Annotated in this window: 56 protein-coding genes, 1 tRNA gene, 2 pseudogenes and 1 other annotated feature; of the genes and pseudogenes, 40 read left to right on the forward strand and 19 right to left on the reverse strand. The window is 66.9% G+C overall.

Annotated elements, in window-relative coordinates; translation table 11 throughout:
• Positions 1-106 precede the first annotated feature (106 nt).
• The 12 genes and pseudogenes from RF701_RS09200 (at position 107) to RF701_RS09255 (ending at position 9,864) form a co-directional block, all read left to right on the forward strand.
• Positions 107-463, forward strand: coding sequence for a winged helix-turn-helix domain-containing protein (locus RF701_RS09200; protein WP_210359173.1), 357 nt, complete (start codon positions 107-109; stop codon positions 461-463).
• Positions 464-1,173: 710 nt separating this feature from the next.
• Positions 1,174-1,401, forward strand: coding sequence for a hypothetical protein (locus RF701_RS09205; RefSeq protein WP_308814757.1), 228 nt, complete (start codon positions 1,174-1,176; stop codon positions 1,399-1,401).
• A 667-nt stretch (positions 1,402-2,068) separates the two neighbouring features.
• Positions 2,069-2,344, forward strand: coding sequence for a DUF6356 family protein (locus tag RF701_RS09210; protein WP_210359171.1), 276 nt, complete (start codon positions 2,069-2,071; stop codon positions 2,342-2,344).
• Positions 2,345-2,358: 14 nt separating this feature from the next.
• Positions 2,359-3,714 (forward strand): FAD/NAD(P)-binding protein, encoded by a 1,356-nt coding sequence (locus tag RF701_RS09215; RefSeq protein ID WP_308814758.1) that lies wholly within the window; start codon positions 2,359-2,361, stop codon positions 3,712-3,714.
• Positions 3,715-3,776: 62 nt separating this feature from the next.
• Complete coding sequence (locus RF701_RS09220; RefSeq protein WP_308814759.1) at positions 3,777-5,852, forward strand: response regulator; 2,076 nt, start codon at positions 3,777-3,779, stop codon at positions 5,850-5,852.
• Between the two features lie 150 nt (positions 5,853-6,002).
• Positions 6,003-6,248, forward strand: a complete 246-nt coding sequence (infA, locus tag RF701_RS09225) for a translation initiation factor IF-1 (RefSeq protein ID WP_203311308.1) — start codon at positions 6,003-6,005, stop codon at positions 6,246-6,248.
• Positions 6,249-6,286: 38 nt separating this feature from the next.
• On the forward strand, positions 6,287-6,889 hold the full coding sequence (locus RF701_RS09230) for a nucleoside triphosphate pyrophosphatase (protein WP_210359168.1): 603 nt from the start codon (positions 6,287-6,289) through the stop codon (positions 6,887-6,889).
• The gene (locus tag RF701_RS09235) at positions 6,882-7,835 is read left to right on the forward strand and encodes a ribonuclease (protein ID WP_308814760.1); all 954 of its coding nucleotides are present in this window, start codon (positions 6,882-6,884) and stop codon (positions 7,833-7,835) included. Before RF701_RS09230 ends, RF701_RS09235 begins: the two co-directional genes overlap by 8 nt.
• Entirely contained in the window at positions 7,835-8,005 is a 171-nt protein-coding gene (locus tag RF701_RS09240; protein WP_203311305.1) for a DNA gyrase inhibitor YacG, read from the forward strand. Before RF701_RS09235 ends, RF701_RS09240 begins: the two co-directional genes overlap by 1 nt.
• Positions 8,006-8,034: 29 nt before the next feature.
• A tRNA-Phe gene (locus RF701_RS09245) sits at positions 8,035-8,110 on the forward strand.
• Between the two features lie 520 nt (positions 8,111-8,630).
• Positions 8,631-8,786, forward strand: coding sequence for a hypothetical protein (locus RF701_RS09250; RefSeq protein ID WP_308814761.1), 156 nt, complete (start codon positions 8,631-8,633; stop codon positions 8,784-8,786).
• Positions 8,787-9,864: pseudogene (locus RF701_RS09255) on the forward strand (IS3 family transposase).
• Positions 8,915-9,031: a sequence feature (AL1L pseudoknot), on the forward strand. Its footprint overlaps the pseudogene before it by 117 nt.
• 511 nt (positions 9,865-10,375) lie before the next feature.
• On the opposite strand, the gene RF701_RS09260 reads toward RF701_RS09255, so the two are convergent.
• Positions 10,376-10,591 (reverse strand): hypothetical protein, encoded by a 216-nt coding sequence (locus tag RF701_RS09260; RefSeq protein ID WP_203309745.1) that lies wholly within the window; start codon positions 10,589-10,591, stop codon positions 10,376-10,378.
• Positions 10,588-10,806, reverse strand: coding sequence for a hypothetical protein (locus tag RF701_RS09265; RefSeq protein ID WP_203309744.1), 219 nt, complete (start codon positions 10,804-10,806; stop codon positions 10,588-10,590). The genes RF701_RS09260 and RF701_RS09265 overlap by 4 nt, the downstream gene beginning before the upstream one ends.
• A gap of 149 nt (positions 10,807-10,955) precedes the next feature.
• Here RF701_RS09265 and RF701_RS09270 point away from each other — a divergent pair, with 149 nt between their 5' ends.
• The 4 genes from RF701_RS09270 (at position 10,956) to RF701_RS09280 (ending at position 13,217) form a co-directional block, all read left to right on the forward strand.
• Positions 10,956-11,168 carry a hypothetical protein gene (locus RF701_RS09270; RefSeq protein WP_210359166.1) on the forward strand — a complete coding sequence of 71 codons (213 nt, stop codon included), beginning with the start codon at positions 10,956-10,958 and terminating at the stop codon, positions 11,166-11,168.
• Between the two features lie 295 nt (positions 11,169-11,463).
• Complete coding sequence (locus tag RF701_RS17650) at positions 11,464-11,703, forward strand: hypothetical protein (RefSeq protein ID WP_374758649.1); 240 nt, start codon at positions 11,464-11,466, stop codon at positions 11,701-11,703.
• 921 nt (positions 11,704-12,624) lie between these two features.
• Positions 12,625-12,888: a hypothetical protein gene (locus tag RF701_RS09275; protein WP_210359165.1), complete on the forward strand. Its 264-nt coding sequence runs from the start codon at positions 12,625-12,627 to the stop codon at positions 12,886-12,888.
• Complete coding sequence (locus tag RF701_RS09280; RefSeq protein ID WP_308814762.1) at positions 12,888-13,217, forward strand: hypothetical protein; 330 nt, start codon at positions 12,888-12,890, stop codon at positions 13,215-13,217. Before RF701_RS09275 ends, RF701_RS09280 begins: the two co-directional genes overlap by 1 nt.
• A gap of 154 nt (positions 13,218-13,371) precedes the next feature.
• Here the strand turns inward: RF701_RS09280 and RF701_RS09285 are convergent, their stop codons facing one another.
• The gene (locus tag RF701_RS09285) at positions 13,372-14,226 is read right to left on the reverse strand and encodes a transglutaminase family protein (RefSeq protein WP_308814763.1); all 855 of its coding nucleotides are present in this window, start codon (positions 14,224-14,226) and stop codon (positions 13,372-13,374) included.
• A gap of 217 nt (positions 14,227-14,443) precedes the next feature.
• On the opposite strand from RF701_RS09285, the gene RF701_RS09290 reads away from it, so the two are divergent.
• The 4 genes from RF701_RS09290 to RF701_RS09305 all read left to right on the forward strand — a co-directional run bounded on the left by RF701_RS09290 (position 14,444) and on the right by RF701_RS09305 (position 16,112).
• Complete coding sequence (locus tag RF701_RS09290) at positions 14,444-14,650, forward strand: cold-shock protein (protein WP_203311588.1); 207 nt, start codon at positions 14,444-14,446, stop codon at positions 14,648-14,650.
• A gap of 63 nt (positions 14,651-14,713) precedes the next feature.
• The gene (locus tag RF701_RS09295) at positions 14,714-14,950 is read left to right on the forward strand and encodes a hypothetical protein (protein ID WP_210359163.1); all 237 of its coding nucleotides are present in this window, start codon (positions 14,714-14,716) and stop codon (positions 14,948-14,950) included.
• A gap of 2 nt (positions 14,951-14,952) precedes the next feature.
• Positions 14,953-15,711: a spermidine synthase gene (locus tag RF701_RS09300; RefSeq protein ID WP_210359162.1), complete on the forward strand. Its 759-nt coding sequence runs from the start codon at positions 14,953-14,955 to the stop codon at positions 15,709-15,711.
• A complete protein-coding gene (locus RF701_RS09305; RefSeq protein WP_308814764.1) occupies positions 15,708-16,112 on the forward strand; it encodes a hypothetical protein in 405 nt (134 codons plus the stop codon). Before RF701_RS09300 ends, RF701_RS09305 begins: the two co-directional genes overlap by 4 nt.
• Before the next feature lie 793 nt (positions 16,113-16,905).
• Here RF701_RS09305 and RF701_RS09310 read toward each other — a convergent pair.
• Genes RF701_RS09310 through RF701_RS09320 form a run of 3 tightly spaced genes read right to left on the reverse strand, consistent with a single transcriptional unit; the run spans position 16,906 to position 19,926 of the window.
• Positions 16,906-18,249, reverse strand: a complete 1,344-nt coding sequence (locus RF701_RS09310) for a HAMP domain-containing sensor histidine kinase (RefSeq protein ID WP_308814765.1) — start codon at positions 18,247-18,249, stop codon at positions 16,906-16,908.
• Complete coding sequence (locus tag RF701_RS09315; protein WP_210359159.1) at positions 18,242-18,919, reverse strand: response regulator transcription factor; 678 nt, start codon at positions 18,917-18,919, stop codon at positions 18,242-18,244. Before RF701_RS09315 ends, RF701_RS09310 begins: the two co-directional genes overlap by 8 nt.
• 17 nt (positions 18,920-18,936) lie before the next feature.
• Entirely contained in the window at positions 18,937-19,926 is a 990-nt protein-coding gene (locus RF701_RS09320) for a hypothetical protein (RefSeq protein ID WP_308814766.1), read from the reverse strand.
• 160 nt (positions 19,927-20,086) lie between these two features.
• Between RF701_RS09320 and RF701_RS09325 the strand changes: the two genes are divergently transcribed.
• The 3 genes from RF701_RS09325 to RF701_RS09335 are packed head-to-tail and all read left to right on the forward strand — an operon-like array spanning position 20,087 to position 25,514.
• Entirely contained in the window at positions 20,087-21,421 is a 1,335-nt protein-coding gene (locus RF701_RS09325) for a TolC family protein (RefSeq protein ID WP_308814767.1), read from the forward strand.
• The gene (locus tag RF701_RS09330) at positions 21,418-22,461 is read left to right on the forward strand and encodes an efflux RND transporter periplasmic adaptor subunit (RefSeq protein ID WP_308814768.1); all 1,044 of its coding nucleotides are present in this window, start codon (positions 21,418-21,420) and stop codon (positions 22,459-22,461) included. The genes RF701_RS09325 and RF701_RS09330 overlap by 4 nt, the downstream gene beginning before the upstream one ends.
• Positions 22,458-25,514: an efflux RND transporter permease subunit gene (locus tag RF701_RS09335; protein WP_308814769.1), complete on the forward strand. Its 3,057-nt coding sequence runs from the start codon at positions 22,458-22,460 to the stop codon at positions 25,512-25,514. The genes RF701_RS09330 and RF701_RS09335 overlap by 4 nt, the downstream gene beginning before the upstream one ends.
• Before the next feature lie 163 nt (positions 25,515-25,677).
• On the opposite strand, the gene RF701_RS09340 is transcribed toward RF701_RS09335, so the two are convergent.
• The 3 genes and pseudogenes from RF701_RS09340 to RF701_RS09345 form a co-directional block, all read right to left on the reverse strand.
• Positions 25,678-26,445 carry an ATP-grasp fold amidoligase family protein gene (locus tag RF701_RS09340; protein ID WP_308814770.1) on the reverse strand — a complete coding sequence of 256 codons (768 nt, stop codon included), beginning with the start codon at positions 26,443-26,445 and terminating at the stop codon, positions 25,678-25,680.
• A 332-nt stretch (positions 26,446-26,777) separates the two neighbouring features.
• Positions 26,778-26,894 (reverse strand): annotated as a pseudogene (locus tag RF701_RS17655) (IS6 family transposase); the annotation flags it as partial.
• Between the two features lie 334 nt (positions 26,895-27,228).
• A complete protein-coding gene (locus RF701_RS09345) occupies positions 27,229-27,918 on the reverse strand; it encodes a TMEM175 family protein (RefSeq protein WP_308814771.1) in 690 nt (229 codons plus the stop codon).
• Positions 27,919-28,115: 197 nt separating this feature from the next.
• On the opposite strand from RF701_RS09345, the gene RF701_RS09350 reads away from it, so the two are divergent.
• Positions 28,116-28,826: a potassium channel family protein gene (locus RF701_RS09350; RefSeq protein WP_308814772.1), complete on the forward strand. Its 711-nt coding sequence runs from the start codon at positions 28,116-28,118 to the stop codon at positions 28,824-28,826.
• Between the two features lie 128 nt (positions 28,827-28,954).
• Positions 28,955-31,528, forward strand: a complete 2,574-nt coding sequence (topA, locus tag RF701_RS09355; protein WP_308814773.1) for a type I DNA topoisomerase — start codon at positions 28,955-28,957, stop codon at positions 31,526-31,528.
• A 139-nt stretch (positions 31,529-31,667) separates the two neighbouring features.
• On the opposite strand, the gene RF701_RS09360 is transcribed toward topA, so the two are convergent.
• Complete coding sequence (locus RF701_RS09360; protein ID WP_203311517.1) at positions 31,668-31,964, reverse strand: hypothetical protein; 297 nt, start codon at positions 31,962-31,964, stop codon at positions 31,668-31,670.
• Positions 31,965-32,042: 78 nt separating this feature from the next.
• Positions 32,043-32,888 (reverse strand): pantoate--beta-alanine ligase, encoded by an 846-nt coding sequence (gene panC / locus RF701_RS09365; protein WP_210359151.1) that lies wholly within the window; start codon positions 32,886-32,888, stop codon positions 32,043-32,045.
• Positions 32,889-32,954: 66 nt separating this feature from the next.
• Here panC and RF701_RS09370 point away from each other — a divergent pair, with 66 nt between their 5' ends.
• The 8 genes from RF701_RS09370 to RF701_RS09405 all read left to right on the forward strand — a co-directional run bounded on the left by RF701_RS09370 (position 32,955) and on the right by RF701_RS09405 (position 40,182).
• A complete protein-coding gene (locus RF701_RS09370; protein ID WP_210359150.1) occupies positions 32,955-33,776 on the forward strand; it encodes a division plane positioning ATPase MipZ in 822 nt (273 codons plus the stop codon).
• Complete coding sequence (locus tag RF701_RS09375; RefSeq protein ID WP_203311515.1) at positions 33,773-34,024, forward strand: J domain-containing protein; 252 nt, start codon at positions 33,773-33,775, stop codon at positions 34,022-34,024. Before RF701_RS09370 ends, RF701_RS09375 begins: the two co-directional genes overlap by 4 nt.
• Before the next feature lie 97 nt (positions 34,025-34,121).
• Positions 34,122-35,492, forward strand: a complete 1,371-nt coding sequence (pgmG, locus tag RF701_RS09380; RefSeq protein WP_308814775.1) for a phosphoglucomutase/phosphomannomutase PgmG — start codon at positions 34,122-34,124, stop codon at positions 35,490-35,492.
• Between the two features lie 32 nt (positions 35,493-35,524).
• Entirely contained in the window at positions 35,525-35,989 is a 465-nt protein-coding gene (locus tag RF701_RS09385; protein ID WP_203311513.1) for a PH domain-containing protein, read from the forward strand.
• A gap of 169 nt (positions 35,990-36,158) precedes the next feature.
• The gene (locus tag RF701_RS09390) at positions 36,159-36,917 is read left to right on the forward strand and encodes a 3'-5' exonuclease (RefSeq protein WP_203311512.1); all 759 of its coding nucleotides are present in this window, start codon (positions 36,159-36,161) and stop codon (positions 36,915-36,917) included.
• 279 nt (positions 36,918-37,196) lie between these two features.
• Positions 37,197-38,708, forward strand: coding sequence for an ATP-binding protein (locus RF701_RS09395; protein ID WP_287980769.1), 1,512 nt, complete (start codon positions 37,197-37,199; stop codon positions 38,706-38,708).
• Positions 38,705-39,151 (forward strand): response regulator, encoded by a 447-nt coding sequence (locus RF701_RS09400; RefSeq protein WP_203311511.1) that lies wholly within the window; start codon positions 38,705-38,707, stop codon positions 39,149-39,151. The genes RF701_RS09395 and RF701_RS09400 overlap by 4 nt, the downstream gene beginning before the upstream one ends.
• A complete protein-coding gene (locus tag RF701_RS09405; protein ID WP_210359147.1) occupies positions 39,148-40,182 on the forward strand; it encodes a response regulator in 1,035 nt (344 codons plus the stop codon). The genes RF701_RS09400 and RF701_RS09405 overlap by 4 nt, the downstream gene beginning before the upstream one ends.
• Positions 40,183-40,206: 24 nt before the next feature.
• Here the strand turns inward: RF701_RS09405 and RF701_RS09410 are convergent, their stop codons facing one another.
• From RF701_RS09410 to RF701_RS09440, 7 genes are all read right to left on the reverse strand, one after another.
• Entirely contained in the window at positions 40,207-40,521 is a 315-nt protein-coding gene (locus RF701_RS09410; RefSeq protein WP_308814776.1) for a cytochrome C oxidase subunit IV family protein, read from the reverse strand.
• Positions 40,518-41,144 carry a cytochrome c oxidase subunit 3 gene (locus tag RF701_RS09415; protein ID WP_210359145.1) on the reverse strand — a complete coding sequence of 209 codons (627 nt, stop codon included), beginning with the start codon at positions 41,142-41,144 and terminating at the stop codon, positions 40,518-40,520. Before RF701_RS09415 ends, RF701_RS09410 begins: the two co-directional genes overlap by 4 nt.
• Positions 41,141-43,225, reverse strand: a complete 2,085-nt coding sequence (locus tag RF701_RS09420; protein ID WP_308814777.1) for a cbb3-type cytochrome c oxidase subunit I — start codon at positions 43,223-43,225, stop codon at positions 41,141-41,143. The genes RF701_RS09415 and RF701_RS09420 overlap by 4 nt, the downstream gene beginning before the upstream one ends.
• Positions 43,222-44,073 (reverse strand): cytochrome ubiquinol oxidase subunit II, encoded by an 852-nt coding sequence (locus tag RF701_RS09425; protein ID WP_308814778.1) that lies wholly within the window; start codon positions 44,071-44,073, stop codon positions 43,222-43,224. Before RF701_RS09425 ends, RF701_RS09420 begins: the two co-directional genes overlap by 4 nt.
• Positions 44,074-44,440: 367 nt before the next feature.
• Positions 44,441-44,989 carry a fasciclin domain-containing protein gene (locus RF701_RS09430; RefSeq protein WP_308814779.1) on the reverse strand — a complete coding sequence of 183 codons (549 nt, stop codon included), beginning with the start codon at positions 44,987-44,989 and terminating at the stop codon, positions 44,441-44,443.
• 87 nt (positions 44,990-45,076) lie between these two features.
• Complete coding sequence (locus tag RF701_RS09435) at positions 45,077-45,772, reverse strand: anti-sigma factor domain-containing protein (RefSeq protein ID WP_308814780.1); 696 nt, start codon at positions 45,770-45,772, stop codon at positions 45,077-45,079.
• Positions 45,759-46,337, reverse strand: a complete 579-nt coding sequence (locus tag RF701_RS09440; protein ID WP_308814781.1) for a sigma-70 family RNA polymerase sigma factor — start codon at positions 46,335-46,337, stop codon at positions 45,759-45,761. The genes RF701_RS09435 and RF701_RS09440 overlap by 14 nt, the downstream gene beginning before the upstream one ends.
• A 169-nt stretch (positions 46,338-46,506) precedes the next feature.
• On the opposite strand from RF701_RS09440, the gene RF701_RS09445 reads away from it, so the two are divergent.
• From RF701_RS09445 to RF701_RS09455, 3 genes are read left to right on the forward strand one after another with little or no spacing between them, the layout of a single operon-like run.
• Positions 46,507-47,463 carry a ferritin-like domain-containing protein gene (locus RF701_RS09445; protein WP_210359139.1) on the forward strand — a complete coding sequence of 319 codons (957 nt, stop codon included), beginning with the start codon at positions 46,507-46,509 and terminating at the stop codon, positions 47,461-47,463.
• Between the two features lie 30 nt (positions 47,464-47,493).
• Entirely contained in the window at positions 47,494-48,483 is a 990-nt protein-coding gene (locus tag RF701_RS09450) for a ferritin-like domain-containing protein (protein WP_203311501.1), read from the forward strand.
• Between the two features lie 38 nt (positions 48,484-48,521).
• Positions 48,522-49,373: an outer membrane protein gene (locus RF701_RS09455; RefSeq protein ID WP_210359138.1), complete on the forward strand. Its 852-nt coding sequence runs from the start codon at positions 48,522-48,524 to the stop codon at positions 49,371-49,373.
• A 139-nt stretch (positions 49,374-49,512) separates the two neighbouring features.
• Here the strand turns inward: RF701_RS09455 and yghU are convergent, their stop codons facing one another.
• Complete coding sequence (gene yghU, locus RF701_RS09460; protein ID WP_308814782.1) at positions 49,513-50,382, reverse strand: glutathione-dependent disulfide-bond oxidoreductase; 870 nt, start codon at positions 50,380-50,382, stop codon at positions 49,513-49,515.
• A 132-nt stretch (positions 50,383-50,514) separates the two neighbouring features.
• Here yghU and RF701_RS09465 point away from each other — a divergent pair, with 132 nt between their 5' ends.
• The 4 genes from RF701_RS09465 to RF701_RS09480 all read left to right on the forward strand — a co-directional run bounded on the left by RF701_RS09465 (position 50,515) and on the right by RF701_RS09480 (position 55,626).
• Positions 50,515-51,753 (forward strand): FAD-dependent oxidoreductase, encoded by a 1,239-nt coding sequence (locus RF701_RS09465; protein WP_308814783.1) that lies wholly within the window; start codon positions 50,515-50,517, stop codon positions 51,751-51,753.
• Positions 51,754-51,839: 86 nt separating this feature from the next.
• Positions 51,840-52,358, forward strand: a complete 519-nt coding sequence (locus tag RF701_RS09470; protein WP_210359136.1) for a 2Fe-2S iron-sulfur cluster-binding protein — start codon at positions 51,840-51,842, stop codon at positions 52,356-52,358.
• Positions 52,355-53,338 carry a xanthine dehydrogenase family protein subunit M gene (locus RF701_RS09475; RefSeq protein WP_308814784.1) on the forward strand — a complete coding sequence of 328 codons (984 nt, stop codon included), beginning with the start codon at positions 52,355-52,357 and terminating at the stop codon, positions 53,336-53,338. Before RF701_RS09470 ends, RF701_RS09475 begins: the two co-directional genes overlap by 4 nt.
• 2 nt (positions 53,339-53,340) lie before the next feature.
• On the forward strand, positions 53,341-55,626 hold the full coding sequence (locus RF701_RS09480; protein ID WP_308814785.1) for a xanthine dehydrogenase family protein molybdopterin-binding subunit: 2,286 nt from the start codon (positions 53,341-53,343) through the stop codon (positions 55,624-55,626).
• Positions 55,627-55,865: the final 239 nt, after the last annotated feature.

A 55,865-nucleotide genomic window follows, 5' to 3' on the forward strand; every position in this document is an offset into this window, starting at 1 on the left:
CGATCAGTGGCCGTTCACCGCAGTGCGCTTGACGCGCGACGCAATCGGTACCCGAGACACGAGACGGCATAGCGCCACCGCTGTTCCTGCGTACGAGTAGTCTAGCTTGACCTGTATCTGCCCTAGTTGCGGCTATAATCTTCGACGGGAGCAGCCCGTCGTCGATGGGCCGTTTTCCTATGATCCGACCACACCCGCCTTCTGCATCGATGGCCAACCCGTACAATGCCGGCCCCAGGTCCGCGAGGTCCTGGGAAGCCTGATGCAAGTACGCGGACGCACGTTGAGCTTTGACGTCCTGGCGGACCGCCTGGGGTCAGGCGCGGCGCGATCCGCGCGGCTGATCGACGTCGCGCTCTATGAAGCTCGCCGCATCTTCGAGGCGTCGCCCTATCCCTGCCCTATCGAGCGCGTGCGCGGCTCCGGGCTGCGCTGGACGTTTTCCGAGTCAAAGCACGAATAGAGCGGCGCGCCGGGTTGCCGGCCTATTGCGCCCCTGCGAACCACCGGTGCAGCCATGGGGCTGCCCCCGTCGGGCATGACGGGGACGTCGCTCGCGAAGACGATCGTGCCAATGCGGCTGCGATTGGGTCGGCGCAGCGCACGCCGCTCACAGTCTCACCGCTCGCCCGCGACGCGGCGGGCGGCGCGACGAAGCGTAGCTACGGTACGGCGGATCGGGCAGGCTTGAAGCAATTGCATCCAAATTGATGGAAGGCCAGTGCAACTGCCTTGCCTAACCGTCAAAATTTACCATACTGTGCCCTCGAAAGTCCGCCGGGGGGTGGCATGGTCGAGGAAAGCGGGACATGATGTTCGTGGGCAAGATTCTGGTTATCTGGGTTGCGCTGTCCGCCGTCGCGGTGGCTGGCTTCGGTGCCTTGAGCTTGCGGCAGACGAACTGACGCCTCTGCGGCCTTGGTTGGCCGGCACGTCCCTTGCCGAAGATGCGCCGATCGAGACCTCCGTCGACAGCTTCCGTGAGCCGAGCCACAGCCAGGGCCATTCCGTCGCGGGTCATCTAGTAACGGCGCACGGCCGCCTCACGCCCTCCGCCCCCCCTTCGTCCAGGCCTGTTCCAAAATGCGGGAGAAGTCCCGGCCGGAAGATTTCTTCCTGAGCCGAATGGATTGCCGTGCGTTGATGCTGCTCTGACGTCCGCAGGAGCACGACATGCCCAATCCGAACGAACCCATCCACGATCGCGGCGATTTCGGGGATCTGCCCATGCAGCCGACCGGGTCCGGACCGGCCGACCTCGAGGTCGCTTACGAGCAGATGCGGCTGCTGGAAGAAGCCGAGAGCAAGTCCGGCACCGTCCTCGGCTCCGAAACCGCTGCCCCGATCATGCCGCTCGAAGATACGGCCGCTGCGGCGGAAAGCGAAGCGCACCCCAGTTGAGCCTCTCGATCAGGGCGTGGATCCTGCGCCCTGATCGGCGACGACCGGGCACTGCGACCGCTGCGCGCGACAGATACGCCTGAAGCGGGCGCGCGGCCAGGGACAGGCCGCTGGCGATGCACGCCTCGTTCGATCGACGCATTCATGGCGTGCCTGCGGCATCCGGACATGACGGGTGGTCCGGTCGAATAGCGAAAATCGCGCAAGGATCGAGGCGAAACGCCGATCAAGGAAGTGGCGCTCCGCGAAAGGGAAAAGCGGAACGCCACTCCGGGCCGTTGAGGCAAGGCAACTACGCTTCGGATTCAGCCTTGTTCCAAAATGAAACATTCGATCCTCTTCGGCGGGGCCCTGTGATTGTACATCCGGATTTACACGAAACGGGTTGATAGCGCCGGTCGTCGTATGATCGGTCCGTCCGCGCAGATTGGGGACTCGCCTGCATTGCGTCCGGCACGCGGCGAAGCGGAACATCGCCGAGGTCGGACACGCCGACGCGGTCGGCATAGCTCTTGGGCCCATATAGGTCTCGGGCCGGTATATCTGTTGGGGACGCCCGCGCCGATGACGATGGGCGGGGCTCGCGACGGGTCAGGCCGCAGTCCTCGCCACTTGCCGGACAGGCGCACGGGATCGTACCCTGATTGCCCCCGGAGGTGACCGACCAATGCGATCCCTGCCCCAGATCATCGACGCGACCTTTGTCGCCCACCCACGCCACGTCGGCGAGAGCTATCGCGCGCATGCGGCGACAGCGTTTCGCTTCGGCGGCGCAATGATCGGCGGCGGGATCGCCTGCATCGTTCACGGGCTTGTGCCGGCGCTGTTCACGACCACGGGCAGCGCCACGGTTCGCCGTCTCCACGCGCAGATGCACGGGCGCACGCATGCGGCGATCGAGGCGGAAAATGCCGCGAGGGGCTGCCTCTCCTACGAAATCTGAGTAGACGCGCCGGCATGATCCGCCATGTCGCAATCGTCGGTGCGGGCTTCTCGGGCACGCTGCAGGCAATCAACCTGCTACGCCACGACGGGCCTCGCGCCACCCTGGTCGAGCGGGCGCCGGTGCCCGGCCTCGGCATCGCCTATGGCGCCGCGCATCCGAGCCATGTGCTCAACGTGCGGGCAGGGAACATGAGCGCCTTTCCGGACGAGCCGGATCATTTCGTGCGGTGGCTGGCGGCGAAGGGTATCGCGGACGCGGCGGGCACGTTCGTACCGCGCGTCACCTATGGCGCCTATCTGCGAGACCTGCTCGATGCCGCGCGGCAAAGCGCCGGCTCGCGGCTAACCGTAATAGGCGGCGCAGTGAGCGACGTAGTCGCGGACGGCAGCGGCGCGTGCCTCTGCCTGGACGACGGGCGGCGCATCGCCGCGGATGCGGCGGTATTGGCGGTCGGCAATCTGCCGCCGCACGATCCGCCCGGTCTCGATCCAAACGCCCTGTCCGTCGCGCTCTATCGCAACGATCCCTGGGCAGCCGATGTCGCGGAAGGGCTTGGCGAGGACGATACCGTCCTAATCATCGGCACCGGCCTGACGATGATCGACGTCACACTGATGCTGGAGGCGCGCGGTTTCCGCGGGCGTATCGTCGCGCTGTCGCGCCGTGGGCTGGTGCCACGCGAGCATGCCGCGCCCGCCCCCAACCCGGACCGGCTGCGCGAGCGTCCCGCGACGGTGGCTTCCAGTCTCGTCGCTTCGGTGCGGGCCAAGGGCCACGCGGTCGGATGGCGCCAAGCGGTCGACGAACTGCGCCCGTTCACGCAGGGCATGTGGGCCAATGCGAGCGACGCGGAGCGCGCGCGCTTCCTGCGCCATCTACGCCCCTGGTGGGACGTGCATCGCCACCGGCTGGCACCAGCTGTCCATGCGCGTCTGCGGGCGATGCAGGATGAAGGACGCCTGATCGTGGCCGCGGGCAAGACGCTCGATTTCGTCGAGGATGCAGGCGGCGTCGCGGTGCGCTGGCGCCCCCGGGGGGCGGACATGTCGGAGACGCTCGTCGTCCAGCGCATCGTCAACTGCACCGGCCCGCAAGGCGACCTGTCGCGCACCACTGAACCGTTGCTGCGCCGGCTGGCGGATCGCGGCACGATCCGTGCGGATACAGCGCATCTCGGCATCGACGTCGACGAGGCGGCGCGCACGATCGCGCGGGACGGACGTGCCAACGACTGGCTCTACGCCCTCGGGCCGATGACCCGTGGCGCATTCTGGGAAATCGTCGCGGTGCCCGACATCCGGACGCAGACGTGGAGCGTCGCGCGCAAACTGTCCAATGCGCACTGGGTCGGCGGCGAGGGACTGTAAAGGCGCCATCGATTTCGTTTACCGTCTTATGTCGCGCCGGTGCTGCGGATAAGAGACCTGCGATGATCGACGCCACGCCCGAACCTGTTCTGCCGCCGGAACTCGGCTTTCTCCAAGGCGGCGGACGGGCGACGCGTTTGATTTTGGCGCGGGATTGGGCGGACCATCCCCTTGGCGGGCCATCCGGCTGGCCGATCGATCTCAAGACCGCGCTCGGCCTTGTTCTCAACTCGCCCGAATCGATGATCCTGTGCTGGGGCGAGCAGGACCTGCACTTCTTTTACAATGAAACCTACTGCCCCCTGCTCGGCCCCCGCGTAGATTGGGCGATGGGTGCTCCCTTCAAAGAGGTCTGGGCCGACGCGTGGGAACAGGCGAAGCCGATCATCGACGACGCTTTCGCGGGCCGGAGCATGCGGTTCAATGACCTGCCATGGAAGCTCGATACCGATCGCGGCGCGGCGGACACATGGTGGTCCTTCTCCTATTCCCGCATTCTCGACAAATGCGGCGGGATTGCCGGCCTGTTCATCTTCACCAACGAGACGACTGCGCGCGTGCTCGCGGATCGCGCCTTGGCGGCAAGCCAGGCGGCGCTGACCGCGCTTAACGAGACGCTCGAGCGACAGGTCGAGGAGCGCACCGCCGAGCGCGACCGCATGTGGAACACGTCGCCGGACCTGATGGTCGCGCTGTCCCCGGAGGGCATCTATCGGCGTATCAATCCGGCATGGCAGACGGTGCTGGGGTACGATCCCGCCGATGTGATCGGCGCCTATGCCACCGATTTCACGCACCCGGACGACCTTGCGGCGACCCAGGCGGCATTCGAGACCGCACAGGCGGGGACGCTGCCGAACTTCGAGAACCGCTTCCGCCACAAGGACGGCAGCTATCGGTGGATCCAGTGGGTCGCGGCGCCGGGTCCCGACGAAGTGTTTGCCATCGGCCGCCATGTCACCGACGCCAAGACGGCGGAGGCGCGGCTGCGCGAAACCGAAGCGCAACTGCGCCAGGCGCAGAAGATGGAAGCGGTGGGCCAATTGACTGGTGGCATTGCCCACGATTTCAACAATATGCTTACCGGCGTCATCGGCAGTCTCGACCTGCTCGGGCGGCGACTGGGCATGCAGTCCGATCCACGGGTCACGCGCTACATCGAAGCGGCGACGACCTCGGCGCAGCGCGCGGCCGGCCTGACGCAGCGGCTGCTGGCCTTTTCCCGCCGCCAGCCGCTCGATGTCCGGGCGACCGACGTCAATATGCTGGCCACCGGGCTGGAAGACCTGCTCGCGCGCACCATCGGCGAGAATGTCGCGCTCGAACTGGCGCTCTCCGACGCGACGTGGCCGGCGCTGACCGATCACAACCAATTGGAAAGCGCGCTGCTCAACCTCGCGATCAACGCGCGCGACGCGATGCCGGCGGGCGGGCGCCTGACGCTGGAGACCGGTAATCACGTCGTCGCTCCCGGCAGCGGCGCCGACATCGAACCCGGCGACTATGTCCGCGTCGCCATGACCGACACCGGCACCGGCATGCTCCCAGACGTTGTCGCGCGCGCCTTCGACCCCTTTTTCACCACCAAGCCGATCGGCGTCGGCACCGGCCTCGGCCTGTCGATGATCTACGGATTCGTCCGCCAGACTGGTGGGCATGTCCATATCGAGACGCAGCCGGATCGCGGAACGACCGTCGCCCTGCTGTTGCCGCGGGCAGAGGCGTCGGTCGTGCCGATGACGACGGCCGCGGCATCGCCGCGCCGCGCCGCGCGCGCGGGCGAAACCGTGCTGCTCGTCGAGGATGATCCGGCGGTACGGATGCTGGTAACGGACCTGCTCGGCGACCTCGGCTATGCGGTGTGCCCGGCGGCCGACGGCAGCGAGGCGCTTGCGCGGCTCGAGGCACTGGGGCGTGTCGACCTGCTGATCACCGATATCGGCCTGCCGGGGATCAACGGGCGTGACCTCGCGGACTTGGTGCGGGCACGCCGACCGGGACTCAAGGTGCTGTTCGTCAGCGGCTATGCCGAACAGGCGATGGTGCTGGGCGACTTCCTCGCGGAGGGTATGGCGCTCATCTCGAAGCCGTTCGACGTCGACGTGCTGTGTCATCGCATCCGTGCGATGCTCGACTGACGCTTGCGACGGGGGGCACCGCTCCCCACATCCGTTGTCGCAGCACGCAAAGCGTCGAACCGAAGCGCGGCGGCGGCGGATCGCCCGTGCCTTCCCTTTTTGTGCCCTTCGCGCTAAGGGCGCACCGCACGATTTTCGACAGAGGTTTATTTGGCCAAGGAAGAACTGCTTGAGATGCGCGGCCGCGTGGTGGAATTGCTCCCTAACGCGATGTTCCGTGTCCAGCTTGAAAATGACCATGAGATCCTGGGTCACACCGCCGGCAAGATGCGCAAGAACCGCATCCGGGTGCTGGTCGGCGACGAGGTGCTGGTCGAACTGACGCCTTACGACCTGACCAAGGGTCGTATCACCTATCGCTTCATGCCCGGCCGCGGTGGCCCCGGGCCGGCCTGATCGACGATCATGCCGGCGCAAGCTCGCGGGCGCCGCTCGTGAGCGCGCCGCATCCCGCCCCGGCGTCGCAGCCGACGCTGGTCCTCGCCTCTTCGTCGCCGCGGCGTCGCGATCTGCTCGCGCGGATCGGGGCGGTGCCCGCGCGGATCGCCGCGCCTGCGATCGACGAGAGCCCTCGTCCGCGCGAACTCCCGCGCGCCTATGCGCTGCGCCTTGCGGTCGAGAAGGCCGAGGCCGTCGAGCGGGCGGCCGGCGAGGTGGTGATCGCCGGCGACACGACGATCGCGCTGGGCCGCCGTATCCTGCCCCCCGCGGAGGACGAGGCCGTGCAACGTACCTTGCTCTCGCTCCTGTCCGGTCGCCGCCATCATGCCTTGTCCGCAGTCTGCGCGATCGACGCGAAGGGTGCGGTACGCACGCGCCTCGCCGACACGATCGTCGCGTTCAAGCCGCTCTCGCCGGCCGAAATCGATGACTATGTCGCAAGCGGCGAGGGTCTGGGAAAGGCCGGAGGCTATGCGATCCAGGGCCGTGCGGAGGCGTTCGTGCGCTTCCTGCAGGGCAGCCATTCGGGTGTGATCGGCCTTCCCCTGTTCGAGACGCGGGCGCTGTTGATCGCATCCGGCATCGCGCTTGGCTGAGTCCGGCGCCGTCTGGCTCTACGAAGCGGGGATCGGCGAGGACCGCGCCGCTCTTGTCGTGGACGGCTGGATCGTCGAGGCGCGGATCGCGCTGCCCGATGCGTTGCGACTGGGTACGGTCGCACAGGCACGGCTGGTCGAGACGCTGCCCGGTCAGGCGGGGCGTCTCGACATTGCGGGGCGGGATGTGATGATCGCACGCGTCCCTGGCGGCGTCACGCAGGGCGCACGGCTGATGGTGGAGATCGTGCGAGAGGCGATACCCGAGGCCGGGCGACCCAAGCCGGCCCGGGCTGTGGCGACGGACAAGATGCCGGCGGACGGCCCCGATCTGTTCACCCGTCTTGGAGCAGGCGGCGTCCCCGTCCGCGCGATCGCCGCACACGCGCCCGATGACTTGGAAGCGGCGGGCTGGTCCGAGCTGCTGGAGGAGGCGGCCAGTGGCGAGATCGCCTTCCCACTCGGTAATTTGCGACTGTCTCCGACGCCGGCGATGACGCTGTTCGACGTCGACGGACCACCGCCGCTCGCTCCCCTGGCACTGGCGGCGGCCACTGCGGTGGCGCAAGCCGTCCGTCGCCATGGCATCGGCGGCTCGATCGGCATCGACTTCCCCACCCTGCCCGACAAGGCCACGCGCCAGGCAGTGGCCGAGGCGATTGACGCGGCCTTGCCGCAGCCATTCGAACGAACCGCGGTCAACGGCTTCGGCTTCCTGCAGATCGTCCGGCCGCGCCCGCGTGCCTCGCTGCCCGAGCTGCTGCGCGCCGATCCGGTCGGCGCCGCGGCACGTGCGACGCTGCGCAGGCTCGAGCGCGAGCCACCCGGCGCGCCACGCCGCCACCGGCTGCCGCCCGCCGTATATGACCGGCTGATGGCGGAACACGCATGGATGGCGGCGCTTTCCCGCCGAACCGGTCTCATCCCCCAATTGGAGCGCGCCTGATGCCCGCCACCTGTCCGATCTGCGACAAGCCGGCCGACCCGGCCCACGCCCCCTTCTGCTCGCGCGGGCACAAGGATCGCGACCTCCTGCAATGGCTCAGCGAAGGTTATCGCATCCCCGTGGCGGAGAATCACGAAGACGGGCTGGACAGCGGCGAATCCGCCCACTAAAGGCCGCGCTTCCGAACGCGGTTCGGCAAGCCTAGGTAGCTCAGTTGGTAGAGCATGCGACTGAAAATCGCAGTGTCGGCGGTTCGATCCCGTCCCTAGGCACCATCACCTTTCAGCTGAGCAAACCCTCTGGGGGACGAAAATGCCGCGCTAAGGGGCTAATAAGATCCACTTAACCGCCGCGAAGTCCGGCTTTCGTTCACAATCAAGCTCAGGTCAGGTCTCGCTGGCACTCGACCGTCAAGACTTAAATTTTCCGATGGCCAGACACATCGCGCACCTAGATCAAATATAATGCTGGAAACGGCAAGTGCGCTTGCTTGCCGACTGACTTTGTAAAAGCGGGAGCGACTACAACCACGAAATGGCTGATCAGCTCGGGCTTCCGACCCGGCTAGGGTCATGTGCGGGACCAGCCTGGTGGCTGCGGCGATGAGAACGTCATGCCGCGGCCAACTATCTCCCGTCGGAGCTTTATGTCGTTAAACATTAAGGTCATGATCCGCGAAGCTCTTAATTAGAGCCTGAGCCAGTCGGTCTCCGAACCTTCTTTTGTGTATCGGAACCGGTGGTTTTGAACCGCGCCGGGTTTGTCGGAGGCCCCAGCTCCTGAGAGGAAGGGGCTATGACGAGCAAGACGACGAACAAGTTTTCACCTGAGGTACGCGCCCGCGCGGTGCGGATGGTGCTGGAGCGCGAGAAGGAGCATACGTCGCGCTGGCCCGCGGCGGTGTCGATCGCGGCGAGGATCGGGTGCGCGAGCCAGGCGCTGCACGAGTGAGTGAAGAAGGCCGAGGTCGGCAGCGAGATGCGCGCCGGCGTGCAGAGTGATGTCGTCGACCGGATGAAGGCGCTGGAGCGGGAGAACCGCGAACCGCGCCAGGCCAACGAGATCCTACGCAAGGCTTCGGCGTATTTTGCGATGGCGGAGCTGGACCGTCCACTGAAGCGGTGATCGCCTTCATCGATGTGCATCGCGCGGTTTGCGGGGTCGAGCCGATCAGTAGGGTCCCGCCGATCGCCCCGTCGTCCTATTACGCGCACGTCGCCCAGAAGATTGAGCCGACCAGACGGTCGGCTCGGGCTCGGCGTGACGATGCGCTTCGCCTGGAGGTGCGCCGCGTGTTCGAGAAGAACTTCCGCGTCTAAGGCGTGCGCAAGGTCTGGCGGCAGCTGCGGCGCGAAGGGTTCGACGTCGCCCGCTGCATCGTCACCCGCCTGATGCGGCTGATGGGCCTGGCTGGCGTGATCCGCGGCAAGCCGGTGCGCACCACCGTCAGCGACAAGGCAGCACCATGCCCGCTCGACCGGGTCAACCGGCAGTTCCGTGCGCCGGCGCCGAACATGCTGCGGGTATCGGACTTCACCTATGTCGCGACGTGGGCGGGGTTCGTCTACGTCGTTTTCGTCATCGACACCTACGCTCGCCGGATCGTCGGCTGGCGAGCCAGTCGGAGCGCGCATGCCGGCTTCGTCCTGGACGCGCTCGACCAAGCGTTGCACGCGACCGCCAGCCGATGCGGGATGGCGGCCTTGTCCACAACTCCAACCGTGGCAGCCAGTACGTGTCGATCAAGTACACCGAACGCCTCGCCGAGGCCGGTATCGAGCCGTCGGTCGGTAGCGACGGGGACAGCTGCGACAACGCTTTGGCCGAGACGATCAACGGCCTTTACAAGGCGGAGGTGATCCACAAGCGTTGACCTTGGCGCAGCTTCGAGGCGGTCGAGTACGACACGCTCGAACGGGTCGACTGGTTCAACCATCGCCGGCTGCTCGAACCCCTCGATAATATCCCGCCTGCCGAAGCCGAAGAGCAGATCTATGCTGCCGCCAACATGACCGATATGGCGGCGTGACTCGCATCCAATGACCTTCGACAAACCCGGCGCGATTCAGACCAATTATTTCAATGCGGCGGGGCCGGTTTAGCCAGCGAACGGTTGGGTCCCTTTGGGAGAAAGCCGTGGCAGACCATCCATCGCGTGCAGCCTGCCATTGGGGCGGCACCGATCTCGCTGTACTCGGCGACGGGCTGCGTCGGGTCATGTCGATGCCTGAGGGGGGAGCATTTGCCGATCTGTTGGCAAAGCTTGATCAAGTACCCCCCTTGCCGAAAGCGCCCATGCCTTTGAGCGAGCCCGACTAACCAAGCTCGCCAAGAAATGAGAAGGGAGGCTCAGCTATTGCACTGCCGCACCGCGCCGAATTTAAGCTCTCAACGACAGTTGCAGTCGTCGCGCCATGCGGCAGATGTCAGCTTCAGAGCGGTGCAAGGCGTTCATTAGCCCATCGATACCCGCCCCCGTCGACAGAAGATCGCGAAGACCAGTGATGTCGGTCTGGGTCCATCTTGGTGTTGCTCTGGGATCAAGCATTTCGCACCCACTTCGTCCTGATGACCGACCCGTTGATGATGGACTTGGTCATCACGGCGCGCATTTCTTGAGCGGCAGCCGCGTTCATATAGACGACGCGTGTGCCCCCCGACAGGATCGCTTCGATAGCACTGATCGCAGCACCATGTTTCGCCGACAAATTTCGAACGGTCGAGACTTCTAGGTTCACGTTGATTGCCCGGCTCATGCTGCGCCCTTTCTATCGATGCAAATATCATTGTGCGCTTCAGCGCGCTCGGCTTCGGTGCGAGTCGCATCGGTATGGGGAAAGCCGGCCTGCTCGAGAAGGCGTCCGTACGATCGCGCCAGCTCGCGGTGTGCGAACCGCGCCGACACATCGACCGCGATGTCCGCGTTATGGAGGGAAACCTGCTCCCGCCCAAGAATATAGTTAAGGTCCATACCAGCGCCTCCGTCGAGCGGGAGCGCGATGTCTCTCAGCCGTGCAAGGCTCGGTTGAGTGCACGGTTCTACGTAAATGGGACTGATGGCCGCTATTTGCAAGATCGCCGTTTCACTGCGCATTAACCCCGCTGTGTGAAACGTCCGCGATGAAGGACTGCGACGACATCGTTGAAGGCTTGCTTGACGAAGCCAAGGCGCATGTCGCACTCGCGGTTTCAGCCTCCGCCACCTCGGTGGCTGAGATGCATATCGAGCTTGCCACCTTCCACGTCGAGCAGATGCTCTCGACGGAGGTGCTGTGCCCTGACCTCGATGAGACGACAGCCGCTGTGATGCAGAGAGTGCAGCGGCATCAGTGATCCGCCGCCTCCCTAGCGCTCCATCATTTCCGACTTAACCACCATCACGGCTGCCGATAGCCATGACTGGGCGTCAGGCATATCGCCAGCAGCGCGCGCGGTCTGGCAATGATCTACCGCCGTCCTGAGCGGCTCAACCTCTGTGGCGACCAAGTCCGCCGCGCGCTCGATCGCGATGCCAAGCGCGTTTATGCCCATAGCGTGATCATGGCCCTGCCGAGTTAACAAAGCATGTTAGATCGGGAACGATCCCCGTACGCTAAGCTCTACTCTCCTCCAACAGAGGGGATTCATCCTGAAGTGCTTTTTTAACCTTGCCACCCTCACCTATGATCCTGATCTTTTGGGCGTGGAGGTAGCTACGATCGAGGAAGCACGAATTAAGGCGGCGCGCTACCTCGGCGAGGTGATCCGCGACAGACCGGGCATGGTGTGGGCCGGCGAAGAGGTTCGGATTGAAGTGACCAACAAGAAGCAAGTGGTACTTTTCACGGTCGCTGCCTTTGGCATGGATGCTTCCTCAACCGCAGCTTAGCGCAAGGCCGGCTCTTGCCCCTACTTATACCGGCGAGGCGCCGTTGCGGAATGCCGCGTCGATAAGATTTGCGGGTGCTGTCGAAACAACCGTACGCGACGGGGCGAAGCGATCTTCCGCCCTGATTGCCTGACCATCGGCAGGCACATAGATTGAATTTCGGAAACAAGCCGAGCGATTTTGCAACAATGATAGCAAAGCCGGTGCGCTTCAAACACTCTCGATAAAGCGTTAGCCGCTCAAGCCAAACCGCCGGTGCGTGATGTTCGACGGCACCTTCGGAAGCTATACCGGCAGGAACGGGCGCGGCCTCTTCGCGCGTGAAGCAAAAGACTTGTTCGCGCCATCAATATCGACCGGCAGCTTCTTATAGTGAACGGCGCCCTGATGGGGTCAGCGTTCGCCGTTGCGAAAGTTCGCGAACGCTGCGAACGAGCTTGAATGCACCGCCTTGCGCTTCCTTTTCGATGACCCGGTACCAGACGTCCGCGTCCGCGTCCCGGTCTGCCGACTCCGACCGTCCGTTCATGTCATCGGTAGAGGATGCCGCGCAGTGCCCGGTGCCATCCGCGAGGCTAGTCTTCTAGAATACGTGCTTGGTGGCTCAGTGGGTGGCAGAACGCGCCCAGGATCATTCGGTCGTCGCGTTTTCCGATATGACATGCTAGAAGGATTCATCGGCAGCATCCCCATTGTGAGCGCTGCCGGCTGAGAGACCATCGTGCTCCCGCTTACGAACGGGAGACCCTGCGTGGACTTGAACTACATCCTTAGTCGTCATCAGCTTTCGCTGGTCGCGGCAGAAAACGCCGTTGGCTCCGAGGCTCGTGCTGCTCACCGGGGCCTTGCCGAAGGCTACGCGTCGCACATCCGCAGGTTTCAACACCAAGCAGGCGCCACTGCCAACTTGGCGCCTCTCACATGAGCTGGCGCGAGAAATGGAGCAGCGGGATCGGCGAACCGTCGGTATCTCGCGCGATCAACCTTGCCATGGACGAGACGGACGTTCGTGCCGGCTGCACCAAGCACGGCGCTGCCATCAGCGCCATCGAGACGCTGCAGTCCGGCGGCACACGGGTCGTGCTGATGAACGGGGCTGCTGCGGAAACGATGCGTATGGCCTTCGGCAAGCGGGTGCTCAGCGGCACGGTCCAGCGGACGCCACTGAAGACCTGGGCACGATAGTGGCACTGGAGCGCGCCGGGACACGCGTGACCTCGGCCTCGATCACCTTTGCTCATGCTTTTAAACTGGGCGGGGATACGCGGGAACTGCCACCGGGCACATACAGGATCGACACGCACGAAGACATGCTCTGCGGAGCATTCGACCCCGTGTTCGTGACGACGTCCATCGATCTGGTCGTGGAGCACAGCGGCGGCACCACGACCCGAACGGTGCCGCCGTCCGACCTGTTGGTCGCGATCGCCATGGACCAGACGCGAAGCGACTTCTTGGAGGGCGGAGGGGAAGGTCTGCCGACCATAGACCGGAAGGAGGGTTCAGCGTCATGATCCCTTATGGTAATCGCTGCAGGACTGTGGCTGCTGCCGATCGTCATGACGCTGATCGGCTATGCTGTCGCTGCGGTGTGTTCGCCCGCACGCATGTGGATGCTGCGGCAGCTGTTCGGCTGAACAGCATGGCAGATGCTCCATGCGGGCGTCCTCAGGCAGGCTGGACCAGCACCGACACCTGCATTTGCGCGAAATCATCTGCGCTGCCCACGTACCCGCCGGTGACCGGCATGACCCGACCGTTGCAGCGACCCACGGCCGTAGGGATCAGGTTGGCAGAACCTACGCGCTGGTGGGTCGGGTCGAACGCGATCCAACCGGCACTGGGCAGGTAGACCTCTGCCCAGGCGTGGGTGCCCCCACTTCCGCCGTTGGTAGTGTCGGGGTCAAACAGGTGCCCGGACACGGCCCGCGCGCCGAAGCCGAGATGTCGTACCGCGTCGATGAACAGCGCGGCGATATCGCGGCAGGAGCCGCTGCCGAGGGAAAGCATTCGGAGCGGAGACTGCGTCCCTTCCTCGTCGCGGGTGCGATAAGCCACTGCTCCTGTGATGCCCGCGTCGATGTCCTTCAGCAGCGACAGCGTGTCGGTGGGGGAGGCAAGGACGAATCCTTTGGCCCAGAGTATCAGCGCGCCGTTCTCATCGTCGTGGATGGGGCACAGCAGCGCGCCGAGATCGGCCGCCTCATCATCCGAGTAGCTGAATGGGTAGGAATGCGCGCCCGGGGCGATCCGGAACACGGGCCACTCCGACGCCAATTGCTCGATCAGGATATCGGCCGCGATCACGAGTTCGCAGGCGGGCTCGGCAAAGAGGGCGGTGGCGACGATGTTACCGAACACGTCCAGCATCCATTCCAGGTCAGCCTCCGGCTCGCATTCGAGCTCGCGCGCGAGTAGCCGCAGATCATGATCGCCGCGCGGCGTCAGAAGCAGCCGGTGGGTTCCGAGCGTCACCGGGCGGCGGTAGCGATCGGTCGTGGTGTGGCGGATGCGAAACCTCATGCCGGACTAAATGCCCCACGCCGCCCAAGGGCAGCGAAGATATCCACCATGCTCGCCCTAGCTTTCCGACGCCGGTCACCTATATCAGTCCGGCTAAACGTCGCCTGCGACGGATATCGGGCCGCCTAGGCTCCCCTTGTCCCTTTCTAGCCTCACGAAGCCGGGATGCGCCGCTGTTGGCGCATGCCCGACCACGCATGGGACAAAGGATACCCATATGATCACCGGCACCGTCAAATTCTTCAACGCCGACAAGGGCTATGGCTTCATTGCGCCCGAGGACGGCAGCACCGACGCCTTCGTGCACATCACCGCCGTCGAGCGCGCCGGCATGCGCACGCTCAACAAGGACGACCGCGTCTCCTACGAGCTGGAGACTGATCGCCGCGGCAAGGCCTCAGCGGTGAACCTGCAGGCAGCCTGAGCAAGGCCGATCGGCGGAGGCCCTCGGGTCTCCGCCAAACCGTCCATTCGCGCAGGAGCCATCATGTCCTTACCACTTTATCGAGACGAGGCCGCTCGTCAGCGGCTGGCCGCCGAGGAAACATCCCTCCAGAACGTGCGCGAGCGATGCGAACGCGCAGCGCAGGCCTGGGATGCACTCGCCGTTCGTAGCGAGCGAGTCGATGCGACGCGCACCAAGGCCGCGGCGGACAAGCTGCTGGGCGACCCGAGCGAGAATCCCGACCGCGGACTTGCCACACCCGTTCGTCGCGACACCTGACGTTGGCGACGCTTGACGCTGCGATCAGCGGAAACCCAGGAGAGCGGGCAGGTCTGCTCGTCGACACGGCCGAGATACCCGGCGGCGGTGAGCTGCGTCTGCTTCGACATGGGCCTCATTATGAGATCATGTTCGGCCACGAGCAGCTGATGGGAAGCTGGTCCTACCGATCGGAGCAGGCGCTCGCGACATTGGCGCTTGAGGGCTTGGGGGAACAACCGCGGGTCCTGATCGGCGGGCTGGGCATGGGATTCACCCTGGCCGCGGCGCGAGCCACACTTCCGATGGGCGCCAGCATCGTCGTCGCCGAGCTTGTGCCCAAGATCGTGTCCTGGGCTCGCGGCCACCTGCGTCATTTGTTCGGCGACTCTCTCGAAGACCCGCGGGTCTCGGTTGAAGTACGGGATGTCCACGACCTGATCGTCGATCAGGCCGGTGGGTTGGACGCGATTCTGCTTGATGTCGACAATGGACCCGACGGGCTCATCTCCCTCGCCAATGAGCGGCTCTATTCCGCTTGGGGCTTGCGTGCTGCGCGTGCGGCGCTTCGACCCGGCGGCGTGCTCGCCATCTGGTCGGCTTACCCGGACCACGGCTTTTCCCATCAGCTGCATGCGTCCGGCTTTGACGTCGAGGAGTTCAGGATCGACACGGATCGAGGCGAGGATAACCCGGATCACACGATCTGGCTCGCCACCGTGGATCGGAAAAGCGATAGATCGAGCGGCACCGATTCTGCCCGGTTTGGGGTTGAGGCATGATGAAACGCGCGCCATCGCCGTTCCTCTGGTTGGACATCTGGATTGAGGGTTGCACCACCAGCCTTCGCATGTTCGAGACGATGGCCGCAGTGCCGGCGGTGTTGAACGCCCGCATGCCGATGATCGGGGCAGCCGCTTTCGACCCGCTCCATGGCAATTGGCCCGAGCTTCACAGAATGGTGGCGGAGAAGACCGAAGCTTTCGTGAAGGCCAGCCTCTCGGTGGCGCGTGACATGCATGCGATCCAATCCGAGATGTTGCAGCCTAACCCCTCCGCGGGGAGCGCTGCCTTATCAAGCGCACGTATCCAGTACCACGCCATCGGGGCTGCCGGGCGGGCACTGGCCCCGGTCCACGCTGCGGTGACTGGAAACGCGAGGCGCTTGCAAGCCGGGCACTGAACAACGGCCGACGCTCAGGCGAGCCACACTTCAGACACATTCCCGGCCGTTCAGTGCGCCCTGCCCGTTTCCCAGCTTCGGACGCTCGTTAATGTGAGCCGGTCGAGGCTCCGCGCAGCCACATCGAAGACTTGGGCAGGGCAAGACGTAGGACATTCCGAATATTCCGCCTTGGCGTATCGAATGTCCGCCGTCGCCAGAACCATAAAGTCGAGCGCAGCGTCATGGTAACCCGGAATTGGTCGCCAAGTGGCTCACGAGAATTGAATTTCTCTTGGAGCTTGTGCTTGAACACGTCTCCCCAAAACGTAGGCGGGTTCCGCGGTCTGGCGCAGTTCGGCTCCAAGCTATCGCGGGCGGCAACAGGTTCGATGCTACGGAATCGATGGTCGGGTCCCGCGGCCTGATATGCAGAGCCCGAGCCGACATAGAGCACGCGGAACGCCGGGCCGATATTCAGCGCCGTCGTCATGGCCGCCTTGATTTACGGTTCGGAAATGGTCGTCCGTGACCGATCTCCTGCGGCAGGTTGGCATAGGCGACTCGCCGGCCGGCGAGAAGGATGTACGGCTCGCGCAGAAGTCGTTCGACGGCGCCGAGCGCACGATCGAGAGCAGGTGTGACTGCGGCGCGTCGCCGAGCCCATATCCTCTCTGCAGCGCGCCGTCATACGGGCGCGTTGTTCGGCAAACGGTCGGTGGGGTCTCGGCAACTGCATGAACGCCGCGGCATCGGTCGGCACAAAGCTATGCCCCCCGGGCAGGCCCACAGCATGAGCAGCACCGATGCCGCATCAGGCACGCGGCAGGCACAGGGTCGCGGCCAGGCCGGGGCCGGCGTCGCCGATCGTCAGCGTGCCGTCGTGCGCACGGGCGATCGCCGCAACGAGGTTGAGGCCAAGGCCGTGTCCGGCAGCGGCCCGCGTCCGGTCGAGCCGCACGAACCGCTCGACAATTCGCTCACGGTCGGGAGCGGGAACGCCAGGACCATCGTCCGCGACGATCACCACGACGCCATCGCCTTCCGCTGCGACATCGACGCGGATGTGCGTTCCGGCCGGGGTGTGCGCTAGTGCATTGTCAAGGAGGTTGATCACCGCCTGGGACAAGAGCTCGGCGCTGCCGGCGACGATCAGCCCGGGCTCGCTGCTGCCGGATAGCGTTCGACCACTATCGCTGACCGCGGGCGCGTAGCTGTCGCAAAGGTCCTCGACCAGCGCGCCTAGGTCGATCTGCACGAATCGCTGGCGGACGTCGCCGGCGTCCACATCGACGATGTGCAGAATGCCGGCGAACAGCGCGAGCAGATCGTCGCACTGCCGGATGGCGCGCGCGATCGCTGCGTCACGCTCCGGTCCGTCGGGTGCGGCGAGCGCGCGCTCCATGCCGCCGCGCAGACGTGCGAGCGGACTGCGCAGATCGTGGGCGACGTCCGCCGAGACCTGGCGCAGGTTCTCGAGCAGCCGCCCGATCCTTTCCAGCATTTGGTTGAGCACGACACCCAGGTGATCGAACTCATCGCCGCGCCCCGATACCGGCACGCGGTGGCGAATGTCGCCGGCCATGATCGCCGCCGCGGTCAGGCTGACCAGCTCGATCCGTCGGCGCAGATAGCCGCCGATCCAGAGCGCCGCGACCGCGCCGATCACCACGACGAGCAGGAAGGCGCCGGCGAACAGGCTGAGGATGACGTTGTCGATCTGCTCCAGCGCCTGCGAGTCGACGCCGACGACGAGCCGGCTGCCGTCGGGCAGCCGGCTAGTCAGCGTCCGCGCCGCATCCGCCCCCTCGACCGGATCGCGAAAGACGACGTCGGCGTAGCCGAGTGGCGGCATCGCCAGGTCGAACGTACCCGCCACCCGCCGTCCGCGCGCATCGAACAGCGCATAGCCGAAGGTGACGACGCCGCTGCGTCCACCACGCGCCCTGATCGTGTCGACGACCTCGACAATGCCCTTGGCACGGTAGTCGCGGACCAGGTCGGCGCTCGCTTCGGCCAGCGCGACGTCCTGCTGTCGGCGAAAGGCAGCGTCGGCGGCGAAATAGACCAAGGTGCCGAGGATCGCGATTGCCAGCGCCAGGGCAGCGGAATGGGTCAGCGCGATGCGATAGGCGGCGCTGCGTCGCCAGTCAGTCATGTACGCGCATCCGATACCCCTCGCCGCGCAGCGTCTCGATCGGGTCGCGATCGAATCCCTCGTTGAGCTTGGCCCGCATGCGACTGAGGTGACTTTCGACGATATTCGTCTGCGGATCGAAGTGGAACCCCCACACCGCCTCCAGCAGCATCTTGCGCGTCACCGCGCGCCCAGCATGACGCATCAATTCCTCGAGAATGCGGAATTCGCGCGGCTGCAGCCGCACCTCACGCGGGCCGCGCCGCACCTCGCGACGCAGAGCGTCCAGCGTCACGTCGCCGACCCTGAGCTGCGTCGGCATCTCCGCAATCGGCGGCCGGCGCAGCAATGCGCTGACCCGCGCCGACAATTCCGGAAAGGCGAACGGCTTGACCAGATAATCGTCCGCCCCCGCATCCAGCCCGGTGACCCGATCGGCGATGCTGCCGCGCGCGGTCAACATGATGACCGGCATGCGGATGCCGGCCGCACGCCAAGCCTCGAGGATGGCGATCCCGTCGGCGGCCGGCAGCATGCGGTCGAGGATCGCCAGGTCGAACGGCTCCGCCAACCCAGCCTCGCGCGCGGCCGCGCCGTCGCCCTGCACCTCGACCACATGGCCAATGGCACGGAGCCCGTCCGCGACCTGGGCGGCGGTGGCGGCGTCGTCCTCTGCCAGCAGGATGCGCATCGCCGCCGCCGCGCCGGTCAGCCGGGGTGGACGGCAAGCACGTGGAAGCTGCCGGGCACCACCCTTGGCTTGCCGCCACCGACTGCCGGCGCCAGTTGCGCCGCGGGCAGCCACACCGTGCCCGTCCGCGGGTCGAGCGCGCCGGTCCTTGCGCTCGGTTCCGTGCGGATCGTCGCCTGATGCGTGACGGTCCGCGCGTCCGCCAGCGACAATATGTCGAGTACGCCGTCCCGGCCCGCCGGAATATAGGCGCGGCCGCGGTCCCGGTCGACGATCACCGCATCGGGTCCTCGCCCGATCGGCACCCGCCCGACCAGCAGGCGCTTGGCCGTATCGACGATCGCCGCGACGCCATTGGCGCAGGCGGCGACCAGCCGGTGATGGACCGCGTCAAGGCCGAGGCCGGTCGGCGCTTCGCACCCCGGCATCGCGATCGGCGCGCCGGCGGTGCCGCGCGTCAGGTCGACGACGTCGAGCTCGTTGCGATCCTCATTGTTGACGAACAGCGTCCGCCCCTCGACTGCGGCATATTCCAGCCCCTTGGCGACCGGAATGGTCCGCACCAGCCGATGCGCGCGGACGTCGATCTCCGCCACCGAGCCGGCGTCAGCATCCATCGACAGCAGGTGCCCTGTGGCGGGGTCGACCACCGCCGCATCCGGCTTTGCGCCGACCGTCAGGCTCGCGACCTGCCGTCCGGATTGCGCGGCGAAGAAGCGGACGCTGTTGTCCGTACCGTTGGTCACCGCGATCTCACCGGTTGGCAGCAGCACCACAGCATGCGCGTGCGCGGCGGGCCCGATCGGCGCGAGCGCCCGCCCGTTCGCGAGGTCGACGACCGACACGGCATCGCCGTGCGCGATATAGAGCCGCCGCGCGGACGCATCGACGCTGGCATAGTCCCAGCCGCCATCCCCGGGGACGGCGACTGACCGGACCGTGTCTCCGGCGACGACAGGCGCGGCAAGCGCCAGCAAGATGAGCGAGAGGGGGCGGATCGACGGCATATGACGAGTCTCCTTTGCCTCTCTTGATCGCGGCACGCGCTCCGACACCAGCGTGTTTACGCGACATTGGGAAGACACAATGTTTGTCCGCCCCTGCGATCGCTAGAAGCGCCATTCGATCCGGCGAAGACGATCGCCGGCCCCGAGGAGTGACGATCCCGTGCGCATTCAGGCCCGACTGGCGCCGGCGCTTGCCCTGTTGGCGGGGGGCTGCGCCCATTATGCGCCGGCTCCCCTCGCCGAAACACCGGCGCTCGCTCCTGCCCTGCCCGTGACGACGATCGGCACGCCGCTCGCGGTCGAGGACGTCGTCGCGCTTGCGCTCGCCAGAAATCCCGATCTGATCGCGGCCCGCACCAAATTGGGTGTCGCGCAGGCGCAGCGGGTGCAGGCGGGCGTGCTGCCGAACCCTTCGCTTACCGGCGCGCTGCTGCCGCTCGTCTCCGGCGCGGGCGAAGTTCCCGCGTGGAATCTCGGGCTAGCGCAGGACATCAAGGCGCTGCTCATCTACAAGCCTCGCGTCCGCAGTGCGCGCGCCGCCACCGCGCAGGTCCGCGCCGATCTGCTATGGCAGGAATGGCAGGTCGCCAGCCAGGCGCGCCAGCTCGCCGTCGACCTGATCGCTCGCGAAGCGACGCGGCCGCTGCTCGACCAAGCGGTACGCATCCTCGGCCATCGCTATGCCGTGACTCAGGCTGCCTTGGCCGAGGGCAACGCGACCCTTGTGACCGCCGCGCCGAGCGCCGTCGGCTTTCAGCAAGCGCGCGCCAGCCTGCAGACGCTCGACCAGACGCAGGCGCAGGACCGGCACAAGCTCAACGCGCTGCTTGGGCTGACGCCCGACGCGATCGTGCCATTGCAGCCCGTGCCGCAGCTGCCGCCCTTCGACGTGGCGGCCGCGCGCGCCGCAATCCCGTCGCTTCCCGCGCGGCGGCCGGACCTGCTCGCGCTGCGGTTCGGCTATCTGGCGCAGGACGAGACGCTGCGCGCGGCGATACTGTCCCAGTTCCCCGACCTGATTCTCGGCGGCAGCGCGTCGAGCGACAGTTCGCGCGTCGTCAACGTGGGCCCGAGCGCGCAGCTCGGGCTGCCGCTGTTCGATCGCAACCAGGGCAATGTCGCCATCGCCCGCGCCACCCGCGCGCAGCTCCAGGCCGAATATGCCGCCCGCCTCGCCACCGCCACGGGCGAGGTCGGCGCGCTGCTCGGCGAGATGGAGCAGTTGCGGCGGCAACTGGCGATCGTCGAACGCGATCTGCCCGCCGCGCGCTCGGCGGCGACGCGCGCCGCCGCAGCCTTCGGCGCGGCCGCGCTCGACGAGCGCGCCTATGTCGACCTCATCACCAATCGCTTTGCAAAGGAACAGGAAGTGGCGACGTTGCGGCTCGGCCTGCTCGACCGGCAAGTGGCAGTCTCCACACTGCTCGGCCTCGGATTGCCGGGGGTGACGACGCTCGGCCTCGCCGATCCTGGCACACGGGGCGCCGCGCGATGAGCGTTCGTCGGCTCTCCCTTGCGCCGCTGCTGGCGCTCGCCGGATGCGGCACCGGCGAACCCGCGGCAGAACCCACGCCGACGCCGACGGTGCTCGTCACCACCACACCCGCGCGGCAGGGCACTGAGGCGCGCACGATCGAGGCCTTCGGCGAGGCGACGCCCGCCAGCAACGGCGTCGTCACGCTCAGCGTGCAGCAACCCGGCCAGGTGACGGCGGTCGCCGCGGTCGCCGGCGCCCCTGTTCGCGCCGGCCAGCCGGTGCTCCGCTTCACGCTCGCACCCTCGGCACGCAGCGCCTATCGCCAGGCCGTCGACGCGCTGAACGCGGCGACGTCCCAGCGCGCGACGACCGCCCAACTGCTCGGCCAGCAGCTCGCGACGCGCGATCAGCTCGTCCAGGCGGACAAGGCGGTTGCCGACGCACGCACTGCGCTCGCCGCGCTACGCAGCGAGGGCGCCGCCGTCGGCGAGACCGTGCTGCGCGCGCCCTTTGCGGGAGTGGTCGCGACCCTACCCGTCGCGCCCGGCGATCGAACGCAGCCTGGCCAAGCGCTGGCGACGATCGCGCGGACGGGCGGGCTGATCGTCACGGTCGGCGTCGATCCCGCGCGTCGGGTGGACCTGCGCGTCGGCGCCTCCGTCACGCTGACCCGCCTCGACGGCGGCGGTGCGCCCATCATGGGTCGGGTGCGGCGCATCGACGCGATGCTCAACCCCCGAACCCGGCAGATCGACGTCGACATCGCCTATCCTGCCGGCACGATCCTGTCCGGCGAGGCAGTGCGTGTCGCGATCGAGACCGGTCAGGCAACCGGCTGGCGCGTGCCCCACCGCGCGGTCGTCGTCGCCGCCGACGGACGCGCGCAGCTGTTCCAGCTGTCCGGCCGCAGGGCGAAGGCCGTGCCCGTCAGCATCGTGGTCGATGGCCCGGAGGACGACCTCGTCAGCGGCAACCTGGTTTCCAGCGATCCGGTGATCGTCGATGGCGCCTATCAGCTTGGCGACGGCGATCCCGTGCGTACCGGCGGCCGTCAGTGAGCTACGCCGCGCTGCTGCGGCGCCAGCCGCTGGCGATCGTCGTCATCGCCCTTGCAGTCGCGCTCGCCGGCACCGTGGCAGCGCTGTCGCTGCCGATCGGCCTGTTTCCGCAGGTCGCCTTTCCCCGCGTCGTCGTCGACATCGACGCTGGCTCGCGCCCTGCCGACCAGACCGCGCTGATCGTTACCAAGCCCGTCGAACAGGCGCTGCGCGCGGTGCAGGGCGTCCGCAACGTCCGTTCGGAGACGACCCGGGGTTCGGCGCAGGTGTCGATCGACTTCGGCTGGGGCCGGGACATGGTTGCCAGCACGCTGCTGGTCGAAGCGGCCATGTCGCGCGCGCTCGGCGCCTTGCCGCCAGGCACCACCTACAACGTCCGACGCATGGATCCGACGGTCTTTCCGATCATATCCTATGCGATCGAGACGACGCACGCGTCGCCGACTCAGCTGCAGGACGTCGCCCGCTACCAGCTCGTCCCCCTGCTCAGCGGGATCGAGGGGCTGGCGCGCGTCGACGTCCAGGGCGGCGAGACGGCGGAAGTGGAGGTGCTCGCCGATCCCGCTCGCCTCGCCAGCCACAACCTCGCGATGAGCGACCTCTCCACCGCGATCGCCAATGGCAATGTGCTGAGCGCCGTCGGGCGCGTCCAGGACCGCGGTCGCCTGTCGCTGGTCGTCGCCGACCGCACGCTGGCCGGCCCCGCCGCGGTCGGCGATGTCGTGATTCGCACCGACCCCACCGGGGTCGTCCGCGTCCGCGACGTCGCGACGGTGCAGCAGGGCATCGTACCGCAATGGCTGCGGGTCAGCGAGGACGGGCGGCCCGCTGTGCTGCTCAACATCTACGAACAGCCCGACGGCAACGCGGTGCAGATCGCCCATGCGGTGGCCGCCAGGCTCGCCGCCGCGTCGTTACCACCCGGCACGCGCCTGGTCAGCTGGTACGACCAGAGCGAGCTCGTCACGCAGTCCGTCGCCAGCGTCCGCGACGCGGTACTGATCGGACTGGCGCTTGCCGCGCTCGTGCTGCTGCTGTTCCTGCGCAGCTGGCGGATCACGCTGATCGCCGCCATCGTCGTGCCCGCGACGCTTGCCGCCACCGCGCTGGTGCTCGCGATCCTCGGCATGAGCTTCAACATCATGACCCTGGGCGGCATAGCGGCGGCGGTCGGGCTGCTGATCGACGACGTCATCGTCATGGTCGAACACATCGTGCGCCGCGCCACCGCGCCGGCCGCTGACGGAGCTCCGGTCGGACGCAACGCGGTGCTGCCCGCCGCGCGCGAATTCCTGGTGCCGCTCACCGGATCGAGTCTCGCGACGCTGATCGTTTTCCTGCCGCTATCGTTTCTGACCGGGGTGACGGGCGCCTTCTCCAAGGCGCTGTCGGTGACGATGGCGGCGGCGCTCGCGATATCCTGGGCGATGACCGCCTTCGTCGTACCCGTGCTCGCGCAGCGATGGATGACGTTCGGCGCGGCGCATGGCGCAGACGCCGCCGACGGAGGCCGGCTTGCACGGAGCCACGCCGCCGTTCTCGACCGGCTCTCAAGCCGCCCCCGGCTGCTCGCCGTCATCGCCGTGCCGCTGCTCGCGCTTGGCTACGTGGGCTATGCCAACGTGCCCACCGGCTTCATGCCCAAGGTCGACGAAGGCGGCTTCGTCATGGACTATTACACGCCGCCCGGTACGTCGCTCGACGAGACGGAACGGCGCATGGCGCAGGTCGACGCGCTGCTGCGTGCCGATCCCGACGTCTCCACCTTCTCGCGACGGCTGGGCACCGGACTCGGCGGTGATCTCGGCCAGAGCTACCACGGCGACTATTTCGTGCGCCTCAAGGCCAATCACGCCCGCGGCACCGAGGCGGTCGCCGCGGACGTCGCGGATCGCGTCGCCACGCAGGTGCCGGGCGTCCAGGTCGAGGTCGCGCAGCTGATGGAGGACCTGATCGGCGACCTGACCGCCGTGCCGCAGCCGATCGAGATCAAGCTGTTCGCCGCCGATCCCACCGTCCTGACAGATCAGGCGCGCAGGGTCGCCGCGGTGATCGACAAGATCGGCGGTGTCGTCGAGGTGAAGGACGGTGTCCAGCTCGCCGGCGACGCCATCGACGTGCGCATCGACCCGATCCGCGCCGGTTTCCAGGGTGTCACGCCCGCCGATGTGCAGACCGCGGTCGATGTCGCGCTGCAGGGCAGTGTCGCCACCACGCTCGCATTGCCGACGAAGGCGGTCGATGTCCGCGTCCGTCTGCCCGGCGCCACCACGATCACGCGCGACGCGCTGGCGCGGCTGCCGATCCGCGCCGCCGACGGCCATGTCCTCCCGCTGTCCCGTGTCGCGGACCTCATACCCATCACCGGCCAACCGCAGATCGCGCGCGAGAATTTGGAACCGATGGTCGCGGTGACCGGGCGCATCCAGGGTCGCGGCCTCGGCGCGACAATCGCCGACGTCACGCGCGCGCTCGCCCGGCCCGGCGTGCTCGGCCCCGGCGTCCGCTACGAGCTCGGCGGCCTCTATCAGCAACAGCAGATCGCCTTTGCCGGTCTCATCAGAGTGTTCCTCGCCGCGCTCGTTGCCGAGTTCATCCTGCTGCTGATCCTCTACCGCCGGCTCCTGCTGCCGTTGATCATCATCGGCTGTTCACTGCTGTCGACGACGGCGGTTTTCACGGCGCTGTGGCTGACTGGCGTCGACCTCAACATCACCGCACTGATGGGCATGACCATGATCATCGGCATCGGTACCGAAATGGCGATCTTCTACGTGAGCGAATTTCAGGAACTGGCCAGTACCTTGCCGCCGGACCGGGCGGCGCGGACCGCCGCGCACAACCGGCTGCGGCCGATCACGATGACGACACTCGCCGCGATCCTGACGCTGATGCCGCTCGCCCTCGCGCTCGGCCAGGGCGCGGGCATCCAGCAGCCGCTGGCGATCGCGATCATCGCCGGATTGCTGCTGCAATACCCACTGGTTTTATTGGCCATGCCTGTCTTGGTCGGACGGCTTGCGAGCACTTCGTCGGACGATGGCAGCCGGTAAATTCCGTGATGACGTCTGTCGGACCCGACCCTGCACCGGTCATTCGCGAGCCAACCAACGGCGCAGACCGGCACTCCGTTTCTCAGGGAAGGGCAGGCCAGTCGCGACCAATTGAAGCTGACGAAGGGCGCGGGATGGGGACGAGTAGACGCCGCTCGGATCGTCATTCCGCCAGCGTGAAATCTGCTACCTCGGTCGATTTCTTCTCAGCGAGCCATAGCCGGCCCAATTCGAAATCCAGTTCCGGCGGATCAAACGGATCGAGCCCCGAACCTGGATAAAAGGTGATTTCTCCGAAAAGCGGCTGTCGCTCGGGCTGGTAAAAATCCACGCGTGCAAATTCAAATCCACGCGCCAACTCCTCTGCTGCCGCTATCATGTCCGATAGAGCAGACGGCCGTGCAATCGTCGGTCCGGCCCGAGACAGCTTGCACCAGTCTCGATCATGAAGAACCCAACGGTGTCGTGTCGCACGATCGACATGTCCCTGAATATGCGTCGCTTGGCCGTGGAAGACGTACACCTTGTAATCGGTCGGCAAGCTCACCGCGGCGCCGATGAAGGGTTCGACCAGCAACCCACGAGGGATATGCCGGTACAGCCATTCGTCTAGCCAGCCACCATAGAGTCCCGCCATCCACTTTCGCGAGCGATGCACGGCGCGCGTCCAATCCCCGTCTGAGTGCACCACAACGGCTTGATTACAGCCGTGCCGTGACTTGACGATCACCGGCCGATCAAAACGCAGATCAGACGGCAAAATCGCGCCTGACCACAGTGTGGGAATAACCCAGTCATGGCCCAGGCGCTTCGCGACAAAGGCCTTAATCTCGACCTTGTCCGCCATCAACGGCATGCGCGGATCGCGATCATGCAACTTTCGGAGCTGAACAAGCTCTGTGAAACGTTGGGGATCATTCAGACTGGGCATCCGCCCGTGGCGCCAGAAGTAGCTTAGATGTATCCTTGCCAACGCAGCAAGGTCACGCTCTGTCCTAACGTAAATTGGCATCGCGAGTGAAGATGCGGCGGCTCGCAATGTTCCATTTGCGAATCGATCGCTGTGGCCGATCCCCAAATTTCCTCTTTTCACGCACTAGCGGAATGTCCGCTCCAAAGCGCTCCGCCGCGGAAGCGACCAGCCGGAGAGCCGCCTTGAGCGCTGGCGAAGCTAGCCGAGCGCGCGCTTCATGAGCAAAGACCATGTTCTGGAACCGCCGATTTACCGCGATCCTCTAGGCTGAAGCCTCGACTCGGCGCGCGGCGGACGTCACCGGCAAACAGCGGGCTGAACCTGTTCCACCATAACCGCACCGTCTCATGGCAAATGTCGATACCGCGTTCGAACAGCAGATCCTCGACGTTGCGCAGCGACAGGGAAAGCGGACGTACATCAGCACGACCAGCCAGATCACCTCCGGTGACGAATTGAAGTAGCGGAACGGGAAGGCAGGCTTGCGGGGACGAGACATCGACGTCCTCCTACCCTGCCCTGCTCACCATCCGGTGCATTTGGTTTGACGGAGCATGGAGACTGGCAGAGAAGCCAGCCTCCTTTTCAAGCGTTCGCCTTCGGAGTGACTCTACAAGTACCGAGCGGTCGCCACTCGGAGCACCTTGAGTTGTTTCCGTTTGAGTACGAAGTTCTGTTGTGGGTCACGACAAGTGGGTGATATTCAGCAAATAATTATTTCTCAATGAAGGCTGCGGGCCCTTAAGCGGTCTGGTCACGGCTCTGATCGGCGGTCGCCGGCGGCGCCTGCCCGGCGTCGGAAACGCTTCCTTTGCGGCGCAATGCCGCGCCGATCAGCGGCCCGCCAAGCGTCAGCGCCACGAGCACCGCGAGCGGCGAGATCATGCCGGCCACGAGGGCGAGCAGACCCAGAAATATGGGGATCATCGCGCCGCGGAGATGCTGTCGTTCCAGCTCGGGCGACACGCCGGGTTTGAGCAGCGTGCCTTGCGCGAAGGCGGCGCGGATCAGCACCAGATTGGCAAGCCCGAGCACGGTCAGCCATGCGCAATAGAAGCCCACGCCGACCCGCAGTTGCACGTAGGTACTGAGCACTGCGGTCGGAAACGGCATGAAAGCGACGGCGAGCAGGAACAGGGTGTTCGTCCAGAGCAGCCGCGTACTCGTCCGGTCCAGCAGGCCGAACAGCTGGTGGTGCGCTACCCAGAATCGGCCGATGACGAGGAAGCTCGACAAGAAGCCGATATAATGCGGCATCAGATTGATCAGGCGGATGCCCAGTCCGCGCTCGCTGAGCACGGGCAGTTCCGGCACATGGATCTCGACGATGAGCAGCGTCATGGCGATCGCGAAGACCGCGTCGGAAAAGAAGGTCAGCCGTTCAAGCTGCGATTCGTCGTGCGCCCAATCGACTCCGGTCTTCGCCGTCATGTCCATGCCCCCCGCTGGCCGATCCGGCCGATTTGGCCGATATTATACGAAGCGTCGTTCGGGCGTCACCGGCAAATACGCGAACCGTGCTGGCGACGGTCTGCCGTCTCCACGGCGCGCCGCATCCATCAATCCGCAATTCAGGGATCAGGCCGCAAGGGCGTGTCGCTCCGATCGACGGTAAGGACACCGGCCCCATGCCGCAATGGATCAACGACCGCGACCGCCTGGTCGATCACAGCCTGTCGGCACTGCTCGTGGTGCAGGGGGTGACGCTGTTCATCGTCGTCCCGCTCGCACAGGACTGGGCGGCAGGGCGAACGCTGCTCGACCTGTGCCATCTTGCCTTCGCGGCGATCTGTATCGCGATGCTGACGCGCCATCGGCTCGTGCAGATGGTGCTCGCCGCGTCGATCGCCCTGCTCGTCGCTTGGCCGCTGTTCGGCCTGCGGCTCACCGGCGCCTTGCACCTCGATCCGGTGGAGCAGCATGAGGCGATCGCGGGCGCGGCGCTCGTCTTCAACGGCGCGGTGACGGGTGTAGTGGCGCATCATGTCTTCGCCGCGGGGCGCGTCACGGCGCATCGTATCCGGGGCGCGGTGCTGCTGTACCTCGATATCGCCGCGCTGTTCGCCATCCTGTACGGGATCGTCGCCATGCACGTGCCGCATGCCTTCACCGGGCCCGACGTGCTGCACGCCGCTCCGGAGCGGTCGACGGCGGCCTTCACCTATTTCAGCCTGACGACGATCACCACCACCGGCTATGGCGACATCGTTCCCGCCGCCGCGCTGACGCGCAGCCTCGCCAACCTCGAGGCGGTGATCGGCCAATTGTTTCCCGCCACCCTGCTCGCGCGGCTCGTCGGCCTTCATCTGGTGCACGAACAAAGGGCGCGAGGGGATTGATCATCCGGCACGCCCCACGGTTCCCCGATGCGGGGCGAAGCGCCGTTCGGGAACGCCGGATCGCTTGACGGCCGCGTCGGTGCTCCCCACCCTCGCGCGTACACGTAAGGAACGCTAACGCCCCCGCCATGCAGCTTGTCATCGTCGAATCGCCGGCCAAGGCCAAAACCATCGAAAAGTACCTCGGCTCGGACTATCGCGTCCTCGCCTCCTACGGCCATGTCCGCGATCTGCCGGCGAAGGACGGCAGCGTCGACCCCGACGCCGGCTTCGCGATGGAATGGGAAAATTACGCCGATAAGACCCGCCAGCTGAAGGCGATCGCGGACGAGGCGAAGCACGCCGATCGCCTTATCCTCGCGACCGACCCCGACCGCGAGGGCGAGGCGATCAGTTGGCACGTGCAGGAAGTTCTCAGGGCGCGCAAGGCGCTGCCCAAGGACGTGCAGCGCGTCACGTTCAATGCGATCACCAAACCTGCGGTGACCGCCGCCATGGCCGCCCCGCGCGAACTCGATACCGACCTGATCGACGCCTATCGCGCGCGGCGCGCGCTCGACTATCTCGTCGGCTTCACGCTGTCGCCGGTGCTGTGGCGCAAGCTGCCGGGCGCCAAGTCGGCGGGGCGGGTACAGTCCGTCGCGTTGCGCCTGATCGTGGACCGAGAACGCGAAATCGAGAAGTTCGTCGCGCAGGAATATTGGTCGGTCATCGCCCAGATGGAGCATGACGGCACGCCCTTTGCCGCGCGCCTCGTCACGTGGAAGGGGCAGAAGCTCGATCGGCTCTCGATCGGCAATCAGGGCGATGCGCTGGCCGCGAAGGCTGACGTCGAGGCGGGGCGGTTCACCGTCCAATCGGTCGAGACCAAGCCTGCGACACGGAACCCGCCGCCGCCCTTCACCACCAGCACGCTGCAGCAGGAGGCTGCCCGCAAGCTGGGCTTCTCGGCCGACCATACGATGCGGATCGCACAGGGGCTCTACGAGGACGGCGCGATCACCTACATGCGGACCGACGGCGTGCAGATGGACGGCAGTGCGATCAGCGCCGCGCGCCGGGCGATCGCCGACCGCTACGACGCGCATTACGTCCCCGATGCCCCGCGCCAGTACCAGACCAAGGCGAAGAACGCGCAGGAGGCCCACGAGGCGATCCGGCCGACCGATTTCGGCAAGGACCGGGTCGGGTCGGGGGACCATGCGCGCCTCTACGACCTGATCTGGAAGCGCGCGCTCGCCAGCCAGATGGCGTCGGCCCGGCTGGAGCGGACCACGGTCGAGATGGCGGACGGTACGGGTCGGAACGTATTGCGCGCGACGGGCCAGGTCGTGATGTTCCCCGGCTTCCTCGCGCTGTACGAGGAAGGTACCGACGACACCCAGGACGAGGAAGCGCGCCGCCTGCCTCGTCTGCGCGAAGGCGATTCGCCGGCGAAGAAGGCCGTCGACGCCGAGCAGCATTTCACCCAGCCGCCGCCGCGCTTCTCCGAAGCCTCGCTGGTCAAGCGGATGGAGGAATTGGGCATCGGCCGGCCGTCGACCTACGCCTCGATCATCAAGACGCTGAAGGACCGCGGCTATGTCCGCGTCGAGAAGAACCGCTTCTTCGCGGAGGAAAGCGGGCGGCTGGTCACGGCATTCCTGGAGCGCTTCTTCGAGAAGTACGTCGGGTTCGACTATACGGCGGAGCTGGAAGAGGAGCTCGACGACGTATCCGGCGGCCGTGCGCAGTGGCAAAAGGTGCTCGAAGCCTTCTGGCGCGACTTCAAGCCGCGCACCGCGGAGGTGATGGAACAGCAGCCGAGCGCGATCACCGCCGAGCTCGACCAGTTCCTCGGCGACTATCTCTTTCCCGAAAAGGCGGACGGCTCCGATCCGCGCCTGTGTCCCAATTGCGGCGAGGGACGGCTGGCGCTGCGCGGCGGCCGCTTCGGCGCCTTCATCGCCTGTTCCAACTATCCGGAATGCAAGTTCACGCGCCGGTTCGCGCAGGCAGGCGCGGCGGACGGCGCCGACACCGGTCCGGAAAACCTCGGCAAGGATCCGGCGACGGGGCTTGAGGTGGAACGGAAGTCCGGGCGTTTCGGTCCGTACATCCAGCTCGGCGAGGGCAAGGACGCCAAGCGGGCGTCGATTCCCAAGGATATCGGCGAACTCGATCTGGAATGGGCGCTGAAGCTGCTCAGCCTGCCGCGCACGATCGGCAACCATCCCGAGACGGGCGAGCCGATCACCGCCTCCATCGGCCGCTATGGCCCTTATCTGGCGCACAGCGGCAAATATGCGCGGCTACAGTCGACCGCCGAGGTGTTCGAGACCGGCATGAATGCAGCGGTCGCGAAGCTCGCCGATGCCGCGGCCGGCGGTGGCCGACCGCAGCGGGGCGCCGCGCGTGCGCCGCTGAAGGAATTGGGCAAGCATCCGCGCACCGAAGCCGAGATCAAGCTGATGGAGGGGCGCTATGGTCCCTACGTCACCGATGGGACGACCAATGCGACTCTGCCCAAGTCGATCACGCCCGAGGCGCTGACGCTGGAAGAGGCCGCGCAGTTGATCGACGCGCGTGCCGCGGCGGCCCCGGCGAAGAGCAAGGCCAAGAAGAAGGCACCGGCGAAAAAGGCAGCCACCAAGCCGGCCGCGAAGAAAGCGCCAGCCAAGGCGGCAGCGAAGAAGGCATCGCCCAAGAAGGCTGCGGGGTAACGTCGCGCGGTGGAGGCCGGCGAAACCCGGATACGGGCGAAGCCGGCGGGCGCGTCCGAGTGCGCCGACGTCCCCTGGCCCGGGGCGACGGCGTCCGTCGGAAGGAAGAGGATGAGCGAGAGCCGCGACCGTCCTTGTTCTACGCCGCGCGGCGCTGATGCATCATCAGCCATGCGCGAGCCTGGCGCTGCGCCTCGGCGATCTCGCGCGCGGTCATGTCCTCGGCCACTTCGGCACGGGCGTCGACCGCCTCGCTTAGCCCGTAGACCGCCGCGAGATTGAACCATTTGTGTGCTTCGATCAGATCGATCCCCGCCCCCGAGGTACCGGTCGAATAGCATACGCCCAGGTCGAACAACGCTTCGGGACGACCACCCGCGGCGTCCCGTATCCGGCTTTCTAGTAGAAACTGCGCACTCTTGAGACTGTTGCCCATTGGTAGCCCCTATTTTTCATGGGGCCACCATGGCGCACGATTCGCTATGAAATGGTTAACGCAGAAAAAACCATAAGATCATGCGTTTGGCTCGACAGCGATATTGTCGATCAGCCGTGTGGTGCCCATACGGGCCGCGGCGAGCAGCCGGCGCGGACGGTCGGCGAGCGGATGTTCGACGAGCGTTTCCGAATCGACGAACGCGACATAATCCACCTCGAATCCTGCCGCGATCAGGGTGCTGCGTGCTTCCGCAAGCGCGGTTTCGCTCGCGTCCCCGCGGCCGATCGCGCGCGCCGCAACGCCGAGCGCACGCGGCAGCGCCACCGCCTTCGCCCGCTGCTCCTCGTCGAGGTAGATGTTGCGCGAAGACAGGGCGAGCCCGTCGTCGTCGCGCTGGGTAGGCACGCCGACGATCTCGATCGCCATGTCGAGGTCCGCGACCATGCGACGGATGACGGCCAGCTGCTGGAAGTCCTTCTCGCCGAAATAGGCGACGTCCGCCCGCGTCTGGTTGAACAGCTTGGCGACGACGGTCGCGACGCCGTCGAAATGGCCGGGCCGCGACGCGCCGTCGAACCCCTCGCTGACGCCGGAGACGCTCACCGTGGTGGCAAAGCCGTCGGGATACATGGCCTCCACCGGCGGCAGCCAGAGCAGATCGCAGCCATTGTCGGCGAGCAGGCGCGCATCCGCCATCTCGCGCCGGGGGTAGCGGGCCAGATCCTCGTTCGGGCCGAACTGCTTGGGATTGACGAAGATCGAGGCGACCACCTTCGTGCCCGGCCGCCGCGCCGCCTCGACCAGCGCCATATGCCCAGCGTGGAGCGCGCCCATCGTCGGCACCAGCGCGACACGGCAACCGTCCGCCTGCCAGCCAGCGATGGCTTGGCGCAAGCTTTCCAAGTCCCTAACCGTCTGCACCGCGCGTACCCCCTCGAACATTCAGCGCGCGGCTTCTATGGAGGGAGCAACCATCGATCAACAAGGATGCGACCAGTGGCCGAAGGCCCCCCCGCCCCTAATGCCCCCCACGTCATCGTCTTCGCCAACGAAAAGGGCGGTACCGGCAAGTCGACCACTGCGGTCCATGTCGCCATCGCGCTCGCGGCCAAGGGCGCAAAGGTCGCGTGTTTCGACCTGGATCACCGCCAGCGGACCGTCGGCCGCTACCTCGACAATCGCGCCGCCACGATCAAGCGCACCGGCAGCGACCTGCCGATGCCGGTCCATGACACGCATGACGGCGTGAATGAGCACGTGTTCGAGGAGAAGTGGCACCGGCTTGCCGAGGGTGCCGACTATCTGATCGTCGACACCCCCGGCCGCGACGATCACTTCGCGCGCACCGCGGCGGCACTGTCGAACACGCTCGTCACGCCGATGAACGACAGTTTCGTCGATTTCGACCTGATCGGACAGGTCGATCCGGAAACGTTCAACGTCACCCGGCCCAGCTTCTATTCCGAACTGATCTGGGATGCGCGCAAGCAGCGCGCGCGCGCGGATGGAACGCAGATCGACTGGGTGGTGCTGCGCAACCGCCTCCAGCACATCGAGGCGCGCAACATGCGCCGCGTCTCGGATGCACTGGGTCAGCTTGCGAAGCGTGTCGGGTTCCGCATCATTCCCGGCCTGGGCGAACGCGTCATCTATCGCGAGCTCTTCCCGGCCGGCCTGACGATGATCGACTCGAAGGAATTCGGCGCGATGGGCCTTGGCCATGTCGCCGCCCGCCAGGAATTGCGCGAGATGATGGCCGCGCTGCAGCTGCCGGAGCCGGCCCTTCCCCTGTTGGCGGACGCTTCATGAAGTGGCTGATCGCGCTGGCGGCGATCTGGCTCGCCTGGCGGTATCTGCGTCCGGCGCCCAAACCGAAGATGTCGCCCGAGGCCGCCGCGCGACGCCTGCTCGGCGTCCCGGCGAATGCCGATGAGGCGACGATCCGCGCAGCCCATCGCCGGCTACTGGCCGAAGTGCATCCCGATCGCGGCGGGTCGGCGGACGAGGCGCGTCGCGCCAACGCGGCGCGCGACCTGCTGCTGACGCGCCTGGGATGATCCCGCCGCGTCAATCGCGCGCCGCCGGTCGTCCACCGCTGCCTGCGGCTGCGGTTGGACCGCGCCGCGCACGAATGCATCGCCAGCACCGGCCGTGATGGCGCGGCATCGGCTCGATCCCGCCATCCTGCGGGAATATGACGTCCGCGGCACGGTCGGGCGCAATCTCGACGGCGCGGACGCTTATGCGGTCGGGCGCGGGTTCGCGACCCGGTTGAGGCGCCTGGGCGGCACGCGGGTCGCCGTCGGACGCGACGGGCGTGTGTCGTCGCCGGAACTCGAGGAAGCCCTCGTCGCGGGTTTGACCCAGGGCGGCATCGACGTACTGCGCATCGGCGTCGGTCCGACGCCGATGCTCAACTACGCCGAGGCGACGCTGGGGGTCGACGGCGCCGTGCAGGTGACGGGCAGCCACAACCCGCCCGGCGACAACGGCTTCAAGCTGGTGGTGGGGCATCGGTCCTTCTGGGGCGACGATGTTGCGGACCTCGCACGCCTCGCCGCCGCGGGGGACTGGAGCAGCGGCACCGGCATGGTGCGCGAGGTCGACGTGCTCGACGCCTATGTCGGCCGGCTGCTCGCCGGCTATGCGGGCGGAACGTACCGGATCGGCTGGGATTGCGGGAACGGCGCCGCCGGGCCCGTTGTCGAGCGCCTGGTGCGCGACCTGCCCGGCGAGCACCACCTCCTCTACACCGACGTCGACGGCCGCTTCCCGAACCATCACCCCGATCCGACCGAGGAAGCCAACCTCGCCGACCTGAAGGCGCTGGTCCGCGACCGCCGGCTGGACTTCGGCGTCGCCTTCGACGGCGACGGCGACCGGATCGGGGCGGTCGACGGCGCGGGGCGCGTTTTTTGGGGAGATCAGCTGCTGTGCCTGCTGATGGCGCCTGTGCTCGCCGCCTGCCCCGGCAGCGCGGTGGTCGCCGACGTCAAATCCTCGCAATATGTCTTCGACCGCATCGCCCAGCTTGGCGGACGTCCCGTGATGGGCGCCACCGGCCACAGCCCCATGAAGGAGGCGATGCTCACCCATGACGCAGGCATCGCCGGCGAGCTGTCGGGCCACATCTTCTTCCGCCACGGCTGGTACGGGTTCGACGATGCGATCTACGCCGCGATCCAGCTGATCCGCGCGGTGCATCTGTCCGGCGGCACGCTGCACGCGATGCGCGATGCGATGCCCTCGCTCGTCAACACGCCCGATCTTCGGATCCCGATCGATCCGGCCCGCAAATGGGCGGTCGTCGAGGCGGTCCGCACGCGCCTCGCCGACGCGGGAACGGACATGGTGACGATCGACGGCGTCCGCGTCGCCTCTCCCGACGGCTGGTGGCTGCTGCGCGCGTCCAACACGCAGGACATGCTCACGATACGCGCCGAGGGCCGGGATGCCACAGCGCTCGCGCGTCTGCTGGCGGAGTGCGACGCGCACCTCGCCGCCTGTGGCGTCGCGCGCGATTGACAGCGACCGCGCGTCCGATAGGGTCCGCGATCATGGTGGGGACCTATATCGCCGAACGTCCGGTCGACGCTTTCCGGTCGAGCACGGGACGCTGGCTGTTCGGCAGCTTCCTGGGATGGATGACGGTCCTCGCCTGCGCGATCGGCGTGGGCCTCGTCATCATCGCGGTCCGCTGGCTGCAGAACATGGCGACCGCCTATGAGATCACCGATCAGCGGCTGATCGTGCGGCGTGGATTGGTGATGAAGTCGATCGACGAGATCGAATTGTACCGGATCAAGGACATTCGCGTCGATTTCTCGCTACTCAACCAGATCGCGGACATCGGCACGATCACGATCACTTCGACCGACCGCACGACGGGCAACGCGCAGTTCGTGCTGCGCGACGTTCCCGCCGCGCGCGAGCGGCGCGAGGGGCTTCGCAAGCTCGTCGACCGCGCCCGCCAGCGCCGCGGTGTCCGCGAGTTGGACGTCGACAGCGAGGAGTGGCGGTAGCGCATCCGGCCATCCGCCGGGGCAAGAACAGCCGTCGCCTCTCGTCTCGCGGCGATGCGCCACGCTGCCGCTGAACGCTTTCCCCTTTTCGTCCTGCGGACGACCGCTTCGCCATGCTGGCCGCATTTGCCGGTGGCGTTTCCGGGCCTGAACACCCATGTTGGCGTCAATGCGTCCCACTCCCCAGATCGTCCGCGTCATCGACCTCGAAACCACCGGCAGCGCGCCGCCTGCCCATGGCGTGTGCGAGATCGGCTGGCAGGATGTCGCGCTTCAGCCGTCCGGCCGATGGGAGCTTGAGGGCGAGGGCGGCTCGCTCCTGGTCAATCCGGGACGGGCGATCCCGCCCATCACCCAGGCGATCCACCACATCCTCGACGAGGACGTCGTCGAGGCGCCATGGTGGCACGATGTCGCCCGCCGGGTGCTCGACCCCTATCCGCGCCGCATTGCCCTTGCCGCGCATCGCGCCGATTTCGAGCAGCAGTTCTGTACCGCCAACCTGACGCATGGCGCGGATTGGATCTGCACCTGGAAATGCGCGCTGCGTCTGTGGCCGGACAGCCCCAGCTTCTCCAACCAGGTCCTGCGCTACTGGCGGCGGCCCGAAGGGCTGGATCAGCAGCGCGGCCTGCCGGTGCACCGGGCCTTCCCCGATGCCTATGTCACGGCGCATCACCTGCGCGACCAGCTGAACGAAGCGAGCCTCGCCCAGCTGCTCGAATGGTCGCGCGACCCCGGCCTGCTGCCCCGCGTCCGCTACGGTCCGCATCGCGGCAAGGAATGGCGCGAGCTGGATCATGAGAGCCTGATGGGCTTCCTGACCGACCGCGACCCGGACATCCGCTTCACCGCCAATGCGGAGATGGACCGTCGCAGCGGCGGCGGTCGGGTCGGCCGCGCCAGCGCGCAGGATCTGTTGCTCTAGAGTGTGATCCACGTGCGCAGAAGCGGTACCGCCCCTCACTCCCCCGGCCGCCCATCAGGATAGGCTGCGTGGGCTGCCGGGTGAGGGTGAGCGCCGGTACCGCGCCGATCCAGCCTCGCTTGATCGCACACTAGGGCCCGGCCGCAGTCGGCGATCCGCACCGGGCTCCCCTGCCCGACCGGCGCCCGGCCACCTGCCCTGTGCCCGTCGTACCACAGCGTCCGGGCGACCGGTGCCGGCTACTATGCAAGCCAGCACCCCTGCCCTAAGCAACGGACCGTGCTGGCAACTATCCGCAATCGTTTCGTCGTTTCGCAGGGGCGCTTCGGACGCGTCATCCTGTCCTTCATGCTGGTCGGCTTCCTCGCGCTGATCGCCGCGGGCATCGCCGCGGCCTGGGCAACCGCACGCAATCAGGACCACGCCCGCGCCGTCGTCCATACCTATGAGGTGGAATTGTCGATCGCGACGGCGCGCCGCCTCATCGAACAGGCGGAGGCGTCGCGTCGTGGCTACCTGTTGACCGCGAACCGGGAATATCGCGATGCTTATCGCCGCTGGGCGGCGGAAATGCCTGGGGCGATCGGGCGGCTGGGTCGATTGACGCAGGACAATCCCAACCAGCGCGCCAATCTCGCGGCGCTGCGCCGCGCGCTCGATACGCTGTTCGCGGCGCGGACGCAGTCGATTGCGATGGTCGACCGCGGCCGCATGACCGAGGCGATGATCCTGTTCTATCAGGAAGCGAGCGTCCGGCGGATGACCGCGATCCGCAGCACCTTCGACAGGATGGCCGCGGAGGAGCGGCGGCTGCTCGCGACGCGCGACGAGGCGCAGCGACAAAGCCTCCAGGCCTTCTACGTCATCCTCGCGGTCGCCGGCGTGCTGCTGGTGCTGGTGATGATCGCGTCGCTGCTGACCGTGATGCGCTACACCCGCGACCTGGCGCGGTCGCGCGACGCGCTTCGCCGCTTCAACGAGCAGCTGGAGGAGACGGTGGCCGAACGTACCGCCGACCTCAGCCGGGCGAACGAGGAGATCCAGCGCTTCGCCTATATCGTCAGCCACGACCTGCGCTCGCCGCTGGTCAACGTGATGGGCTTCACCGCCGAGCTGTCCGCCGCCACCACGCCGCTCGCGGAACTGGTGGACCGGGCGGAAACGGAATGCCCCGGCATCGTCACCGAAGAGGCGCGGCTCGCGGCGCGCGAGGATCTGCCGGAGGCGATCGGCTTCATCCGCACCTCGACGCAGAAGATGGACCGGCTGATCAACGCCATCCTCAAGCTGTCGCGCGAGGGGCGGCGCGTGATCACGCCGGAGCGCATCGATCCGGCGGCGGTGGCGGAGACGATCGAGGCATCGATCCGCCACGTCCTCGACGATCGCGGCGTGACGTTGACGGTACGGCGGCCGATGCCGACGCTGACCACCGATCGCGTCGCCATCGAACAGATCCTGTCCAACCTGATCGAGAACGCCTCCAAATATCTCCAGCCGGGCCGCCCCGGACAGATCACCGTATCCGGCGAGGAGCGTCGGGGACGCGTCTTGCTGTCGGTTGCGGACAACGGCCGCGGCATCGACCCCCGCGATCACCAGCGGATATTCGACCTGTTCCGCCGGTCCGGGCAGCAGGACCAGCCGGGCGAGGGGATCGGGCTGGCGCACGTCCGCGCGCTCGCCTATCGCCTCGGCGGGACGATCGAGGTGGAAAGCACGCTGCGGGAGGGTTCGACCTTCCGCCTCAACCTCCCCAAGACCTTCGAAGCGCAGGATATCAAGCCATGAACGCCCATCAATCCGTCGGCATCGTGATGATCGAGGATGACGAGGGCCACGCGCGCCTGATCGAGAAGAACATCCGCCGCGCGGGAATTCTCAACGACATCAAGCATTTCACCGATGGCAATCAGGCGCTCCACTTCCTGTTCGAGGCGCCCGACGGCCCCGCACGAAACGGGCCGGCGCTGGTGCTGCTCGACCTCAACCTTCCCGATATGAGCGGCACGGACATCCTCGCGCGCATCAAGGACGAAGGCAGCCCGCTGAAGCGGACGCCGGTCGTCGTCCTGACCACCACCGACGACAAGGTCGAGATCCAGCGCTGCTACGATCTCGGCTGCAACGTCTACATCACCAAGCCGGTGAACTACGAAAGCTTCGCCCAGGCGATCCGCCAATTGGGCCTCTTCCTGTCGGTGATCCAGGTCCCCGAAGTCGAGGACCAGTGAGCACGACGCCCAGCGTCCTGTACATCGACGACGACGCCGGCATCAGGCGGCTGGCGGCGCGTGCGCTCGAACGGCGCGGTTATGCGGTGACGCTCGCCGACGGCGGCGCGGAAGGGCTCGCCCTCGCCGCCGATGCGGCTTTCGATCTGGTCGCGGTCGACCATTACATGCCCGGGATGGACGGGCTCGAGACGCTGGCGCGTCTGTCCGCGCTGCCGGTACCGCCGCCGGTCGTCTACGTGACCGGTTCCGACGAGGGCCGCATCGCCGTCGCCGCGCTCAAGGCGGGTGCAGCGGACTATGTGGTGAAGACGGTCGGCGAGGACTTCTTCGACCTGCTCGCCGCGACGTTCGCACAGGTGCTCGACCGGGCGCAGCTCAGCCGCGAGAAGGCTCGCGCGGAAGAGCAGTTGCGCGCGAGCAACGCGCGGCTGGAGGCTTTGCTCGGAGAGGTCAATCACCGCGTCGCCAATTCGCTGCAACTCGTCACCGCGATGGTGCGGTTGCAGGCGAGCGGCGTCACCGATCCCGCCGCCCGCGCCGCGCTGGACGATACCCAGCGCCGGATCGGCGCGATCGCCCAAGTGCACCGCCGGCTCTATACCGCCAACGACGTCGAGAGCGTCGACATGCGCGACTATCTCGGCTCGCTGATCGAGGAACTGGCGGAGACGCTGTCGAGCGACACGATGCCGCATGCGCTGCGTCTCGTGGCCGATCCCATCCGGCTGCCGACCGACCGCGCGGTGTCGCTGGGGGTCATCGTGACCGAGCTTGTCACCAACGCGTGCAAATATGCCTATCCCGGCAGCGGTGGCGAGGTGCGCGTCGCCCTCACGCAGATCGACGATGCCGTCTATCTGCTGGCGGTCGAGGACGACGGCTGCGGCATGCCGGCGGAGGTGACGCCGCGTGGCACGGGTCTTGGCACCCGCATCATCCGTTCGATGGCGCAGAGCCTGCAGGCGGCGGTCGAGTACGAACCCCGGGACTGCGGCGTCCGCGCGGTATTGCGCGGCGCGCTGGGGTGACGCCGGGGGGCGTCGCCGCCCTCCTTACATCATGCGCCCGTGCAGGTTGAACAGCACCACCAGCGTTCCCCCCACCATCAGCGCGATGATCAAGGCCGAGAAAAGGACAAGCTGAAGATCGTCGCGCGCCGTCCGCGCAAGGCTGACGTGGAGAAAGCAGCGGAACTGCACCACGGCCTGCACGAGCCCGAGGAGCAGGACGGCGGCGAACGTCGCCCGCGGGCCGACGATATGCCAGTGGACGGCGCCAAAGGCCGCACCGGTCAGCAGCAGCGCCGCCGCATAGCCGATGAGATAGATGCGCACCTCGCCCCGTGCCTCGCCCGAGCCGCCGCTCATCGGATCAGGCCCGGAAGATAGACGGTGGAGAAGATCGCTATCCAGACGATGTCGAGGAAGTGCCAGAACAGCCCCAGGCGCAGCAGGTTGATCTTCACCTGCGGATCCGTCCCGAACACGCGCAGCTGCACCATCATCACCACCAGCCAGAGCCCGCCGATCAGGACGTGGAGGCCGTGCAGCGGCACGAGCCCGAAGAAGGCGGAGAGGAACCCGCTGCGCGACGGATAGGCGCCATGTGCGAACATATCGGCGAAGTCGTGCAGTTCGAGCGCGAGGAACAGCAGCCCGAGCGACAGCGTGACGGCCAGCCACAGCATGATGTGCCGGATCGCTGCGCCATGCTTCATGGCGACCGAGGCCATCCCATAGGTCACGCTGCTCGTCAGCAGCACCAGCGTCTCGATGAAGGTCGGTCCGATCTTGTATTCCGTCGCCGGACTGGGCCCGCCCATCGTCGCGTGCTGCATGACCCCATAAGTGGCAAAGAGCAGCGCGAAGACCAGGGCATCGCTCATCAGGAACATCCAAAAGCCAAACATCGCGCTTCCCGCGCCCTCGTCGGCTTGGGCATCGGTGTCGCCGAGGTTCAGCCCGGCATGACGCGGCCTGCACTCGCTCATCGATGCACCTCCGCCAGCCCCTGGTTGGCGGGAGTCAGTTCGCGCTCGCGTGGCACGGGATGCGCCTCATCGACGGCGTGGAGCCACAGCGCCTGCTCGCGTTCGACCTCCGCCGCCGGGATGGTGCGTTCGGTGTCGCGGACGAAGCTGCGCGCGATCACCGTGGCGATGATGGCAACGAGGCCGGCGGTCGCCAGCCACCATATGTACCAGACCAGCGCGAAGCCGGCGATCGCGCTGGCGATCCCGATGACCGGCGCCACCGCGCTGTTTCGCGGCATCGCGATCGCATCGTAATGCGGCGGGGGCGCATAGGGGGCATGCCGGCGCTTGTCGTCGTAGAAGGCATGGCGCTGCTCCACGTGCGGCAGATGCGCGAAATTATACTCGGGCGGCGGCGCCGAGACTGACCATTCGAGTCCGCGACCGTCCCACGGGTCGCCGGCGAAGACGCGGTTGGCCTGCCGGTCGCGCACGCTGACCCAGAGCTGCACGATCAATGCCGCCAGCGCGCAGAACAGGATCACCGCACCCAGCTCGGCGGCATAAAGCCAGGGCCGATAGGCCGCCTCGTCGATCGCCTGCGTCCGTCGGGCAAGACCTGCGGCACCCAGGACGTAGAGCGGCATGAAGGCCAGATAGAAACCGATCACCCAGCAGCCGCAGGCGATCCGGCCCCAGGTTTCGTTGAGCCTGAAACCGAAGGCCTTGGGAAACCAGAACGTATAGGCCGCGATCAGCCCGTAGAGCGTGCCCGGGATCAGCATGTTGTGGAAATGCGCGACGAGGAAGGTCGTGTTGTGCACGACATAATCGAGCGGCGGAAAAGCCAGGATGATGCCGGTCAGTCCGCCCAGCACGAAGGTCATCATGAAGGCGAGCGCATACAGCATCGGCGTTGCGAACCGGACCTCGCCGCGAAACATCGTCCAGATCCAGTTGTAGATCTTGACACCGGTCGGCACGCCGATCGCCATCGTCGCGATGCCGAAAGCGGCGTTGATGCTGGGGCTCTGCCCCATGGTGAAGAAATGGTGCAGCCAGACCGTGAACGACAGCACCGCGATCCCCATGGTCGCGATCACCAGCGAGACATAACCGTACAGTTCCTTCGACGAGAAGGTCGAGACGACCTCGGAATAGATGCCGAAGGCGGGCAGGATCACGATGTACACCTCCGGATGGCCGAACATCCAGAACAGGTTGGCGTAGTTCATCATGTTGCCGCCGGCCGCATTGGTGAAGAAGTGGAAGCCGAGGTAGCGGTCCAGCGCCAGCAGAGCGGTCGCGACCGTCAGCGGCGGCATCGCGAACACCATCAGGATCGCGGTGCACAGGCTGGTCCAGCAGAACATCTGCATCCGCATCAGGTGCATGCCGGGGCAACGCATCTTGTAGATGGTGACCGCGATGTTGATGCCCGCCAGCGTCGACGCTATCGAGCCGAGCGTCACCGCCCAGATCCAATAGTCGGGACCGACGCCGGGGTTGAAGGCGATCTCCGTATAGGGCGGATAGCCGCTCCAGCCGCCGGTCGAGAAGCGGCCGATCACCAGGCTGATCATCATCAGGGCCGCGCCGCTGCCGGTCAGCCACAGCCCGATCGCGTTCAGCAACGGAAAGGCGACATCCCGCGCGCCGATCTGCAACGGCACGAGATAATTGATGACGCCGGTCAGGAACGGCATCGCCATGAAGAAGATCATGATCGAGCCGTGCGTGCTGAACAGCTCCGCGAAATGCTCCGGCGCGACGATGCCGGGCGCGTTGATCGCCGTCGCCTGTTGAAGGCGCATCAGATTGGCCTCGATCAGCGCGCGCGCCAGCATGACGAACGCGATGACGATGTACATGATGCCGATCTTCTTGTGATCGAGGCTGGTCAACCATTCCGACCACAGCCATCGCCAGCGATGCGTCACCGTCAGCAGCAGCGCAACCACGCCCGCGCCGATCACCACCATCGCCGCGGCACCGGCGCCGATCAGCTCGTTGATCGTCGGATGTTGCCAGGCGAGGACGAACGGCAGATCCTGCCAGCCGAAGCGCCCCAATACTGCCGGCCAGACCGGTGCGCTCATTGTCCCTCTTTCGTCCGGGTAACCGACATGACCCTGTCGAACAGGTGCGGCGGCACGCGCGAGAACGCCAGCGGCCGGGTCTCCACCGACCTGCGGGTGAGCCGTGCCAGCGCGGTTCCGTCCAGCACCGGCGTGGTGGCGCGTATCTCCGCCAGCCAGCGGGCATAGCGCGAAGCGTCCGTGGCGATCACCGCAACCTTCTGATCCTGGAACCCCCGGCCATTGTACTGGGTATTCTCACCGCGAAAGACGCCTTGGCGGCTGGCCGCGAGATAGAGCTGCGTCCGCATGCCGCCCATGGCATAGACCTGGCCGGCCAGCTGCGGGATCAGCAGCGACTGCATCACGGTACCGCTGGTCAGGCTGAGGTGCACGGGACGTCCGACCGGGATCACCAGCCGGTTGACGCTCGCCACGCCCTCCCCAGGATAGATGAACAGCCATTTCCAGTCGAGCGCCACCGCCTGGACCTCGAGCGAGGGCTCGGCGGAGGCGATCGGGCGATAGGGATCAAGCGCGTGCGTCGTGTTCCAGAGCAGGAATGCAAGGCCGATCACGATCCCGATCGGAGGAACCCACACGAGGATTTCGAGCGGCCACGAAAAACCCCAGTCGGGACGATAGGCGTCACCCTTGTTGGACAGGCGGTAATGCCATGCCATCAGCGGCACGAGGACGAGCACCGGCCCCGCCACGAACACCAATACGGCCGCGACGATCAGATACAGATGCCATTGGGCTGCCGCCACCGGACCGGCATGATCGACGATGCCCAGCCGCAGCGCGTCGCAGCCGCCAAGCGGCAGGGACGCAATGAGGATCGGTAGGAGCGCGCGAGGCGGCGTCATGCCCCGACGGCGCTGGCGCTGGACATGGTAAGCAGGCGCATGCAAGCCGCGTTCGCGACGGAAAGCGGCATGGGCGCGCGCCGTCCGCCTCCTTCCGGCAAACGGCACGCGTTAACGGCCGCGGCCAACGCAATGGTGCCGCGAGCCGCATTCATGAAACCCGTCCTGCCACGATGCCGCAATCCGCGAACGCGAGCGGCGTTCCCGCGACGTTGCACACAGACGTGCAAAAAAGGGGAGCGCAGACCGATTAGGTCACGAAGGACGGGTCAACCGCCCCCTCGCACGGCCGGCGCACCCGGGCGGAGCGCCAGGGCATCGATCCGGCCATGGTGCGCGCCCGTTGCGCGCACCATGTTCACCGGCTTCAGGGCATCATCACCGTGTCGATGACATGAACCATGCCGTTCGACTGCGCGACGTCGGCGATCGTGATGCGGCCCGTGTCGCCCTTGCCGTCCATGATGGCCCAGCCGCTGCCCGCCTTGCGGAACATCAGCGGCTCGCCCTGTACCGTCGTGTAGGTTGCGGTACCGCCCGATGCCTTGGCCTTGGTGGCGATGTCCTTCGCGGTGATGCGGCCCGGCACCACATGATAGGTCAGGACGGCGGTAAGCTGCGCCTTGTTCTCGGGCTTCAGCAGCGTGTCGACCGTACCCGCCGGCAGCTTCGCGAAGGCGGCATTGGTCGGCGCGAAGACGGTAAACGGTCCTGGCCCGGACAACGTATCCACCAGCCCGGCCGCCTTCACCGCCGCGACCAGCGTGGTGTGGTCCTTCGACTGGGATGCATTCTCGACGATGGTCTTGGTCGGGTACATCGCAGCCCCGCCGACCATCGGATTGTTCTTCGCATAGGCGCCGCCGGCGCTGATCAGCAGGAGTGCGGCGATTGCGGGGCGAAAATGTCGATTCATCCTGTCTCTCCTCGCGCCGTAATGGCGCTGGCGCAGCTACGAGACGGATGGTGCGCCGGATGCAGCATCGGCGCCCGACATGGCGCGTCAGATGCGGTCGAGCTGCCCCGTCGCGACGACGGGCCCCGTGGGCAGCGCGCGCGGCGAGCCGCCGAGCGGCTCGATCGAGATCGCCAGCGTCGTACCGGGCTCAATCCTGATGCCGCGCACCACGATGCGGGTCTTGCCGTCGCGCGTCAGCAGGCCGAGCGCGCGCGGCACGCCATCCTGGCCGATCGCCCATAATTCCGCGTCACGGTCGCGCGGCAGAGCGACACGGCCGAGCGTGCGGACCTGTCCCGCGCTCTGATCATAGACCGCGGAGAATGGCGCGAAGCCCGCGCCCGGCGCCAGCGTCGCCACCATCGGCACCACCGTCCGCGACGGCGGGCGCACCGCCGCCGGCGGCTCCGTCGCCCGCGTCAGCACCAGGACGAGCAACGCGGCGGCGACCGCGCTCATCCCGCCTCCGAACCAGCGCCAGCGGCGCAGTGCCTGCACCGATGCGCGATCCCCGCCGCCCGCCGAGGCCGCCGCGGCGATCCGGTGTTCCAGATAGGCGGGCGGAACGACCTCGGGCACCTCGGCGAACAGCGTCGCGAAATGCGCACGCCAATGCGCGACCTCGCGGGCAAAGGCGGGATCGGCGAGCAGCCGCCTGTGCGCCGCGGCGCGCGCCTCTCCGTCGAGAAGGCCCAGCGCCACCTCGGCGGCGGTCATGTCGGGATCGTCAGGCGTCGTCATCGAGACACTCCCGAAGACGCAGCAGCCCGCGGCGGATCCAGCTCTTCATCGTGCCGAGCGGCACGGCGCGGCGTTCCGCCAGTTCGGCATAAGTAAGGCCGCCGAAGAACGCAGCGCGGATCATCTCGCGCTGCGTATCCTGCAAAGCGTCCAGGCACAGGTGCAGGCGGCGGTCGGTCTCGTCGAAGAGCAATGTGTCGCATGCGGAGGGCGAGGGTTCGGGCAGCTCGGCGGCATCCTCCATGCCCGTCGTGGCGCGATGCGGATTGGCGCGGCGCCAATCGATCGCCCGATTGCGCGCGATCGTCGCCAACCAGGTGATCGGGCTTGCCCGACCCGGTTCGAAGCCGCTCGCGCGCTTCCACACCAAGGCATATACGTCCTGCAACACATCCTCTGCCGCGGCCCTGTCGCCACAGATACGCAGGCAAACGCCAAAAAGCTTCGCGGCCGTCATGCGATAAACGCGCAGGAAGGCCGCACGGTCCTGCTCCCCCGTCGCGACCAGCGCCTCCACCAGCGCGCGCCGCGCATCGTCCGGGGATGAGGGCGCGTCCAAGGCCATGGCGAATGGCTAACCGGACTAAGGCGAACGAACAAGAAGCTGATCTCCGATATTTATTTTGCGCAGTCTGCGTCCATGCGCGCGGTTCACGCGTACCTTGCCTGAGCGGCGCACAAAGGCCCGCCCGGCAGGTCCGAACCCAACCTGGCGCATCAAGGGAGAAATCGGGATGACCCAAAGCGAGCAGTTTATCGAAGCACTCGACGCGCGGGTCACCCGCCGCAACGAACGGCGCGAGTTGTTCCGGATGGTGCTGGGCGCGGCGGCGGTGGGCGGGGCGTTCGCCTATGCCGACGGCGCGGCAGCGCAAACCGCCCCGACCGACGCGGATGTCCTCAACTTCGCGCTCAACCTCGAATATCTCGAGGCCAATTTCTATTCCTATGCCGCCTTCAACACGCCGATCAGCAGCTCGCTGGTCAGCGGAACGGGGACGGCCGGCGCCGCGACGGGCGGACGACAGGTCACCTTCTCCGATCCGCTCGTCGCCGCCTATGCGAAGGAGATCGCGCAGGACGAGATCGCGCACGTCGCCTTCCTGCGCAACGCGCTCGGATCCGCGGCCGTGGCGCAGCCGGCGATCGACGTCGGCACTGCGCCCAACGGCGCGTTCAGCACCGCCGCACGTGCCGCCGGCCTCGTCGGCGCCGGACAGTCGTTCGACCCCTATCTGAACGACAACAACTTTCTGCTTGCCTCGTATATCTTCGAGGATGTCGGCGTGACCGCCTACAAGGGCGCTTCGCCGCTGATCAGCAACAAGACCTTCCTCGAGGCCGCGGCCGGCATCCTGGCGGTCGAGGCCTATCACGCCGCGATCGTGCGCACGGTGCTCTACGCAAAGGGAATCGCGACCCCGACGTTGCGCACGGCGGCAGACGCGATCTCCGATGCACGCGACAGCCTGGACGGCCCGAGCGACGACGACCAGGGCATCTCCCCGGTGACGATCAACGGCAATAGCGCGTCGAACATCGTGCCGGTCGACACCAACGGTCTCGCCTACAGCCGGTCGACGGGCGCGGTGCTCAACATCGTCTACCTGACCAAGTCCGCCGTCACGATGGGCGGCTTCTTCCCCGCCGGTGTGAACGGCAACATCCGCAGCAGCACGGCCCAGGCCTGAGCCGGCCGGCACCTTTCAGGGAGACTGACGATGCACACCAAGGACATTCTGAACGAAGTGCTGGCCGCCGCAGAGCGCCGCCGCCACGACCGCCGCGCCTTCCTCCGCACCGCCGGTGCCGCCGCCGCGACCGCCGGCGTCGCGGGCCTGCTGACCGGGTGTAAGGACGACCACAACAACGACTATGCGCCGACGCCCTTTCCGACGCCGACGCCCGCACCCACCGATGCGGACGTGCTGAACTTCGCGCTCAACCTCGAATATCTCGAAGCGCAATTCTATTCCTATGCGGCGAACGGCGTCGGCCTGCCCGCTTCGCTGCTGGGCGGCACGGGCACGCAGGGGACCGTGACCGGTGGCCGCCAGGTCTCGTTCAACGGCGACACGCTGGTCACCCAATATGCGCGGGAGATCGCCGCGGACGAGGCGGCGCACGTTGCGTTCCTCCGCACTGCCCTGGGCAGTTCGGCGGTGGCGATGCCCGCGATCAACATCGACGGCGGCGCGAGCGGCGCCTTCACCGCCGCCGCGCGCGCCGCCGGCGTGGTGAGCTCGACGGGTACGTTCGACCCCTATGCGTCACCCGAGAACTTCCTGCTCGGCGCCTTCATCTTCGAGGATGTCGGCGTGACCGCGTACAAGGGCTCGATCGCCTCGATCAACAACAAGACCTATGTCGAGGCGGCCGCGGGCATCCATGCCGCCGAGGCCTATCACGCCGGCCTGATCCGCACCGTGCTCTACGCCAGGGGTCTGCAGACCCCGAGCCTGCGGACGGCGGCGGGACAGATCTCCGACGCACGCGACAGCCTGGACGGCACCACGGACCTCGACCAGGGCATCGTCGGCAGCGACAGCACCGTGTCGAACATCGTGCCCGCGGATGCGAACGGGATCGCCTTCAGCCGCACGCCGGGACAGGTGCTGAACATCGTCTATCTCAGCGCCTCGGCGACGACGAGCGGCGGGTTCTTCCCGTCCGGCGTCAACGGCACCGTGCGGACCAGCTCGGGCGTCTGATCCGCGTCTTCTCGACGCTGTCTACAGGGAGATACGACATGCGCACCATCCTTCTCGGCCTCGCGCCGGCCCTCGTTCTCACCGCCGTCCTCGCCGCCCCAGCGGCGGCGCAGGACATGGATTCCGATCCGCAGCCGTTCAGCGGCGTCTATGTCGGCGCGGCGGGCGGCTATGACGTCCAGCCCAATCCGGTCGGCGCGCGGCTGCTGTTCGACCGCAACCTCGATGGCCGGTTCGGCGACACCGTGGTAACGTCGGGCAATACCAACGCCTTCGCGCCTGGCTTCTGCAACGGTGCGGCTCGCGGCGCGACGCCGCAGGCGGGTGGCTGTCGCAACGACAAGGACGGCTGGGCCTATTACGGTCGGATCGGCGCCGACACCCAGCGCGGTCACGTCGTCGTCGGCTTCGTCGGAGAGTTCGGCAAGTCCGAGATCACCGACAGCACCAGCGGTTTCTCGACGACGCCCGCCAATTACGTGCTGACGCGCGACGTGGATTACGAGGCGTCGGTGCGCGGTCGCGCCGGCCTCGCCTTCGGCACCACGTTGTTCTACGGCACGACCGGCGCAGGCTATGCCAAGATCAACCACACCTTCTCGACCACCAATACCGCGAACGCCTTCGCGCTGCGCGGCGACGACACGCGCTTCGGCTTCCTGGCCGGCGGTGGCATCGAGCAGAAGATCGGCCGGCACTTCTCGATCGGCCTCGAATATATGTACCATCGCTACAATGACGACCAGTTCCGCGTCCGCGTGACGCAGGGCACCGCGGCGGCGACCAATCCGTTCGTGCTGACCCCGAACACGACGGGCACGGACATCGCGCGGTCGGACAATATCTTCCGCTGGCACAGCATGCGCGCCACCGCGGCGTTCCGGTTCTAGTTCGCGGAAACCGCAGCCTCTTCCCCAGCCTTTCCCGTCCGCTGGCCGGCGGGAAAGGCACGGTCGGGCGGACCAGCCCCCCAAGCGCCCGACCCTGGCGGGCGACGTTTCTGCGTCGCCCGCCCTGTTTTTGCCCTGACTATGCTGACGCCAGCTTGTCCTGCGTGCGCGTGTCGAAGTCCGTCGCATCATGGCGCTCGTGGAGCTGGCTGGCCGGGTCGCCTGTCATGCGATTGACCATGCGCCCCCGCCGGACCGCGGGACGCTCCGCCAGCTCACGGGTCCATCGTTGCAGGTTGCGATAGCCGTCGACCTGCAGGAACGTGCCGGCGCCGTAGAGATCGCCCAGCGCGAGTTGGCCGTACCAGGGCCAGATCGCCATGTCGGCAATCGTATAGTCCGGCCCCGCCACGAACGCGCGATCCGCGAGAATGCGGTCGAGCACGTCGAGCTGCCGCTTGGTTTCCATGGCGTAGCGGTTGATCGGATATTCGAACTTCTCGGGCGCATAGGCATAGAAATGCCCGAAACCGCCGCCGAGGAACGGCGCGCTGCCCATCTGCCAGAATAGCCACGACAGGCATTCCGCCCGTGCCGCCCCCTCTTGCGGCAGAAAGGCGCCGAACTTTTCGGCCAGGTAGACAAGGATCGCGCCCGATTCGAAGACGCGGACGGGCTGGGTGCCGCTGTGGTCGACCAGCGCGGGGATCTTGGAATTGGGATTGGCCGCGACGAAGCCGCTACCGAACTGGTCCCCCTCGCCGATGCGGATCAACCAGGCGTCATAGTCGGCGCCCGCGTGGCCGGCTTCCAGCAGTTCCTCGAGCAATATGGTCACCTTGACGCCGTTCGGCGTCCCCAGGGAATAGAGCTGCAACGGGTGATGCCCGACGGGAAGCGCCTTGTCGTGCGTCGGGCCCGCGATCGGTCGATTGATGCTGGCGAAACGGCCGCCGCTTTCCTTGTCCCAGGTCCATATTTCAGGGGGCGTATAGGTGTTGTCTTGCATGGCAGGCCTTTCGCTACGAATCGCGGTATGAACGCGACCGTCGCCGAAACGGCGCCGACAGGGAAGCATGCCGCAGCAGGACGGGTACGGCGACCGCTTCCGCCCGCGGGCACCGCGCGCTAACGGTTTCCCATGAACGAAACGCAGATGTTCGATGTCGTGATCGTGGGGGGCGGGCATGGCGGCGCGCAGGCGGCGATCGCACTGCGTCAGAATGGCTTCGGCGGTTCGATCGCGCTGATCGGGGCCGAACCCGATCCGCCCTATGAACGCCCGCCCCTGTCGAAGGACTACCTGGCGGGCGAGCGTCCCTTCGAACGGATGCTGATACGCCCCCTCGCGTTCTGGCAGGAACGGGAGGTCACGCTGATGCTGGGTCGCAGCGTGACGGCGATCGATGCGGCGACACATCGCGTCACGACCGACACGGGCGAACGGATCGGCTATGAACGCCTGATCTGGGCGGCGGGCGGCAGCCCGCGTCGGCTCGCCTGCGCCGGCCACGATCTTGTCGGCGTCCACACCGTCCGTACGCGTGCCGATGTCGATCGGATGATCGACGAGCTGCCGGAGGTTAAGCGCGTGGTGGTGATCGGCGGCGGCTATATCGGCCTGGAGGCCGCCGCCGCGCTGAGACGGAAGGGCAAGTCCGTCGTGTTGCTCGAGGCGCAGGATCGCGTGCTGGCACGAGTGGCGGGCGAAGCATTGTCGCGCTTCTACGAGTCCGCGCATCGGGCCGAGGGCGTCGACGTGCGGCTCGGTGTCGCGGTCGACTGCCTGATTGGCGACGATCGCATCACCGGCGTTCGCCTCGCCACCGGCGAGACGCTCGCCGCGGACATGGCGGTCGTCGGCATCGGTATCGAACCCTCCGTCGAACCGCTGATCGCGGCCGGTGCGGAGGGCGGAAACGGGGTGCTGGTCGACTCGGGATGCCGGACGACGTTGCCCGACGTCTATGCGATCGGCGACTGCGCGCTGCACGCCAACGCCTTTGCCGATGGCGCGCTGCTGCGCGTCGAGTCGGTTCAGAACGCCAACGATCAGGCGACCCTCGTCGCCAAGGCGATCGTCGGGCAGCCCGGCACCTATCGCGCGACGCCGTGGTTCTGGTCCAATCAATTCGATCTGAAGCTGCAGACCGTGGGTTTGTCCGCGGGGCATGACGACGCGATCCTGCGCGGCGATCCCGCGACGCGCAGCTTCTCCGTCGTCTATCTCAAGCAAGGACGCGTCGTCGCGCTCGACTGCGTCAACACGACGAAGGACTATGTCCAGGGACGCAAGCTCGTGGAGGCGGGTGCGAGGCCCGATCCGGAGCAGCTCGCCGATCCGACGGTGCCGTTGAAAGCGCTGCTGCCGGAGACATGAGGGCGGCGGGCCTTGGCGGCTGAACCTTTTCGCTCCCGACGCGTTGCGCCGCGAGGTGCGGCGATCTGGCCGTGTTGGGGGTGGTTATGGATCTTACGGTCAACGGCAAACCGGTGTCGGCAGAAGTCGATATCCGAACCTCCCTGCTCGACCTGCTGCGCGAGCATCTCGACCTGCCGGGCACGAAGAAGGGCTGTAACCAGGGCGCGTGCGGGGCCTGTACGGTCCTTGTCGACGGCGTTCGGATCAACAGCTGCCTCGCGCTCGCGGTACAATATCAGGGTCGCTCGATCACCACGGTCGAGGGGCTGGCCGATGGTGACACGCTGCATCCGTTGCAGGCCGCCTTCATCGAGCACGACGGCTTCCAGTGCGGCTATTGCACGCCGGGCCAGCTCTGCTCCGCCGTCGGCATGGCCGACGAACTGGCGCGGGGCGTGCCGAGCCACGTCACCGACGACCTGGCCGCCGACACGCTGTCGCTGACGCATGACGAATTGCGCGAGCGGATGAGCGGCAATCTGTGTCGCTGCGGCGCGCATAACGGCATCGTCGCCGCCATCGCCGCGACCTATGGCGCCGACCGGCCGGCGGTGTCGGCATGACCCCCTTCACCTATTTCCGCGCCGACGATACCGCCGGCGCACTGCGCACCGGCGCTGGCGCGGACGCGCGCTATCTCGGCGGCGGCACCAACCTCGTCGACCTGATGCGCGAGGGGATCGAGCGGCCGAGGACGCTCGTCGACGTCACCGCCGTGTCGACGGAGATCGGGGATGACGCTAACGGCGGCCTCGTCATCGGCGCGGGCGTCACCAACACGGCACTCGCCAGCGACCGCCGCGTCCGCACCCGCTACCCTTTGGTGGCGCGTGCGATTCTCGCCGGCGCTTCGGCGCAGATCCGCAACATGGCGACGGTCGGCGGCAACCTGCTCCAGCGCACGCGCTGCACCTATTTCTATGACGAGGCCGCCGCGTGCAACAAGCGCGTGCCCGGCAGCGGCTGCGACGCAAGAGAAGGCTTCAACCGCATCCACGCGATCCTGGGCGCTTCAAGCGCCTGCGTCGCCACCCATCCGTCCGATCTGTGCATCGCGCTCGCGGCGCTCGACGCGGAAGTGACGGTCGTCGGGCCGGACGGGGAGCGTCGCATCGCCTTTGCCGATCTCCACCTGCTGCCTGGCGAAACGCCCGAGCGCGAGACGAGCGTGCGGCAGGGCGAACTGATCGTCGCGGTCCACCTCCCCGCGCCGCCCGTGGGCCGCTCCGCCTATCGTAAGGTGCGGGACCGCGCGAGCTATGCCTTCGCGCTCGTATCGGTGGCGGCCGTCCTCGATGTCGGCGAAGACCGGGTCGTGCGGGACGTCCGCCTGGCGCTCGGCGGCGTGGCGCACAAGCCGTGGCGCGCGACCCGAGCCGAGGCGATGCTGCGCGGACGTCCCGCCGACGAGGCGGCGTTCGCAGCAGCCGCGGCGACGGAACTCGCCGATGCGGTGCCGCTGCGCGACAATGGATTCAAGATCGAACTGGCGCGGCGCACGATTGCTGCGGTGCTGCACGAACTGGCGGGAGAGGCTGCGTGACGATGATGGAATTCGCGCGCACCGCGCTCCGCTACGTTCCCGATGCGCTGTTGCCGGGCACGCGACCCAAGCCGGTGCGCGGCCAGCACGGCCATGTCGGCGAGCCCGTGTCGCGGATCGATGGCGCGCTGAAGGTGGGCGGCACCGCGCGCTTCGCGGCGGAGGTGAAGCTCGACGGCATGCTCTATGCCGCGCTCGTCCATTCGACCATCGCAAAGGGGCGTATCGCGTCGATCGAAACGGCGGCGGCCGAGCAGGCACCGGGCGTCGCGCTGGTCATGACGCATCGCAACGCGCCGCGCATGAAGGCGCCGAAGGGCATGATGGACGGTGGCGGCGTCGCGGGCAGCAGCCTGCCCGTCATGCAGGACGCGACCGTGCACTGGAACGGCGAGGCCGTGGCGCTGGTGCTCGCGGAGACGCAGGAGCAGGCCGACCATGCCGCGGCGCTGGTCCGCGTCGCCTATGACCCCGCGCCCGCACTCACCGATTTCTCCGTGGCACGCGGCAAGGCAAAGCGCCCCGATTCGGTCTTGATGGAACCTGCCACGGTGACGATCGGCGATGCGGAGAAGGCGCTCACGAAGGCGCCGCATCGCGTCGACCGGCGCTATACGACCCCGCGTCACAACCACAATGCGATCGAGCTCCATGCCGCCACCGTCGCCTGGGACGGCGATACGCTGATCCTTCACGACGCCACGCAGATGCTCAACGGCACCGCCGGCACGATGGCGGGCGTGTTCGGCATCCAGCCGGAGCAGGTGCGTGTCCTGTCGCCGTTCGTCGGCGGCGGTTTCGGTGGCAAGGGATTGTGGACGCACCAGATCCTTGCCGCCGCGGCGGCAAGGCTGGCGGGTCGCCCGGTGCGGATCATGTTGAGCCGCGAAGGCGTCTATCGCCTCGTCGGCGGCCGCACGCTGACCGAGCAGCGCGTCGCCATCGGCGCCGATGCGGAGGGGCGCTTCACTGCCCTGATCCACGAAGGCGTCGCGGCGATGACCGCCCACAACAACTGCCCGGAGCAGTTCACCTTTCCGGCACGGCACCTCTATGCTGCAGGCAGCTTCCGCCTCGAGCAGACGATCGCCGAGATGGACATGCTGGCCAACACCTTCATGCGCGCGCCGGGGGAATCGGTCGGTACATTCGCGCTGGAATGCGCGATCGACGAACTGGCCGAGACGATGGCGGTCGACCCGATCGAACTGCGCCGCCGCAACGAGCCGGAGCGCGATCCGACGAGCGGCAATGCGTTTTCCTCCCGCCATCTCACCAAGGCATTCGACGACGGCGCGGCGCGCTTCGGGTGGGATCGCCGCGATCCCGTGCCCGGCCGCCGGCGCGAGGGCGAGTGGCGCATCGGCATGGGCGTCGCGACGGCGACCTATCCCTATCTGCGTATGCCCGGCAATGCGGCGCGGATCCGCATCGACGCGCACGGCCATGCCACGGTGTCGACGGCGGGACACGAAATGGGCATGGGCACCGCGACGGTCCAGGCGCAGCATGCCGCCGACAGGCTGGGCCTGCCGCTCGACAGCGTGACGTTCGAATATGGCGATTCCGCGCTGCCCGCGGGCGCGATGGCGGGCGGATCGCAACAGACCGTGGCAACGCTTGCGGCGGTAACGGCGGCTGCCGAGGCGCTGATCAAGGAACTGCTTCGCATTGCGGGCAACGACAGCCCGCTCGCCGGCCTGCGCCCTGCCGATATCGTGGCGGTGGACGGCGGCCTGGCGCAGGCAGGCGATCCGACGCGCCACGAGCGCTATGCGTCGATCCTGTCGCGCGCGGGCAGGGATGCCGTAGAGGCGGAGGCGAAGGCACCACTGCCGCTCGAGATGCTGAAATATTCGATGCACTCGACCGGCGCGCAATTCGCGGAAGTGGCGGTCAGCGACGTGACCGGCGAAGTGCGGGTGCGCCGCCTGCTCGGCAGTTTCGATTGCGGCCGCATCCTCAATCCCAAGGCTGCGGCGAGCCAGTTCCGCGGCGGGATCATCATGGGGCTCGGCCTCGCGCTGACCGAGGAGACGCTGTTCGACGCGCGTACCGGCCGGGTTATGAACCCCAGCCTCGCGGAATATCACGTTCCGGTGCACATGGACGTCCCCGAGATCGACGTGATCTGGACCGACCTGCCCGACCCGCACGCGCCGCTGGGCGCCCGCGGCATCGGCGAGATCGGTATCACGGGGGTCGGGGCGGCGATCGCCAACGCCGTGTACAATGCGACCGGAACGCGCGTCCGCGATCTGCCGATCACGCTCGACAAGTTGCTATAGGCTGCGGCGCGATCCTGCCTCCGGACTGTTTGGAGGCGGAGAATCTAATCCTATGCGGTCTTCTGGATCAGCGGCTCGATGGCACGTTGACGATATCGCAGCGAGCGGATCGGGCGAGCATGAACACGATGGCCTCCGCGACTTCCGTCGCGGGCAGCATGCGCCCGGCGTGAAGGCAGTCGCGGCCATGACTCCCAGCATCGCACAGCCGATCAGCCTCGACGCGACGGCGATCAGCT

The organism is Sphingomonas sp. GV3 (assembly GCF_031082075.1).
In the GTDB taxonomy this organism is placed as follows: domain Bacteria; phylum Pseudomonadota; class Alphaproteobacteria; order Sphingomonadales; family Sphingomonadaceae; genus Sphingomonas; species Sphingomonas beigongshangi.

Excerpts from the sequence above, each read along its gene's own strand:
- RF701_RS09205 (WP_308814757.1), top strand. The coding sequence starts at position 1,174 with ATGCCCAATCCGAACGAACCCATCCACGATCGCGGCGATTTCGGGGAT.
- RF701_RS09210 (WP_210359171.1), top strand. The coding sequence starts at position 2,069 with ATGCGATCCCTGCCCCAGATCATCGACGCGACCTTTGTCGCCCACCCA.
- RF701_RS09215 (WP_308814758.1), top strand. The coding sequence starts at position 2,359 with ATGATCCGCCATGTCGCAATCGTCGGTGCGGGCTTCTCGGGCACGCTG.
- RF701_RS09220 (WP_308814759.1), top strand. The coding sequence starts at position 3,777 with ATGATCGACGCCACGCCCGAACCTGTTCTGCCGCCGGAACTCGGCTTT.
- RF701_RS09240 (WP_203311305.1), top strand. The coding sequence starts at position 7,835 with ATGCCCGCCACCTGTCCGATCTGCGACAAGCCGGCCGACCCGGCCCAC.
- RF701_RS09250 (WP_308814761.1), top strand. The coding sequence starts at position 8,631 with ATGACGAGCAAGACGACGAACAAGTTTTCACCTGAGGTACGCGCCCGC.
- RF701_RS09260 (WP_203309745.1), bottom strand. The coding sequence starts at position 10,591 with ATGAGCCGGGCAATCAACGTGAACCTAGAAGTCTCGACCGTTCGAAAT.
- RF701_RS09265 (WP_203309744.1), bottom strand. The coding sequence starts at position 10,806 with ATGGACCTTAACTATATTCTTGGGCGGGAGCAGGTTTCCCTCCATAAC.
- RF701_RS09270 (WP_210359166.1), top strand. The coding sequence starts at position 10,956 with ATGAAGGACTGCGACGACATCGTTGAAGGCTTGCTTGACGAAGCCAAG.
- RF701_RS09275 (WP_210359165.1), top strand. The coding sequence starts at position 12,625 with ATGAGCTGGCGCGAGAAATGGAGCAGCGGGATCGGCGAACCGTCGGTA.
- RF701_RS09285 (WP_308814763.1), bottom strand. The coding sequence starts at position 14,226 with ATGAGGTTTCGCATCCGCCACACCACGACCGATCGCTACCGCCGCCCG.
- RF701_RS09290 (WP_203311588.1), top strand. The coding sequence starts at position 14,444 with ATGATCACCGGCACCGTCAAATTCTTCAACGCCGACAAGGGCTATGGC.
- RF701_RS09295 (WP_210359163.1), top strand. The coding sequence starts at position 14,714 with ATGTCCTTACCACTTTATCGAGACGAGGCCGCTCGTCAGCGGCTGGCC.
- RF701_RS09305 (WP_308814764.1), top strand. The coding sequence starts at position 15,708 with ATGATGAAACGCGCGCCATCGCCGTTCCTCTGGTTGGACATCTGGATT.
- RF701_RS09310 (WP_308814765.1), bottom strand. The coding sequence starts at position 18,249 with ATGACTGACTGGCGACGCAGCGCCGCCTATCGCATCGCGCTGACCCAT.
- RF701_RS09315 (WP_210359159.1), bottom strand. The coding sequence starts at position 18,919 with ATGCGCATCCTGCTGGCAGAGGACGACGCCGCCACCGCCGCCCAGGTC.
- RF701_RS09320 (WP_308814766.1), bottom strand. The coding sequence starts at position 19,926 with ATGCCGTCGATCCGCCCCCTCTCGCTCATCTTGCTGGCGCTTGCCGCG.
- RF701_RS09330 (WP_308814768.1), top strand. The coding sequence starts at position 21,418 with ATGAGCGTTCGTCGGCTCTCCCTTGCGCCGCTGCTGGCGCTCGCCGGA.
- RF701_RS09340 (WP_308814770.1), bottom strand. The coding sequence starts at position 26,445 with ATGCCCAGTCTGAATGATCCCCAACGTTTCACAGAGCTTGTTCAGCTC.
- RF701_RS09345 (WP_308814771.1), bottom strand. The coding sequence starts at position 27,918 with ATGACGGCGAAGACCGGAGTCGATTGGGCGCACGACGAATCGCAGCTT.
- RF701_RS09350 (WP_308814772.1), top strand. The coding sequence starts at position 28,116 with ATGCCGCAATGGATCAACGACCGCGACCGCCTGGTCGATCACAGCCTG.
- topA (WP_308814773.1), top strand. The coding sequence starts at position 28,955 with ATGCAGCTTGTCATCGTCGAATCGCCGGCCAAGGCCAAAACCATCGAA.
- RF701_RS09360 (WP_203311517.1), bottom strand. The coding sequence starts at position 31,964 with ATGGGCAACAGTCTCAAGAGTGCGCAGTTTCTACTAGAAAGCCGGATA.
- RF701_RS09370 (WP_210359150.1), top strand. The coding sequence starts at position 32,955 with ATGCGACCAGTGGCCGAAGGCCCCCCCGCCCCTAATGCCCCCCACGTC.
- RF701_RS09375 (WP_203311515.1), top strand. The coding sequence starts at position 33,773 with ATGAAGTGGCTGATCGCGCTGGCGGCGATCTGGCTCGCCTGGCGGTAT.
- pgmG (WP_308814775.1), top strand. The coding sequence starts at position 34,122 with ATGGCGCGGCATCGGCTCGATCCCGCCATCCTGCGGGAATATGACGTC.
- RF701_RS09385 (WP_203311513.1), top strand. The coding sequence starts at position 35,525 with ATGGTGGGGACCTATATCGCCGAACGTCCGGTCGACGCTTTCCGGTCG.
- RF701_RS09390 (WP_203311512.1), top strand. The coding sequence starts at position 36,159 with ATGCGTCCCACTCCCCAGATCGTCCGCGTCATCGACCTCGAAACCACC.
- RF701_RS09400 (WP_203311511.1), top strand. The coding sequence starts at position 38,705 with ATGAACGCCCATCAATCCGTCGGCATCGTGATGATCGAGGATGACGAG.
- RF701_RS09410 (WP_308814776.1), bottom strand. The coding sequence starts at position 40,521 with ATGAGCGGCGGCTCGGGCGAGGCACGGGGCGAGGTGCGCATCTATCTC.
- RF701_RS09415 (WP_210359145.1), bottom strand. The coding sequence starts at position 41,144 with ATGAGCGAGTGCAGGCCGCGTCATGCCGGGCTGAACCTCGGCGACACC.
- RF701_RS09420 (WP_308814777.1), bottom strand. The coding sequence starts at position 43,225 with ATGAGCGCACCGGTCTGGCCGGCAGTATTGGGGCGCTTCGGCTGGCAG.
- RF701_RS09425 (WP_308814778.1), bottom strand. The coding sequence starts at position 44,073 with ATGACGCCGCCTCGCGCGCTCCTACCGATCCTCATTGCGTCCCTGCCG.
- RF701_RS09430 (WP_308814779.1), bottom strand. The coding sequence starts at position 44,989 with ATGAATCGACATTTTCGCCCCGCAATCGCCGCACTCCTGCTGATCAGC.
- RF701_RS09435 (WP_308814780.1), bottom strand. The coding sequence starts at position 45,772 with ATGACGACGCCTGACGATCCCGACATGACCGCCGCCGAGGTGGCGCTG.
- RF701_RS09440 (WP_308814781.1), bottom strand. The coding sequence starts at position 46,337 with ATGGCCTTGGACGCGCCCTCATCCCCGGACGATGCGCGGCGCGCGCTG.
- RF701_RS09445 (WP_210359139.1), top strand. The coding sequence starts at position 46,507 with ATGACCCAAAGCGAGCAGTTTATCGAAGCACTCGACGCGCGGGTCACC.
- RF701_RS09450 (WP_203311501.1), top strand. The coding sequence starts at position 47,494 with ATGCACACCAAGGACATTCTGAACGAAGTGCTGGCCGCCGCAGAGCGC.
- RF701_RS09455 (WP_210359138.1), top strand. The coding sequence starts at position 48,522 with ATGCGCACCATCCTTCTCGGCCTCGCGCCGGCCCTCGTTCTCACCGCC.
- yghU (WP_308814782.1), bottom strand. The coding sequence starts at position 50,382 with ATGCAAGACAACACCTATACGCCCCCTGAAATATGGACCTGGGACAAG.
- RF701_RS09465 (WP_308814783.1), top strand. The coding sequence starts at position 50,515 with ATGAACGAAACGCAGATGTTCGATGTCGTGATCGTGGGGGGCGGGCAT.
- RF701_RS09470 (WP_210359136.1), top strand. The coding sequence starts at position 51,840 with ATGGATCTTACGGTCAACGGCAAACCGGTGTCGGCAGAAGTCGATATC.
- RF701_RS09475 (WP_308814784.1), top strand. The coding sequence starts at position 52,355 with ATGACCCCCTTCACCTATTTCCGCGCCGACGATACCGCCGGCGCACTG.
- RF701_RS09480 (WP_308814785.1), top strand. The coding sequence starts at position 53,341 with ATGATGGAATTCGCGCGCACCGCGCTCCGCTACGTTCCCGATGCGCTG.